Source organism: Pseudomonas frigoris (genome assembly GCF_047758635.1).
GTDB classification, from domain to species: Bacteria; Pseudomonadota; Gammaproteobacteria; order Pseudomonadales; family Pseudomonadaceae; genus Aquipseudomonas; species Aquipseudomonas frigoris.
This window is the reverse complement of sequence record NZ_CP180479.1, coordinates 4574790-4628811: the sequence shown is the minus strand read 5'-3', so window position 1 is coordinate 4628811 and position 54022 is coordinate 4574790. Positions and strand designations below refer to the sequence as shown.

The 54022-nt window shown below is 57.1% G+C and carries 58 protein-coding genes, 2 tRNA genes and 4 pseudogenes (2 of these 64 only partly in view); 40 read left to right on the top strand and 24 right to left on the bottom strand.

The annotated features are described in order from the left end of the window. The 8 genes from ACMXYH_RS21245 to ACMXYH_RS21210 all read left to right on the top strand — a co-directional run. Positions 1-664, top strand: the 3' portion of a protein-coding gene (locus ACMXYH_RS21245) for a FecCD family ABC transporter permease (RefSeq protein WP_415764828.1). Its footprint begins 368 nt before the window's first position; the window shows 664 of its 1032 coding nt (coding positions 369-1032); its start codon lies off the left edge, out of view; it ends in the stop codon at positions 662-664. A 12-nt stretch (positions 665-676) separates the two neighbouring features. Then, a complete protein-coding gene (locus ACMXYH_RS21240) occupies positions 677-1468 on the top strand; it encodes an ABC transporter ATP-binding protein (protein ID WP_415764827.1) in 792 nt (263 codons plus the stop codon). Next, positions 1465-2247, top strand: coding sequence for an IucA/IucC family C-terminal-domain containing protein (locus tag ACMXYH_RS21235; RefSeq protein WP_415764826.1), 783 nt, complete (start codon positions 1465-1467; stop codon positions 2245-2247). The genes ACMXYH_RS21240 and ACMXYH_RS21235 overlap by 4 nt, the downstream gene beginning before the upstream one ends. Then, positions 2238-2870, top strand: a complete 633-nt coding sequence (locus tag ACMXYH_RS21230; RefSeq protein WP_415767731.1) for an RraA family protein — start codon at positions 2238-2240, stop codon at positions 2868-2870. Before ACMXYH_RS21235 ends, ACMXYH_RS21230 begins: the two co-directional genes overlap by 10 nt. 237 nt (positions 2871-3107) lie before the next feature. After that, the gene (locus tag ACMXYH_RS21225) at positions 3108-5939 is read left to right on the top strand and encodes a xanthine dehydrogenase family protein molybdopterin-binding subunit (RefSeq protein WP_415764825.1); all 2832 of its coding nucleotides are present in this window, start codon (positions 3108-3110) and stop codon (positions 5937-5939) included. Continuing rightward, positions 5932-6471, top strand: coding sequence for a (2Fe-2S)-binding protein (locus ACMXYH_RS21220; protein WP_134421300.1), 540 nt, complete (start codon positions 5932-5934; stop codon positions 6469-6471). The genes ACMXYH_RS21225 and ACMXYH_RS21220 overlap by 8 nt, the downstream gene beginning before the upstream one ends. A 2-nt stretch (positions 6472-6473) precedes the next feature. After that, positions 6474-7709, top strand: coding sequence for a c-type cytochrome (locus ACMXYH_RS21215; RefSeq protein ID WP_129443060.1), 1236 nt, complete (start codon positions 6474-6476; stop codon positions 7707-7709). A gap of 1 nt (position 7710) precedes the next feature. After that, positions 7711-8682, top strand: a complete 972-nt coding sequence (locus ACMXYH_RS21210; protein ID WP_415764824.1) for an XdhC family protein — start codon at positions 7711-7713, stop codon at positions 8680-8682. 116 nt (positions 8683-8798) lie between these two features. Here ACMXYH_RS21210 and ACMXYH_RS21205 read toward each other — a convergent pair whose 3' ends face one another. Then, complete coding sequence (locus tag ACMXYH_RS21205; protein ID WP_134421297.1) at positions 8799-10082, bottom strand: NAD(P)/FAD-dependent oxidoreductase; 1284 nt, start codon at positions 10080-10082, stop codon at positions 8799-8801. 183 nt (positions 10083-10265) lie between these two features. Here ACMXYH_RS21205 and ACMXYH_RS21200 point away from each other — a divergent pair. From ACMXYH_RS21200 to ACMXYH_RS21190, 3 genes are all read left to right on the top strand, one after another. After that, positions 10266-10342 (top strand) — tRNA-Val (locus tag ACMXYH_RS21200). 699 nt (positions 10343-11041) lie between these two features. After that, a complete protein-coding gene (locus ACMXYH_RS21195) occupies positions 11042-11302 on the top strand; it encodes a hypothetical protein (RefSeq protein ID WP_415764823.1) in 261 nt (86 codons plus the stop codon). Between the two features lie 152 nt (positions 11303-11454). Continuing rightward, on the top strand, positions 11455-11649 hold the full coding sequence (locus ACMXYH_RS21190; protein ID WP_129443068.1) for a hypothetical protein: 195 nt from the start codon (positions 11455-11457) through the stop codon (positions 11647-11649). Positions 11650-11715: 66 nt separating this feature from the next. On the opposite strand, the pseudogene ACMXYH_RS21185 reads toward ACMXYH_RS21190, so the two are convergent. Then, positions 11716-11944, bottom strand: a pseudogene (locus ACMXYH_RS21185) (carbonic anhydrase); the annotation flags it as partial. Here ACMXYH_RS21185 and ACMXYH_RS21180 point away from each other — a divergent pair. Beyond that, positions 11944-12042, top strand: a pseudogene (locus ACMXYH_RS21180) (DUF6124 family protein); the annotation flags it as partial. The pseudogenes ACMXYH_RS21185 and ACMXYH_RS21180 overlap by 1 nt on opposite strands. A gap of 131 nt (positions 12043-12173) precedes the next feature. Here the strand turns inward: ACMXYH_RS21180 and ACMXYH_RS21175 are convergent. Then, positions 12174-12386, bottom strand: a complete 213-nt coding sequence (locus ACMXYH_RS21175) for a hypothetical protein (RefSeq protein ID WP_415764822.1) — start codon at positions 12384-12386, stop codon at positions 12174-12176. Between the two features lie 172 nt (positions 12387-12558). Between ACMXYH_RS21175 and ACMXYH_RS21170 the strand changes: the two genes are divergently transcribed. Next, positions 12559-13014, top strand: coding sequence for a DUF2214 family protein (locus ACMXYH_RS21170; RefSeq protein WP_415764821.1), 456 nt, complete (start codon positions 12559-12561; stop codon positions 13012-13014). Between the two features lie 179 nt (positions 13015-13193). Here ACMXYH_RS21170 and csrA read toward each other — a convergent pair whose 3' ends face one another. After that, positions 13194-13388, bottom strand: coding sequence for a carbon storage regulator CsrA (gene csrA, locus ACMXYH_RS21165; protein ID WP_007938114.1), 195 nt, complete (start codon positions 13386-13388; stop codon positions 13194-13196). Positions 13389-13638: 250 nt separating this feature from the next. Here csrA and ACMXYH_RS21160 point away from each other — a divergent pair, with 250 nt between their 5' ends. Both ACMXYH_RS21160 and ACMXYH_RS21155 read left to right on the top strand, forming a co-directional pair. Next, complete coding sequence (locus ACMXYH_RS21160) at positions 13639-14004, top strand: SPOR domain-containing protein (protein WP_415764820.1); 366 nt, start codon at positions 13639-13641, stop codon at positions 14002-14004. A gap of 100 nt (positions 14005-14104) precedes the next feature. Next, a complete protein-coding gene (locus ACMXYH_RS21155; RefSeq protein WP_415764819.1) occupies positions 14105-15013 on the top strand; it encodes a siderophore-interacting protein in 909 nt (302 codons plus the stop codon). 56 nt (positions 15014-15069) lie between these two features. Here the strand turns inward: ACMXYH_RS21155 and ACMXYH_RS21150 are convergent, their stop codons facing one another. The 3 genes from ACMXYH_RS21150 to ACMXYH_RS21140 all read right to left on the bottom strand — a co-directional run bounded on the left by ACMXYH_RS21150 (position 15070) and on the right by ACMXYH_RS21140 (position 17311). Further along, positions 15070-15759: an endonuclease gene (locus ACMXYH_RS21150; protein WP_415764818.1), complete on the bottom strand. Its 690-nt coding sequence runs from the start codon at positions 15757-15759 to the stop codon at positions 15070-15072. Between the two features lie 4 nt (positions 15760-15763). Beyond that, on the bottom strand, positions 15764-16054 hold the full coding sequence (locus ACMXYH_RS21145) for a DUF1654 domain-containing protein (RefSeq protein ID WP_095128572.1): 291 nt from the start codon (positions 16052-16054) through the stop codon (positions 15764-15766). 168 nt (positions 16055-16222) lie between these two features. Further along, positions 16223-17311 carry an asparaginase gene (locus ACMXYH_RS21140; RefSeq protein WP_129443080.1) on the bottom strand — a complete coding sequence of 363 codons (1089 nt, stop codon included), beginning with the start codon at positions 17309-17311 and terminating at the stop codon, positions 16223-16225. A 349-nt stretch (positions 17312-17660) separates the two neighbouring features. Between ACMXYH_RS21140 and ACMXYH_RS21135 the strand changes: the two genes are divergently transcribed. The 8 genes from ACMXYH_RS21135 (at position 17661) to ACMXYH_RS21100 (ending at position 25327) form a co-directional block, all read left to right on the top strand. Further along, positions 17661-18122, top strand: coding sequence for a hypothetical protein (locus ACMXYH_RS21135; RefSeq protein ID WP_415764817.1), 462 nt, complete (start codon positions 17661-17663; stop codon positions 18120-18122). A 193-nt stretch (positions 18123-18315) separates the two neighbouring features. Continuing rightward, positions 18316-19272, top strand: a complete 957-nt coding sequence (locus tag ACMXYH_RS21130) for a sugar ABC transporter substrate-binding protein (protein ID WP_134423094.1) — start codon at positions 18316-18318, stop codon at positions 19270-19272. Positions 19273-19328: 56 nt separating this feature from the next. Further along, entirely contained in the window at positions 19329-20882 is a 1554-nt protein-coding gene (locus tag ACMXYH_RS21125; protein WP_415764816.1) for a sugar ABC transporter ATP-binding protein, read from the top strand. Beyond that, positions 20879-21856 carry an ABC transporter permease gene (locus ACMXYH_RS21120; RefSeq protein ID WP_008145645.1) on the top strand — a complete coding sequence of 326 codons (978 nt, stop codon included), beginning with the start codon at positions 20879-20881 and terminating at the stop codon, positions 21854-21856. The genes ACMXYH_RS21125 and ACMXYH_RS21120 overlap by 4 nt, the downstream gene beginning before the upstream one ends. Positions 21857-21859: 3 nt before the next feature. Continuing rightward, a complete protein-coding gene (locus ACMXYH_RS21115; RefSeq protein WP_129443088.1) occupies positions 21860-22879 on the top strand; it encodes a LacI family DNA-binding transcriptional regulator in 1020 nt (339 codons plus the stop codon). Positions 22880-22936: 57 nt separating this feature from the next. After that, the gene (gene rbsK / locus ACMXYH_RS21110) at positions 22937-23854 is read left to right on the top strand and encodes a ribokinase (protein ID WP_415764815.1); all 918 of its coding nucleotides are present in this window, start codon (positions 22937-22939) and stop codon (positions 23852-23854) included. Continuing rightward, on the top strand, positions 23851-24255 hold the full coding sequence (gene rbsD / locus ACMXYH_RS21105) for a D-ribose pyranase (RefSeq protein WP_129443092.1): 405 nt from the start codon (positions 23851-23853) through the stop codon (positions 24253-24255). Before rbsK ends, rbsD begins: the two co-directional genes overlap by 4 nt. A gap of 43 nt (positions 24256-24298) precedes the next feature. Then, a complete protein-coding gene (locus tag ACMXYH_RS21100; protein WP_415764814.1) occupies positions 24299-25327 on the top strand; it encodes a nucleoside hydrolase in 1029 nt (342 codons plus the stop codon). A 34-nt stretch (positions 25328-25361) separates the two neighbouring features. Here the strand turns inward: ACMXYH_RS21100 and ACMXYH_RS21095 are convergent, their stop codons facing one another. Further along, the gene (locus ACMXYH_RS21095) at positions 25362-25574 is read right to left on the bottom strand and encodes a hypothetical protein (RefSeq protein WP_033061806.1); all 213 of its coding nucleotides are present in this window, start codon (positions 25572-25574) and stop codon (positions 25362-25364) included. Between the two features lie 132 nt (positions 25575-25706). Between ACMXYH_RS21095 and ACMXYH_RS21090 the strand changes: the two genes are divergently transcribed. After that, positions 25707-26012, top strand: coding sequence for a hypothetical protein (locus tag ACMXYH_RS21090; protein ID WP_008145652.1), 306 nt, complete (start codon positions 25707-25709; stop codon positions 26010-26012). 166 nt (positions 26013-26178) lie between these two features. Continuing rightward, positions 26179-26499, top strand: coding sequence for an I78 family peptidase inhibitor (locus ACMXYH_RS21085; RefSeq protein WP_033061805.1), 321 nt, complete (start codon positions 26179-26181; stop codon positions 26497-26499). A gap of 72 nt (positions 26500-26571) precedes the next feature. Here ACMXYH_RS21085 and ACMXYH_RS21080 read toward each other — a convergent pair whose 3' ends face one another. Then, a complete protein-coding gene (locus ACMXYH_RS21080) occupies positions 26572-26784 on the bottom strand; it encodes a cold-shock protein (protein WP_007905882.1) in 213 nt (70 codons plus the stop codon). Between the two features lie 292 nt (positions 26785-27076). Further along, a complete protein-coding gene (locus ACMXYH_RS21075) occupies positions 27077-27379 on the bottom strand; it encodes a hypothetical protein (protein WP_129443097.1) in 303 nt (100 codons plus the stop codon). 374 nt (positions 27380-27753) lie between these two features. On the opposite strand from ACMXYH_RS21075, the gene thrS reads away from it, so the two are divergent. The 9 genes from thrS (at position 27754) to ACMXYH_RS21030 (ending at position 35209) form a co-directional block, all read left to right on the top strand. Continuing rightward, positions 27754-29676 (top strand): threonine--tRNA ligase, encoded by a 1923-nt coding sequence (gene thrS, locus ACMXYH_RS21070; RefSeq protein ID WP_008145656.1) that lies wholly within the window; start codon positions 27754-27756, stop codon positions 29674-29676. Then, on the top strand, positions 29676-30227 hold the full coding sequence (infC, locus tag ACMXYH_RS21065; RefSeq protein WP_176469887.1) for a translation initiation factor IF-3: 552 nt from the start codon (positions 29676-29678) through the stop codon (positions 30225-30227). The genes thrS and infC overlap by 1 nt, the downstream gene beginning before the upstream one ends. Positions 30228-30287: 60 nt before the next feature. Next, entirely contained in the window at positions 30288-30482 is a 195-nt protein-coding gene (gene rpmI / locus ACMXYH_RS21060; RefSeq protein ID WP_008145659.1) for a 50S ribosomal protein L35, read from the top strand. Between the two features lie 27 nt (positions 30483-30509). After that, positions 30510-30866, top strand: a complete 357-nt coding sequence (gene rplT, locus ACMXYH_RS21055) for a 50S ribosomal protein L20 (protein WP_007905879.1) — start codon at positions 30510-30512, stop codon at positions 30864-30866. Positions 30867-30975: 109 nt separating this feature from the next. After that, entirely contained in the window at positions 30976-31992 is a 1017-nt protein-coding gene (pheS, locus tag ACMXYH_RS21050; RefSeq protein ID WP_007905876.1) for a phenylalanine--tRNA ligase subunit alpha, read from the top strand. Between the two features lie 26 nt (positions 31993-32018). Continuing rightward, complete coding sequence (pheT, locus tag ACMXYH_RS21045) at positions 32019-34400, top strand: phenylalanine--tRNA ligase subunit beta (protein WP_415764813.1); 2382 nt, start codon at positions 32019-32021, stop codon at positions 34398-34400. Positions 34401-34403: 3 nt separating this feature from the next. Next, a complete protein-coding gene (gene ihfA / locus ACMXYH_RS21040; protein WP_002553164.1) occupies positions 34404-34706 on the top strand; it encodes an integration host factor subunit alpha in 303 nt (100 codons plus the stop codon). Beyond that, a complete protein-coding gene (locus ACMXYH_RS21035; protein WP_003179985.1) occupies positions 34687-35043 on the top strand; it encodes a MerR family transcriptional regulator in 357 nt (118 codons plus the stop codon). The genes ihfA and ACMXYH_RS21035 overlap by 20 nt, the downstream gene beginning before the upstream one ends. A gap of 89 nt (positions 35044-35132) precedes the next feature. Next, positions 35133-35209: transfer RNA gene (locus tag ACMXYH_RS21030), tRNA-Pro, on the top strand. A 220-nt stretch (positions 35210-35429) separates the two neighbouring features. On the opposite strand, the pseudogene ACMXYH_RS21025 reads toward ACMXYH_RS21030, so the two are convergent. After that, positions 35430-35645 (bottom strand): annotated as a pseudogene (locus ACMXYH_RS21025) (transposase domain-containing protein); the annotation flags it as partial. Positions 35646-36736: 1091 nt separating this feature from the next. Between ACMXYH_RS21025 and ACMXYH_RS21020 the strand changes: the two are divergent. Next, entirely contained in the window at positions 36737-36970 is a 234-nt protein-coding gene (locus ACMXYH_RS21020; RefSeq protein WP_415764812.1) for a hypothetical protein, read from the top strand. 120 nt (positions 36971-37090) lie between these two features. Here ACMXYH_RS21020 and ACMXYH_RS21015 read toward each other — a convergent pair whose 3' ends face one another. The 5 genes and pseudogenes from ACMXYH_RS21015 to mobH all read right to left on the bottom strand — a co-directional run bounded on the left by ACMXYH_RS21015 (position 37091) and on the right by mobH (position 42684). Further along, entirely contained in the window at positions 37091-37402 is a 312-nt protein-coding gene (locus ACMXYH_RS21015; protein WP_415764811.1) for a hypothetical protein, read from the bottom strand. A 356-nt stretch (positions 37403-37758) separates the two neighbouring features. Continuing rightward, positions 37759-37966: pseudogene (locus tag ACMXYH_RS21010) on the bottom strand (hypothetical protein). A gap of 262 nt (positions 37967-38228) precedes the next feature. Further along, positions 38229-39455, bottom strand: a complete 1227-nt coding sequence (locus ACMXYH_RS21005) for a three-Cys-motif partner protein TcmP (protein ID WP_415764810.1) — start codon at positions 39453-39455, stop codon at positions 38229-38231. Between the two features lie 31 nt (positions 39456-39486). Further along, positions 39487-40269, bottom strand: a complete 783-nt coding sequence (locus ACMXYH_RS21000; RefSeq protein ID WP_415764809.1) for a phage Gp37/Gp68 family protein — start codon at positions 40267-40269, stop codon at positions 39487-39489. Positions 40270-40959: 690 nt separating this feature from the next. Next, positions 40960-42684: a MobH family relaxase gene (mobH, locus tag ACMXYH_RS20995; RefSeq protein ID WP_415764808.1), complete on the bottom strand. Its 1725-nt coding sequence runs from the start codon at positions 42682-42684 to the stop codon at positions 40960-40962. Between the two features lie 239 nt (positions 42685-42923). On the opposite strand from mobH, the gene ACMXYH_RS20990 reads away from it, so the two are divergent. Continuing rightward, the gene (locus tag ACMXYH_RS20990; protein WP_007901093.1) at positions 42924-43121 is read left to right on the top strand and encodes a hypothetical protein; all 198 of its coding nucleotides are present in this window, start codon (positions 42924-42926) and stop codon (positions 43119-43121) included. Positions 43122-43258: 137 nt separating this feature from the next. Here ACMXYH_RS20990 and ACMXYH_RS20985 read toward each other — a convergent pair whose 3' ends face one another. Next, positions 43259-44221, bottom strand: a complete 963-nt coding sequence (locus ACMXYH_RS20985; RefSeq protein WP_415764807.1) for an ArdC family protein — start codon at positions 44219-44221, stop codon at positions 43259-43261. A gap of 128 nt (positions 44222-44349) precedes the next feature. After that, positions 44350-44688, bottom strand: a complete 339-nt coding sequence (locus ACMXYH_RS20980) for a hypothetical protein (RefSeq protein WP_415764806.1) — start codon at positions 44686-44688, stop codon at positions 44350-44352. 456 nt (positions 44689-45144) lie between these two features. Here ACMXYH_RS20980 and ACMXYH_RS20975 point away from each other — a divergent pair, with 456 nt between their 5' ends. After that, positions 45145-45543: a DUF3742 domain-containing protein gene (locus ACMXYH_RS20975; protein WP_415764805.1), complete on the top strand. Its 399-nt coding sequence runs from the start codon at positions 45145-45147 to the stop codon at positions 45541-45543. Here ACMXYH_RS20975 and ACMXYH_RS20970 read toward each other — a convergent pair. The 5 genes from ACMXYH_RS20970 to ACMXYH_RS20950 form a co-directional block, all read right to left on the bottom strand. After that, positions 45532-47073, bottom strand: coding sequence for a conjugal transfer protein TraG N-terminal domain-containing protein (locus ACMXYH_RS20970; RefSeq protein WP_415764804.1), 1542 nt, complete (start codon positions 47071-47073; stop codon positions 45532-45534). The two genes, ACMXYH_RS20975 and ACMXYH_RS20970, sit on opposite strands and share 12 nt — an antisense overlap. Positions 47074-47083: 10 nt before the next feature. Next, on the bottom strand, positions 47084-47392 hold the full coding sequence (locus ACMXYH_RS20965; protein WP_415764803.1) for a hypothetical protein: 309 nt from the start codon (positions 47390-47392) through the stop codon (positions 47084-47086). 3 nt (positions 47393-47395) lie between these two features. Next, the gene (locus ACMXYH_RS20960; protein ID WP_415764802.1) at positions 47396-48778 is read right to left on the bottom strand and encodes an integrating conjugative element protein; all 1383 of its coding nucleotides are present in this window, start codon (positions 48776-48778) and stop codon (positions 47396-47398) included. Continuing rightward, complete coding sequence (locus ACMXYH_RS20955) at positions 48775-49731, bottom strand: TIGR03756 family integrating conjugative element protein (protein ID WP_415764801.1); 957 nt, start codon at positions 49729-49731, stop codon at positions 48775-48777. The genes ACMXYH_RS20960 and ACMXYH_RS20955 overlap by 4 nt, the downstream gene beginning before the upstream one ends. Before the next feature lie 105 nt (positions 49732-49836). Then, positions 49837-50091: a helix-turn-helix domain-containing protein gene (locus ACMXYH_RS20950; RefSeq protein ID WP_415764800.1), complete on the bottom strand. Its 255-nt coding sequence runs from the start codon at positions 50089-50091 to the stop codon at positions 49837-49839. 166 nt (positions 50092-50257) lie between these two features. Here ACMXYH_RS20950 and ACMXYH_RS20945 point away from each other — a divergent pair, with 166 nt between their 5' ends. From ACMXYH_RS20945 to ACMXYH_RS20935, 3 genes are all read left to right on the top strand, one after another. Beyond that, positions 50258-50515, top strand: a complete 258-nt coding sequence (locus ACMXYH_RS20945) for a LasR-specific antiactivator QslA (RefSeq protein ID WP_415764799.1) — start codon at positions 50258-50260, stop codon at positions 50513-50515. Between the two features lie 378 nt (positions 50516-50893). Further along, entirely contained in the window at positions 50894-51142 is a 249-nt protein-coding gene (locus ACMXYH_RS20940) for a hypothetical protein (protein WP_093432225.1), read from the top strand. Further along, entirely contained in the window at positions 51139-51873 is a 735-nt protein-coding gene (locus ACMXYH_RS20935; protein WP_415764798.1) for a zeta toxin family protein, read from the top strand. The genes ACMXYH_RS20940 and ACMXYH_RS20935 overlap by 4 nt, the downstream gene beginning before the upstream one ends. Before the next feature lie 38 nt (positions 51874-51911). On the opposite strand, the gene ACMXYH_RS20930 is transcribed toward ACMXYH_RS20935, so the two are convergent. Beyond that, positions 51912-54022: the 3' portion of a conjugative transfer ATPase gene (locus tag ACMXYH_RS20930; protein ID WP_415764797.1), read on the bottom strand. It continues 643 nt past the right edge of the window; 2111 of the gene's 2754 nt are visible here — the last part of the coding sequence; its start codon lies beyond the right edge, outside the window — the gene reads right to left on this strand; its stop codon occupies positions 51912-51914.

The window sequence follows — 54022 nt, the reverse complement described above, 5'->3', positions numbered from 1 at the left end:
GTCCGCGACGCTGGGCCAACAGTTTCTGCCCCTGGCCGCAATGCTCGGTGCGGCTCTGGCAACATTGGCCATTTATCTGCTGGCCTGGAAGCAGGGGACCTCACCGCTGCGACTGGTGCTGATCGGCGTGGGCGTCTCGGCGATGTTGACGGCCGCGACCACCTTCATTCTGGTGTTCAGTCCGCTGACCACCACTCTGTCGGCCTACGTTTGGCTGACCGGCAGCGTGTACGGCGCCAGTTGGCCTGAACCGTTGGCGCTTGCGAGCTGGTTGTTGGGCATTTGTCCGCTGCTGGTGCTGCTGGCCCGTCAGGTGATGGTGCAACAGTTGGATGACAACCTGGCCCAGGGCATCGGCGTGCGCGTGCAATGGCTGCGGGCCGGTTTGCTGCTGGTGAGTGTGGCGTTGGCCGGTGCGGCCATTGCCTGGGGTGGGGCGATCGCGTTTGTCGGGCTGATTGCTCCGCATATTGGCAAACGCCTGGTGGCCCCTGGTTTCGCTGGGCAGGCCGTGATGGCGGCCCTGATTGGCGCAAATCTGGTGATGCTGGCGGACCTGGTCGGGCGCACGCTGTTCTTGCCCCTGGATTTGCCGGCGGGGATCTTTGTCGCGGTGCTGGGCACACCCTTTTTTCTCTATTTATTGATTAAACAGCGTCATTAAGGAATTCAACGTATGACGTCGATTGCAAGTCGCGGCCTGACCCTGAGTTATCAGCGCCAGGTGATTATTGACGCGCTGGACATGCAACTGCCCAAGGGCAAGATCTCGGTGCTGATTGGCAGTAATGGCTGCGGTAAAAGTACCTTGCTCAAATCCTTTGCCCGACTGCTGAAACCGCAGCAAGGCTCGGTGATTCTCAACGGCGTGGATATCCAGCAAAAATCCACGGCGGCGGTGGCGCGTGAGTTGGCCATCCTGCCTCAGACACCGACGGCGCCTGAGGGTATTACCGTTCGCCAGCTCGTGGCCCTGGGCCGATACCCTTATCAGAGCTGGATGCAGCAGTGGTCGGCCGAGGATGAAACCATGGTCAATCGCGCGCTGACGCAAACCAGTTTGCAGGCGCTGGCGGATCGGCCGGTGGATGCCTTGTCCGGTGGGCAGCGCCAGCGTGCGTGGATCGCCATGACCCTGGCCCAGGACACCGGCATTGTGCTGCTGGACGAGCCGACGACCTTCCTTGACCTGGCTCACCAGATTGAAGTGCTGGACCTGCTGCGCGACCTCAACCGGCTCGAGAACAAAACCATCATCATGGTGCTTCACGACCTCAACCTGGCCTGTCGTTATGCGGATCATATGGTCGCGGTGCATGAGCGTACGGCATTTGCCCAGGGCCGGCCTGAGGACGTCTTGACTCAGGCGCTGGTCAAAACCGTGTTCGACCTCAACTGCAGGATTATTCCTGATCCGTTCTTTGGTACGCCGATGTGCATCCCGTTTGGTCGGGAACTGCCGCTATGAGTCTGGCTCGCCACTTCACCGCGCAAGAGTGGAGCGTGTTGGGCGGTGGGTTGCGGTTGAAGGACTGCGCCGAGCGTGATCCATTACGCTCGCTGATGGCGCGTGACCTGTTGCAGGAAGATGTGTGCGAGCGTTTGCTGGACGCATTGAGCCCGGTCATTGGCTCACCGTCGCGGGCGATCACCGCCTCGCTGCTGGGCAAGCGCCTGTCGTTCCTGGCCACCGGCGCCTGTTTGTACGCCATGTCGGTGTACGACAAAGGACTGCTGCTGTCGCTGGACAATACGGTGATCGAGTACGGTCATGATGACGGACTGTGGACGTCTTCAATGCCGCTGGCTCATTCCCTGCCGCTGACGTACGGGGCTGGTGAGCGCGAGGCCTGGCGGGAAACCTTGGTGCAGTCACTGTTTGCCGGGCTGTTGAAGCCGCTGTGGCAAACCTTCAACCGTGTGAGTGGCGTTTCACGGCGCATCTTGTGGGAAAACTCCGCAGTGCGCGTGTATTCGTTGTATGAAAAACGCATGGCAAAAATCGACGAGCCGTCGGTGCGCGAGCGCTATGAAGCCGACTTCAGGTGGTTGCTGACTCAGGCAGAACCTGCGCTGTTCGGCCTCGATTACAACCCGCTGAGTCACTTCCGTCGTCCGCCGACGCTGGTCGACGAGGGGCAGCGCAGCATTCGCTTTCGACGAACCTGCTGCTTCTATTACCTGGCTACTGAGCCCGCTGAATATTGTTCGACCTGCCCACTGCTGCGTCCGGGGAAATGCCGATGAGTTATCAGATCAACCCTCGCCAGCAGCTCGTCGACCCGGAGTTGCTCAACGCCTACCGGTCGATCCCTTCGTCAACCATCGGCCACTTTTCCGATCGGGGTTTCCTGCGGGGGATCAAGCCGCTGTTCAACAACATCCGCATGGTCGGCACTGTAGTCACCGTCAAAGTCTTCCCGCCGGATGGCAGCATTTTGCGTGAAGCGCTGTTGCTGAGTGAGCCGGGCGACGTGCTGGTGATCGAATGTGTGGACGACGAGGAGTGTGGCTGTTGGGGCGAACTGCGCACCCTCGCCGGGCTGATCAAAGGGTTGGCCGGGGTGGTGGTGTCGGGTGCGGTCACGGATGTCAGCGCATTACGTCGTCATGGGTTACCGATCTTTTGCCGGGACGTCAGCGCCTACACGACTCGCGGTATTGGCGCCCGTGGGGAGGTCAATCGGTCGATCAATGTGGGCGGGATTCAGGTGCAGCCGGGGGACCTGGCCATTGGTGATGATGACGGTGTCTACATCCTCGATGCCCGGCGTGCGGCCGAGCTGCTGTCTGAGTTACTAGCCAAAGAAGAAGCCGACGAACGGCGCCGCGCGGAATTCCTGCAGAGACTCGACGCCCGCCTGACCTGAAACTGCGTCATCTGCTCATCGATTTGTTGCAGCGCAAAGCGGCAATGCTTTGATTCTTCGGGCAGATTTTTGTAACGGGTTGTTTGCGGCAAGCGCAAAAAACTATAAAGTTAACCTTTCGGTCAGCTTTGCACTGTCAACACAGCCCTTTGCTCCGTCGATAAGGGCTTCCGCAAGACTCGAGATTCCCAGAACATAACCAGAAGGGCGGACCCATAACCGCCCAGAGGATGATCCATGTCCAACCGTGATATATCCCGGCGCTCGTTCCTACAGGGCGGGCTGGTGGCGGGTGTGAGCGTCACGCTTACACCGCTCAGCAGCCAGGCGCTGGCAGCCTTGATGGAAAACAGCGTGACCGTGCCGTCCGAGCAATGGCTCGGCAACAACGGCAAGGCGCGCTCGCGTAACGATGCCTTGTCCAAGGTCTGCGGCAGCAAAGTCTTTGCCCGCGACATCCGTGCCAAGGACATGCCGGGCTGGCCCCAGCAGCAGGGCCACGCCATGTTGCTGAAAATCACCAAGGCTGACCGCATCTATGCGGGTTACGACCTGTCGTGGCTCGGTGCCGACTTGCAGCCCGATCGCATCGTTACCGCCGCCGATCTGGACAAGGACGGCATCGTCTTCCCGGAAGAGCACGCGCCTGACCTGTTGCTGCCCCAAGGCAAAGTGCCGATGTTCATCGGTCATCCGGTGGCGATCCTGATCTGGAACGACTTCGAGCGTTTCCGCCAGGCCAAGGCCAAACTCAAATTCAATGACAAAGCAATCCGCTACGGCGCCCAGGTGCCTTACTACGAAGGCGATCCCTACGGCAGCTTCCGCTACGTGCGCGTCGGCGGCGCGACCTCGGCGGACGAAGACGAATTCGCCAGCCTCAAGGATTCGATCCTGTTCCCGATGCTGAAAAACCGTCGTCCGGTGTGGAATTCCCAGCCGGACCTGCACGGCAACCTGACCGAGCGCGGCCTGTTTTACGCCGACCGGATGAAGCAGCAAATCGACAGCCCGCCAGACAACTGGCTGGTGTTCGACGAGCGCTACAAAACCCCGTCAATCGAACCCGCTGCGATGGAGCCGGACAACGGCAACGGCTGGTACGACCCGGCGACCAAGACCCTGCACTTTGTCGTCGCCACCCAGTGCCCACTGGAAGCCGCCACCGAAACCGCGAAGATGATCGCGCCGTCGCGTTTCGGCCTGGCCAACCTGAACATGCACCCCGGCTACACCGTCGGTTACGGTTCCAAAGACCACAACATTTTCGTCTACTACGCAGCGTTGGCCGCGCTGTACGGCGCCGGCGTGCCGGTGCGTCTGGCCAACGACCGCTACGAGCAATTCCAGAGCGGCATCAAGCGTCACTCGTTCGACATCCGCTACCAACTGGCGGTGGACAAGACCGATCACAGTTTCAAAATTTTCCGCGCCGAGATGAGCGTCGACGGCGGCGGGCGGATCAACTACAGCCCGTCGGTGGCGGCGGTTGGTGCCACGGCGGCGCAGTCGATCTACTACATGCCGCAGAACGATTTGCAGGTCACGGCCTATCATTCCCGCGCCGTTGAGGCCGGGTCGATGCGTGGTTACGGTACGCTGCAAAGCATGGCTTCCACCGAGATGATGGTGGATGAAATTGCCGATCGCCTGGGCATCGACGCCATTGCTCTGCGCAAGAAAAACGCCATGCTCTCGGGCATGAAAAACACCCAGGGCGCGGTGCCGGCGGGTGCGTTGCGTCTGCACGAGATTCTCGAGAAGGCGGCCGTTCACGAGGTCTGGAAAAACCGCGACGCGATCAAAAAACAACGCGAAGCGCAGGACCCGGATCACTGGTACGGCGTCGGTTTTGCGATCTGCCAGAAAGACTTCGGCACCGGTTCCGAAGCGCCGATGGCCAGCATCGAATTCACCGCCGAGGGCCACGTGACCCTGCGCCATATCGGCATCGAAATCGGCACCGGCATGTCCACCTCCCAAGCCCTGGTGGTGGCGGATTTCATCGGTATCCCGGCCACCGAAGTGAAAACCGGCGAAACCGAATGGAAAGAGCTGCAACTGATCACCGGCGGCAACCCGTACATCATGAGCCAGGCTGAACAGGACGGTTTCCTGCGCAACCCGCGCTGGGTCGGCAAATTGGCCTCGGCCTCGTCGGCGACGAACTCCGCCTACTACTTCAGCCATGCCACTCGTGAAGCGTCCCGCGTGCTGTTCAACCACGGCTTGTGGCCGGCGGCGTTGCAGATATGGGGCCAGGGGCCTTACGGCGGCCAGGCCAACCCTTACGTGGTGCGCCGCGAGGACGCGCATTGGGTCGACGGCAAACTCACCGCCAACGGCATGCAACCGCTGAGCTTCGAACAGCTGGCCAAACACGCCCACGAAAAGGGGCTGGTGACCGGCGCCACCGTGCACGGTTTCAACCGGTGGAGCTGGGCCGAGGCCGATTTCAGCATCGACGGCGTGCGTGAACGCCTGCCGCTGGATGGCTTGGCCGTGAAGTACGGCGACGGTGCGCCAAACGCGAAGAAGGCGCAGATGACCAGCGCCGGTTTCCATCTGCTGGATCGCCAGAACGTGCACTACCCGGACACCCAGTTGAACAACGCGGCGGTGACTTACTACAGCCCGGTCGCGACGCTGGTGGAATTGAAAGTGAACAAGGGCTCCGCCGAAGTACAAGTGCTCAACCATCACTCGTGGGTCGAGTGCGGTCGGGTGCTGGTGGAAGAACTGGTCAAAGGTCAGCTCGAAGGCGGGATCGCCATGGGCATCGGCCATGCGTTGATGGAAGAGATGCCGCTGTACGAAGGTGGGCCGGGGGAGGGTGACTGGAACTTCAACCGATACCGCTTGCCGATGGCGCGACACGTTGCGGTCTGGAAACAGACGGCGGAGATCCTGCCGCCGTTGTCGCCGAGCGATCCATCGAAGGGCATCGCCGAAGTGGTGATGATCCCGGTGGTCGGTGCGATCGGCAACGCCGTGGCCCACGCTATCGGTAAGCGCGTTCGCGACCTGCCTATCACTTCTGCCCGCATCAAGGAGGCCCTCAATGGCTAACCGTCCGCTTCAGCTGACCCTCAACGGTCAATCCGTCGGCCCGGTGGACATCCCTGATGACCTGCCGATGATCGACTACCTGCACGAATACAAAAACCTTACCGGCTCGCGCCTCGGCTGCGGCCAGGGTATCTGCCATGCCTGTGTGGTGATCGTCGATAACCCGGACGGCACCAGCGAAGAAGTGCGCACCTGCATCACCGGCGCACATTACTTCGAAGGTAAAAAAGTGCGGACCATCGAAGGCCATGCGACCCGAGATGAGCAGGGCAAGGTCACCGCGCTGAACCCGATCCAGCAGCGTTTCGTCGATGAATTCGCTTTCCAGTGCAGCTATTGCGCGCCGGGCTTCGTGAATGCCGCGACCGTGTTGGTGGAAAAACTTCAGCGTCAGCCGATTGTTAAAAGTCAGCTGGAAAAAGTTATAGAGGACAGCCTCGGTCACCACATCTGCCGCTGCACCGGCTACGTGCGCTACTACAGCGCGACGCGCAACGTGCTGACCGATCTCGGTCTGGTCAAGGAGGGTTAAGCATGAAGCATCTACTTTCCCGCCTGGCGTTGGCGGTTGGTCTGGTTGCGCCGGTGTTGCTGGCTCACGCGGATAATCAGATCAAACGCGGCGAATACCTTGCCCGCGCCGCTGACTGCATGGCCTGCCACACTGCGCCGGGCGGCGCGCCTTTCGCCGGCGGCCTGCCGATCGTCTCGCCGTTCGGCACGATCTACGGCACCAACATCACTCCGAGCAAAGAGCACGGCATCGGTCTGTATAGCGATGACGAGTTCTTCGCCGCGCTCACCAAAGGCAAGCGCCGGGATGGCGCGAACCTGTACCCGGCGATGCCCTACACCTCGTATCACCTGATGCCTCGTGCAGATTCGGACGCGATTCATGCCTATCTGAGAACTGTCGAGCCGATTGAACGCGCAGCGCCGGTCACCAGCCTGAGCTTTCCGTTCAACGTACGCCTGGGCCTGATGGGCTGGAACATGCTCTACGGCAAGGACGTGCAACTCGCGCCCACCGAGGGCAAAAGCGAAGACTTCAAGCGCGGCCAATACATGGTCGAAGTGCTCGGTCACTGCGGCGAGTGCCATACCCCGCGCGGTCTGCCCGGCGCGATGCAGCAGGACAAACGCCTGACCGGTGGCCTGCTCAATGGCTATCTGGCACCAAGCTTGCTGGCCAATGACCTGGCGGCGCGGGGCTGGAATCATCAGGACCTGAGCTCGTTCCTCAAGCACGGCATGAGCGCCCAAGGCACGATGTTCAACGAGATGTTTCCGGTGTTCCACAACAGCACCCAAGGCCTCAACGACCCGGACCTGGCGGCGATGGCCACTTACCTGCTCGGCGATCAACCGCCCGCAGCGAAGGTGCTGACCGAAGTGCCCCTGGACAACATGAGACCAAGCGCCCAGCGCGGTCGTCAGGATTACCTGAACGTTTGCGCCGGTTGCCACGCGCCAAATGGCGAGGGCAAGCCGCACATCGCAGTGGCCATGCGCGGCAACACCACGTTGCGTCTGGACGATCCGCGTAACTTGCTGCGGGTGATCGAGGACGGCATCGGCGAGCAGAAATTCGCCGGGTTCGAACGCATGCAACAGATGCCGGGCTTTGCCGACAAGCTCAGTCACGAGCAACTGACCGATCTGCTCAACTATCTGCGTCAGGGTTGGGGTGGTCAGGCGAGTGAGCTGGCGGTCAGCGATGTGCAGAAGCTGCAAGCGGATGCTCCGACCGCCGAGCACAAGGCGCACTGACATGCAGCATCTCGATCTGCAGGTTGTGCGCCGGGCGCTGGAATGGTCGGCGGCTGGTCAGCGGGTGTGGTTGTGCACGGTGCTCGCCACTTACGGCTCGGCACCGCGTGCGCCGGGGTCGCTGCTGGCTGTGAACGCTGATGGACAATGGATCGGTTCGCTGTCCGGTGGCTGTGTTGAGGAAGATTTCCTGGAACGCGTCGCCGAGGGTGCATTCTCTGAGGCCGTCAACGTTGTCCGTTATGGCGAAGGTGATGACCCGCGCTCCCGAGTGAGCCTGCCCTGTGGCGGTGTGCTCGATGTGCTGGTGGAGAAGCTTGAACCTGATTGTGAGGTTCAGGCGCATCTGCGGGAACTGGAGTCGGCGTTGCTGGGTCAGCGTCGGCTGATCCGTGAAGTTGATCTGGCCAGCGGTGCGCGTAATGTGTTCGCAGACAGCGAGCAGGGGGCGCGCATCGAGCGTGAGATCGACCGGGTACGTGTACGGATCGGCGCGGCTCAGCGGTTGCTGCTGGCGGGGTATTCCAGTGTCGCCCAGGCCTGCGCGGAGTTTGCCGTGGGTTTGGGGTTCGAGGTGATCCTGTGCGATCCCCGCGATGAAGTGCTGGAAGGCGTGGTGCTCAACAACGTCGAGATTCGCCGCCAACTGCCGTCGGTGTTCATCGCCGACGGCGGCTGTCACAGCGACACGGCGGTGGTGGCGTTGACCCACGATCCGCGGATTGATGATTTGGCGATGATGGAAGCCGTGCGCACCGATGCGTTTTATATCGGCGTGATGGGCTCGATGCAGACGTCGCAAAAACGCTTTGAACGGTTGCGCAGGATTGGCGGGTTGGGGGATGTGGAGTTGGCGCGGATTCATGCGCCGATTGGCCTGAACCTGGGCAGCAAGACGCCAGCAGAAATTGCCCTGGCCGTACTCGCCGACATCCTGCGCATCCGCAGCGGCATCCCGCGGGATCGACTTTGATTTCCTTGTAGGAGCTGAGCTTGCTCGCGAAGGCGGCGTGTCAGGCAACATCAATGTCGACTGACACGGCCTCTTCGCGAGCAAGCTCAGCTCCTAAAAGGGGGGGGCGGTGTTGCTTAGTACCCGAACTTATCCCGCAACCCGTAATACCAGGCACCCAACGCCGCAAACGGCGTGCGCATCAGTTGTCCACCCGGAAACGGGTAGTGCGGCAAATCCGCAAACGCATCAAAACGCTCAGCCTGACCACGCAACGCTTCGGCCAGAACCTTGCCCGCCAGGTGCGTGTAAGTCACGCCGTGGCCGCTGCAACCCTGGGAATAGTAAATGTTGTCGCCCAGCCTCCCGACCTGCGGAAGACGCGACAGTGTAAGCAGGAAATTTCCGGTCCAGGCGTAATCGATCTTCACGTCTTTCAGTTGCGGGAAAGCCTTGAGCATCTTCGGCCGAATGATCGCCTCGATGTTCGCCGGGTCCCGCGCGCCATACACCACGCCACCGCCGAAGACCAAACGCTTGTCCCCGGTCAGGCGGTAGTAATCGAGCAGGTAATTGCAGTCTTCAACGCAGTAGTCCTGCGGCAACAGACTCTTGGCTAGCGCATCGCCCAGCGGTTCGGTGGTGATCACCTGAGTCCCGCACGGCATCGACTTGGCCGCCAGTTCCGGCACCAGATTGCCGAGGTAGGCATTGCCCGCGACGATGATGAACTTGGCCCGGACCTTACCCTGTGGCGTATGCACCACCGGATTCGCACCGCGCTCGATGCGCACCGCTGGCGACTGTTCATAAATAGTGCCGCCCAACGACTCCACGGCCGCCGCTTCCCCGAGCGCCAGGTTCAGCGGATGAATATGCCCGCCACTCATGTCGAGCATGCCACCGACATATTGATCGCAAGCCACCACTTCACGGATGCGCTTTTGGTCCAGCAACTCAAGTTGTGTATGACCGAACCGCTCCCACAGACGCTTCTGGGATTCCAGATGGCCCATCTGCTTGGCGGTAATGGCGGCGAATACACCACCGTCCTTCAAGTCGCACTGGATATTATATTTGGCAACCCGCTCACGAATGATCCGGCCACCTTCGAACGCCATCTGCCCCAGCAACTGAGCCTGCTTGGGCCCGACACTGCGCTCGATCACATCGATGTCGCGGCTATAACTGTTAACGATCTGGCCACCGTTACGCCCCGACGCACCAAACCCGACCTTGGCCGCCTCAAGCACCGTGACCTTAAAGCCGTTCTCCAGCAGAAACAGGGCAGAGGACAGCCCGGTGTAACCGGCACCGATCACACAGACATCAGTCTCTACGTCATCCTGCAAGGCCGGGCGCGGCGGAACCGCATTGGCCGATGCGGCGTAATAGGATTCCGGGTAGGGGGTGTTCGCCATCCTGCAGCCTCTGTTTAATATATTTTACGAGTGCATCGATCCTACCCGAGATAAAAATCGACCGCCAGCCACCGCAAAATCTTCTTTGCAGCGGCGAAATTAAATATTTTGCATATTCATAGGGTTAGCTCGAAAAAAGGTGTTGACACCCCTCCGGAATTCCGTAGAATGCCGCCTCACAGCAGGCACGTAGCTCAGTTGGTTAGAGCACCACCTTGACATGGTGGGGGTCGTTGGTTCGAGTCCAATCGCGCCTACCAAACAAAATCCGCTCTGCTGGGCGGTCTAGAAGGGCTCACCGAAAGGTGGGCCCTTTTTTGTTGGGCGGCGTTTGGAAAAACGTTGGAAACAATTTGGAAAAACGAACCACCTCAAATCGGCTTTCACCTTCATGTAAACCATTCGAGGGAGTGGGGAGCTTTGCAGCTGGAATGACTGACAACAAAAAGCCCGCGCATGGCGGGCTCTCTGTATGGGGTCAAATCCTTTTGTCTGCTCAATCTGCGCTGCGTTCTGTGAGTGCTTCGTGAAAAGGATGTCGCTGGAACGAAAAAACCCGGCACTTGGCCAGGCTCTCTGTAGATGGGGCCAAATCCTTTTGGCTGGTTGCATTGTGCAGGGTGGGTGTGACGAAGGCGTGACAGGGCGGATACGAAAAGCCCGACTCTGGGCCGAACTCGATAATGGATGCCTATATTGATACCGCCAAGGTATTACGCCTCACAAGCAGTTGGATCTTCATAGACTTCGCACCACGCAGCCTTCATTAGCGGCTTGCACTCCGCGTCAAGCTTCCCCCTCAGCTTGGCAGTGCTAGCCGGGGTCATCGGCCCTGGCATCTCCTCGCCTATGTCCACCATTTTTTGCGCTACGGCCTTCTGGACTTCGCTGTATCTGACCACTGAATCATTGAGCGGCCTCACTGTCATATCGCTGACCTTTGCATTCAGGACGTTCAAATGAAGCGTGCAGTAATAATGTTCATGGCCATTTCGGGCTCTCTCCTGTTGGGAGGCTGCGGGCCTCACTGGGACGACGGAGAAAGGTACGGTCGAGATCGTGATCGAGGTCATGATTACCGTCGTGGATACGACCGAGGTTATGACGATGATCGAGGGTATGACCGCAGATATGATCGTCGTGACAATGATCAGGGGTATGAACGCAATCACGGTCGTGATCGTGATCGTGATCGTGATCGTGACGATAGAGACGACTGAATGCGCTGGCCATCGGCTAGCGAGAGACGGCGGTGACAGGCTCCCCTCGGGCCGGTCAATGATCACCCGGTTTGCCGATTAGCTTCAGCGGCACGGATTGCCAGTGATTCAGGCGTAAGATAGCGGTGCTACCTCATCAAAAGGAGCCGCATATGATCGCCGACCAAATGAACAAGCAGGTATCGGTGGACAGAGCTGTTTGGGATCAATACTTCTGCGCTGCGTTGATTGCGGAAAGCAATTTGACGGCACCGGTCGTAGGAGGGGCTACTCATGAAGACAGGCAGAACCTGTTGATTGAAAGGGCCAAAGCTCTCGCCGACAAGATGATGGAAAACAGAAAATAACCAGAGCCCAGCCATCGCGCTGGGCTCTTCACATCTGGATCTCGGCATCGGTGCAGCGCTACTAAGTCAGGCAATCAAGTCTACTTTGCCGCTAGCGAGGCGATAGACGCCCCCCACAATCTTCAACGTGCCCTTGCTGAGCGCATCAGTGAGCAGTGGTGAGGCATGTTTAAGGCGGTTAACCGAATCTTTGACATTCTGCGCTGTAGCGTTGTCGATAAGGTTTCCGGGGGATGTTGAACACTTTCTCGATGGGGGGTTTAAGTGCGTCAGTCAATTTTGGGATGTGGCCAGGAAGGCCCACAGCGCAAGACGATGCTGGTGCTGCAACAGGTGATCATGATGGGTGAGTTGGCGGTCAATCGCGTGCGGGATAACCACAATCCCGGGTAGTCGCCAGGCACTGTAACGAGGGGATTGCCCCCTCGTTACAAATGTTGCATGAAGAGCATGAATCACTACTGGCGTGGTTCATCTCAACAACGTCGGACCTGCGTGGCAGGTCCAACCAACTAAAACCAATCTTACCTGGCGTTCAACTTCTTCAGTTCTTCATAAGTCGCCGACTGTACAAACCAGAAGCCGGAGACGATGCACCACGTCAGGGTGCCGGTAATGAAAACGCCAGCCCCGGACCAGAAGCCCTGAACGAAGATCATGACCACTGCGGCGATCCAGATAACGGCCAGTGCGACGTACAGAACTACGTTGTTTACGCCAATTACGAACTCTTTCACGTCTATTCCCTTTTGAATGTTTATCCTCTGGCTCCTTACGCAAGGGCCAGTGGGCGGCATGATAGGGAGATAGGTGGCTGTTCGCCAGTCATGTCGCGGCCAGCAGGCAGATTTCCAGATTTTGGACTACTACTGACAAGCCCATTTCCTTACCCCTGTCAGGAGCGTTCCTATGCTGTCTCACTGGTTTCTTGCGGCGATCCACCTCTTGGCTGTTGCCTTGGGCCTCTGGGCGGTGCTCACCCGAGGGACGGCGTTAAGCCGCCTGGCCGTCGGTACGGCGCAGGTTCGCAGTGTGCTGGTTGCCGATAACGTATGGGGCATCTGTGCGGGTATTTTGCTGGTCACAGGTTTGATGCGGGCCTTCGGTGGGTACGAAAAAGGCACCGACTATTACCTTCATCAGCCGTTGTTCCATCTGAAGATGACGCTGTTCGTGATCATTCTGCTGCTTGAAGTGGCACCAATGATCACCTTGATCAAGTGGCGGATCGCCTTGGGCAGGGGCGCTTCGATTGACCAGGGCCGAGCCAGGCTGTTTGCACGCATCAGCCATATCGAAGCGCTGTTGTTGATGTTGGTGGTGATTGCGGCCACCGGCATGGCGCGCGGTGTGACCTTCGGCTAATAACGGCGTGATTCGTCGGGGTTAAAGCGAATAATCTGACAGCCACGGCGTGGCCGAAGCCGGTAGCATCGGCTTCACGTAATGGGGGAGGAGGCGAGTGCTCAGCAAAATGCCGAGCATGAATCTTTAGCCAGCCATTGCGCTGTAACGAACGGGCTGGCTACTGACTGCAACAGGATTCAGGGAGTCTGCGGTTTGTCTGGAGCGGTGAGGCCAGCCTGAATGCGCTGATAGATTTCTTCGCGATGAACCGCAACGTCTTTCGGGGCATTGATGCCAATTCTGACTTGCTGGCCGCTAACGCCCAGAATGGTGATCGTAATGTCATCACCAATATTTATGCTTTCACCGACTTTGCGGGTGAGTATCAGCATGGTCTTCTCCTTGATTGCTTTGTAGGGCACCTGATTCGGACAGTGCAGAGGTCGGTGGTATGTATAGATTAGTGCGAAGTCTCACGGTTTGGGTGCCTCTTTCTGACGCGCAGATGCTGCATTAATTCCCAAGGCGTAACTATACAGAGGCCGCAACCATCATTCTCGTTGTTTTGAGCCCATTTTGCGGCACTCGGGAAGTAATCATGGATGCTAAAATCGCCGCTTTAAGCATTCTGAGGGACGCGTTGTGCGCAAAATGGTCTTGGTAATCGCGGTACTGGCGCTGGCGGGATGCGGTGAGGGCAAGAGTGTTGAGGCGCAAAAGCCGCAACCGGCAGCTGCGACTACAGCCTCTGTGTTATCCGCACCACAATGGGATCTCGAAGTTCGAGGCGAAACGCCTCAGGCGGTCAGCGATTTGAGCGGCTGGTTGATTGAGCACAGTTTCGTTTCCAATATCGTCAAGGAAAATGGAAAAACCCGGATTCTGCTCGGGCCATTCAGTTCGAAAGCCGAGGCCGAGGCCAAACAGACAGAAGTGCGCGCGGCGCTCACCCGGGCGAAAAAACAGAACATCGAATTGTTGGTTGTCGACCATCCAGTGACCCAGTAACGGTCTTTTTCAGGGAGCTTTCGACGGAACGCCTTAAAGGGGATCCACATTGACTCGTTTCTAGATGTAGTCACTGTCGATTCCCAGTAGGAGTTCCCCCATGGCCTCCGCCACCCCTTACAAAATATTCGACGCAGTCCTGCGGCGCAAAAAGGCGCTGAGTCCTCATTTGATGCGCGTCACTCTGGCCGGTCCGATGGTTACCGAAATGGCGACCTGGGCACCGGATCAGCGCGTGAAGCTATTCTTTCCGGCTGTGGACGGTTCGTCTGCCAAGCTCTCTCATGGCGATGGCTGGTACGCACGTTACCGCGCGATGCCGGTTGCCCAGCGCCCGGCGATGCGTACTTACACCATCCGGCATTTGCGTGCCGAGCAAGGCGAAGTGGACATCGACTTCGTGTTGCATGGCGAAACCGGCCCTGCATCCCGTTGGGCAATCCATGCAGCAGCGGGTGAGTCGATCCAGATCGTCGCACCTGATCGCCAGTTTTCGGCGCAAGACGCGGGAGGTTTCGAGTGGCAGCCGCCTCAACAGCTCAAGCAACTGTTACTGGTCGCCGATGCCACGGCTTTACCCGCGGAGCTCGGCATTCTGGATGAGCTGGCAGCGCTTGCCGTACCACCGATAACCCATGCGTTTTTTGAAGTAGACAGTGTGGACGATGCTTTGCCGGTTCCTGACTGGCCCGGGCTTTCGGTGGAGTGGCTGATTCGAGATCGCGCCACCGCGACCGGAGTGGGTTCGCTGATGGTCGACGCGGTCTGTCGGGCCATTCTGCCGTCATCTGCTAAAGCATTCGAAACGGTGGAACTGGCGGAAGTCGATGTCGACGAAGACATGCTCTGGGAAACGTCCGAGGCTGCCCGTGGTGGCTTCTACGGCTGGATCGCCGGGGAAACGGTTGCGGTGATGAGTCTGCGCAAATACTTGATCAAGGAATGCGGCATTGCCAAGGAGTCACTCAACCTGATGGGCTACTGGCGTTGCAACAAAGCGGGCGGGTAGAAACGAACAAAGGCCTCGGGTGTTAAACCCGAGGCCTTTGTGTTTTCAGCGAGCGCTTAACCGCAGGCTTTCATGTCGACCGGGCCGACAAACACGTTGCCGCGGCCCATGACGCACGCCACGCTCTGGTTACGCTGACGTTCCCAAGCCTCTACCGGATAGGTTTTGTTCCAGGCTTCGTAGAGCTGTCGATCCTGTTTCGACAGGCGCAGACCGTACTGCTTGCTCATGTAGAAATATGTTCGGGCGATCATGCCGCGTATGGATGGGCGGGGCATGACCTTCTTCGCCTTGAAGTCGACCTGGGTCAGGCACGAGCCATATTGGCCCGACTGCACCGGCAACCAGCCGAAACTGAAGTTGCTGCGATCGCCATTCACTTCACCAATGCTCGGCACCAGGTTGTGCAGATCGGCTTCGGCCTTCTGGTAGGTTGGATCGTAACGCGTGCAGTTCTTGCGCCCACCTTCTTGCCAGCACTGACGCTGATGGCCGATCTGCCAGGCCGGAACAATGTGCTCCCACTCGATGAGGGAAGCACGCTTGGCGTTTTTGCGCGGTACATAACCGCAGGCTGTGAGGTTGACCTTGTTGCCGGTGTATTTGCACCCGCAATAGAACTCTGTGGATTGCGGTGCGTAGAGCCTCCAGGCAACTTTCTTGGCTTCGTTGAAAGTGCGTGGGGCACCAGCCTGGGCGCCGAGGGTGATGAACAAAAACAGCAAAGCAAACCAGCGGACACTCATCGACTCAATCTTCCTTCGGCACAACCCAAAAAATCTGCACCCCGCCATCGTCGCGATAGGCGAGGGTGACGTTGTCGTTCTCGTCGATTTCTTCGAGCAATTGTTCCCACTCATCCACAGGTTCGTCCGGTAGACGGAAGATCAAGGCAGCTTTGGCTTTTTGGGCGGTGGGGGAATTGATGATTTTTTGAACGCGCATACCCATGCGTTCATAGGAGTCAGGAGAGGCAGAGGTGGTGGCCACGGAATTATCCTTATTAAGCTGTACGTGCATACAGTATTTAACTGTGAGCATTTTCGCAACTGCTTAAAATTCAAGAAAATCCTCTGACAGCAATTTTTCCGTTTGGTGTAGGACGAAGGGAAAATTTTATCGAAATATCGGAAGGGGGTGTGAGCCACTCGCCTGGGTTGGCGAGTGGTGAAAGCAGTGCCCGACCGGAACCGGTCGGGCGAGGGCGAATCAGTATTCCCAGAACATCCGTTGCAGCTCTTTGCTGTCGTTGGTCTTGGTCAGTGCGACCATGGCCAGGATGCGAGCCTTTTGCGGGTTCAGGTCATGCGCCACAACCCAGTCGTACTTGTCGTCTGGCTGTTCGGCGTTACGCAGTACGAAACCGCCGGCGTTGACGTGGGACGAACGAATGATTTGCACGCCGTCCTTGCGCAGGGCTTGCAGCGATGGGACTACGCGGGACGCGACTGAGCCATTGCCGGTACCGGCGTGAATGATGGCTTTGGCGCCAGACTGAGCCAACGCTTTGTAAGCGGTATCGCTGACATTGCCGTAGGAATAGGCGATTTCTACGTCAGGCAGGCTCTTGATGGTTTTGATGTCGAATTCTGAGTCCATGGTGTGACGCTTGGCCGGCAGACGGAACCAGTAGGATTTACCTTCAACCACCATGCCGAGTGGACCCCAGGCACTTTTAAACGCCTCGGTCTTGATGTTGATCATTTTGCTGACGTCGCGACCCGACTGGATCTCATCGTTCATGGTCACCAGTACACCTTTGCCGCGTGCCTCTTTGCTGCTGGCCACGGCCACTGCGTTGTACAGGTTCAGCATGCCATCGGCCGACATCGCGGTGCCTGGGCGCATGGAGCCGACAACGATGATTGGCTTGTCGGTTTTTTCCACCAGGTTCAGGAAGTAGGCGGTTTCTTCCAGGGTGTCGGTGCCGTGGGTGATAACGATGCCGTCGACGTCCTTGCTGTCGGCCAGCTCAGCCACTCGACGACCCAGTTGCAGCAGGTTGTCGTTGGTGATGCTTTCGGACGCGATCTGCATGACCTGTTCGCCACGAACGTTAGCCAGCTGGCTGAGTTCCGGAACCCCCGCGATCAATTGTTCGATGCCGACTTTTGCCGCTTGATAGGTAGCGCTGTTAGCGGCGCTGGCGCCCGCGCCGGCAATGGTGCCGCCGGTGGCCAGGATCACCACGTTCGCCAGTTTCTGTTGGGTTTCGACTTCTTTTGCCTGAAGGGCAGTAGGCAGGAGCAGCAGGAGGGCTAAAGCGCCCGGAACGAAGGTCTTGAAAGCAGATGTCATTATTTTTCTCTCTAGGAGTGAGACGGTGCTGATGCAGGTTCATCTAGATGCGCCCCAGGCGGATCTGAACGCTTGGGGTAAATGAGATGAGCAGGATCTGTACCAGTCCTACTTTGAATGAGGAAAACTTTTAACTTGATGATTTGTATCAGTATTTATTTGATTGGCCAGAATGGTTGCACAGTCTGTTGTCCGGGTTTCCGAACGCGTTGAGCGTTTGTGTTCGGCTCTCCGAAAAGTACTACGACCTCTATAGAGCAAATCGCCTTGCCAGATTGAGAATTAGTGCTAAAGAAACCCGTGCTTCGGTCGATGCTCCTTTAAAGGATCTTTTTACTCAGGAGTTCATATGTCGTTATCCATTGGTATCCCAAACGCCGCAGGCGTCACCATCGGCGGTAAGTCCGCCACTACGATTCAAGCGTTGAGCGATCAGACGGCCGATGCCGCGAATCAAGCGTTGGGTGCGAAGGAAAGCGACAGCAAGCAAGTCAGAACCGGCGCTGTGGGCCTGGGTAAAAGTGAGGAGGCGTCGAAAGAAACGGATGGCGCCGACAACGCCTCGGTGGCGGAAAAGGTTTTGCTCCAGCGACTGAAAGAACTGCAAGAGCAACTGCGTCAGCAACAGCAGCAATTGGCGGCGGCCCAATCGGCGTCTTACCCGACGCCAGAAGCCAAGGCCACCGTGGTGATGGCGATTCAGGGGCAAATGGCCGATACCACTGCCGCAATACTGGAAACGGCCAACAGCCTTTACAAGGAAATGGCCAAAGGCTCCAGCACCGGATCGGTGGTCAACACGACGGCATGACATGAATGCCGGCATTTGCGGTTTCCCCCGCAAAACGGCTTTTCTGCTCGTTGACAAATGTCGGCAGGGTTCGCATAGTTCGGTCTACGCAAACGTTTGCGCGGTGCTCCCGGTGGTTATCCATCAGTGAGCGCAATGAAGCCTACGCCAGCGCAAGCGTTGCTCAGAATAATCATAAGATCGGAGTGAACCCATGAAGCTGCCATTCGCTGGACGTCTTCTCGTTGTCGCTATGCTGGCTGCCGCATCCATCGCGTTACCTGTCTCTTCGGCCTTCGCCGAGACTCCTGAAAAACCCAAAGTCGCGCTTGTCATGAAATCCCTGGCCAATGAATTCTTCCTGACCATGGAAGACGGCGCCAAGGCCTATCAGAAAGACCACTCCGGCGATTTCGAGCTGATCTCCAACGGCATCAAAGACGAAACCGACACGGCTGGCCAGACACGCATCGTCGAGCAAATGATTCTGGCCAAGGTCAATGCGCTGGTCATCGCGCCGGCTGACTCCAAGGCCATGGTTCCAGTGATCAAGAAAGCCATCGATGCCGGTATCACCGTGATCAACATCGACAACCAACTGGACCCGGCGGTGGTCAAAAGCAAAAACATCACCGTACCGTTCGTAGGCCCGGATAACCGCAAAGGCGCGCGTCTGGTGGGCGAGTACCTGGCCAAGCAACTGAAGGCCGGGGACGAAGTCGGCATCATCGAAGGCGTTTCAACCACCACCAACGCACAGCAAAGAACCGCAGGCTTCAAGGATGCAATGGAAGCGGCGCAGATCAAGGTCGTCTCTTTGCAGTCCGGTGACTGGGAAATCGACAAAGGCAACAAGGTTGCTGCCTCGATCCTCAGCGAATACCCGCAAGTCAAAGCCCTACTGGCCGGCAACGACAGCATGGCCGTCGGCGCAGTATCCGCCGTGCGTGCAGCGGGCAAGGCCGGCAAGGTGCAAGTGGTCGGTTACGACAACATCAATGCCATCAAGCCAATGCTCAAGGATGGCCGCGTTCTGGCTACCGCTGACCAGTTTGCAGCCAGGCAAGCCGTGTTCGGCATCGAGACTGCGCTGAAGATCATCAAGGGTGAGAAAGTCGACAGCGGCGCCAATGGCGTGATCGAAACTCCGGTAGAGCTGGTCACCAAGTAGTCCTTCTGGCGACACAACGGTGCTCGCCCGTCGGGGCGAGCGCATGGAGAGTTTTTATGTCAGTTTCTGCCCCGAACGCTGTCCTCTCGGTCAGCGGTATCGGTAAGACCTACGCCCAACCGGTCCTGACCGGCATCGATCTGACGCTGATGCGCGGTGAAGTGCTGGCGCTGACCGGCGAAAACGGCGCCGGAAAAAGCACGCTGTCGAAGATCATCGGCGGACTGGTCGCACCGACCACCGGCCACATGCAATTCCAGGGGCAGGATTACCGCCCCACAAGCCGCACTCAGGCCGAAGACCTCGGCATCCGCATGGTGATGCAAGAGCTCAATCTGTTGCCGACCCTGTCGGTGGCGGAAAACATGTTCCTCGACAACCTGCCCAGCAAGGGCGGCTGGATCAGTCGTAGGCAATTGCGCAAGGCAGCGATCGAAGCCATGGCCCAGGTCGGCCTCGACGCGATTGACCCGGATACGCTGGTGGGCGAATTGGGCATCGGTCACCAGCAAATGGTGGAGATCGCCCGCAACCTGATCGGCGATTGCCACGTGCTGATCCTCGACGAACCGACCGCGATGTTGACGAACCGTGAAGTCGAGATGCTGTTCGAGCAGATCACTCGTCTGCAAGCTCGCGGCGTGTCGATCATCTATATCTCGCACCGTCTCGAAGAACTGGCGCGGGTCGCCCAGCGTATTGCGGTACTGCGCGATGGCAACCTGGTTTGCGTCGAGCCGATGGCCAATTACAACAGTGAGCAACTGGTGACGCTGATGGTCGGCCGTGAACTCGGCGAACATATGGACATGGGCCCGCGCAAGATCGGCGCTCCAGCCTTGACGGTCAAAGGGCTGACCCGTTCCGACAAGGTTCGCGACGTGTCCTTCGAAGTACGCGCCGGCGAGATCTACGGGATTTCCGGTTTGATCGGGGCAGGGCGCACCGAGTTGCTGCGGCTGATTTTCGGTGCTGACATCGCAGACAGCGGCACTGTTGCGCTCGGTTCGCCAGCACAAGTCGTCAGTATCCGCTCGCCGGCTGACGCGGTCGGTCATGGCATCGCCCTGATCACTGAAGACCGCAAAGGCGAAGGCCTGCTGCTGACTCAATCGATCAGCGCGAATATTGCCTTGGGCAACATGCCGGTGATTTCCAGCGGTGGCTTCGTCAACAATGGTGACGAGATGGCGCTGGCCCAGCGTCAGATCGACGCCATGCGCATCCGCAGCTCCAGCCCGACGCAACTTGTGTCGGAACTGTCCGGTGGTAACCAGCAGAAAGTCGTGATCGGCCGGTGGCTTGAGCGTGATTGCTCGGTGATGCTGTTCGACGAGCCAACGCGTGGCATCGACGTCGGCGCCAAGTTTGACATTTATGCCTTGCTCGGTGAGCTGACCCGTCAAGGCAAAGCGCTCGTAGTGGTGTCCAGCGACCTGCGTGAACTGATGTTGATCTGCGACCGCATCGGCGTGCTCTCGGCGGGACGTCTGATCGACACCTTTGAGCGTGACAGCTGGACCCAGGATGATTTGCTTGCCGCCGCGTTCGCCGGCTACCAAAAACGTGATGCGTTGCTCAATGAAGCAGCGCCTAGGGATCTCGCATGAATACTGCAGTGACTGCCGGCAAACGTAGTGGCAACTTCTACGGCCTCGGTACCTATCTGGGTCTGGCCGGTGCCTTGCTGGCAATGGTCGCGCTGTTCTCGGTTCTGAGCAGCCATTTCCTGTCCTATGACACCTTCAGCACCCTGGCCAACCAGATTCCGGACTTGATGGTGCTGGCGGTCGGCATGACGTTCGTGTTGATCATCGGCGGCATCGACCTGTCGGTGGGGTCGGTGCTCGCACTCGCAGCGTCAACGGTCAGTGTGGCGATTCTCGGTTGGGGCTGGAGCGTGCTGCCTGCGGCGCTGCTCGGAATGGCGGCGGCAGCACTGGCTGGGACCATTACGGGTTCGATCACTGTGGCGTGGCGCATTCCGTCGTTCATCGTGTCCCTTGGCGTGCTGGAAATGGCCCGCGGTGTGGCCTATCAGATGACCGGATCGCGCACGGCCTACATCGGTGATGCCTTCGCCTGGTTGTCCAACCCGATCGCCTTCGGCATCTCGCCGTCGTTCATCATTGCCTTGCTGATCATCTTCATTGCCCAGGCAGTGCTGACGCGTACCGTCTTCGGTCGTTACCTGATCGGCATCGGCACCAACGAAGAGGCGGTGCGTCTTGCAGGGATCAATCCGAAGCCCTACAAGATTCTGGTATTCAGTCTGATGGGGCTGCTGGCCGGTATTGCTGCGCTGTTCCAGATTTCTCGCCTGGAAGCGGCGGATCCGAATGCCGGCTCCGGGCTGGAGTTGCAAGTGATCGCCGCGGTCGTGATCGGCGGCACCAGCCTGATGGGTGGCCGCGGTTCGGTCATCAGTACGTTCTTCGGGGTTCTGATCATTTCCGTATTGGCGGCCGGGCTGGCGCAGATCGGCGCGACTGAACCCACCAAACGCATCATCACCGGCGCGGTGATCGTGGTGGCGGTGGTGCTTGATACTTATCGCAGTCAGCGCGCAAGCCGGCGGACCTGAGTCATGGCAACGATCAAGGATGTGGCAGCGCTCGCGGGAATTTCCTACACCACGGTTTCCCACGTAGTGAACAAGACCCGGCCGGTGAGCGAAGAGGTGCGGGTCAAGGTTGAGGCAGCGATCAAAACTCTCGACTACGTGCCCAGTGCCGTGGCCCGGTCTCTCAAAGCCAAAACCACGGCGACCATCGGTCTGCTGGTGCCCAACAGCCTCAACCCGTACTTCGCCGAACTGGCGCGCGGCATCGAGGATTACTGCGAGCGTAATGGCTACTGCGTGATTCTCTGTAACTCCGATGACAACCCGGACAAGCAACGCAGCTACCTGCGCGTACTGCTGGAAAAGCGCATCGACGGGCTGATCGTCGCTTCGGCTGGCGGTGACGCGGGGCTGGCAGAAGGCCTGGCAGGCGTGCGTACGCCGATGGTGATCGTCGACCGTGGACTGGAAGGTGTGAATGCCGATCTCGTGCGGATCGATCATGAATACGGCGCCTATCTGGCGACCCGCCACCTTCTGGAATTGGGGCACCGGGACATCGCCACCATTGGCGGCCCTGCGAGTACCAGCGTGGCGCAGATGCGTCTGGCCGGTTATTGCCGTGCCCTGAAAGAGGCGGGAGTCGAAGTATCCCGCGAGCGCATGCTGGAAAGTGATTTCACCAGCACTGGCGGCTACAACGCCGCCGCGATACTGCTGGAAAAGACCCCACCGAGCGCGATCTTCGCCGGTAACGACATGATTGGCATCGGTGTGCTGCGAGCGGCGGCCGAGCGCAACATTCGTGTACCGACAGAGCTGTCGGTGATCGGCTTCGACGATATTCAGATGAGCCGCTATGTGTACCCGGCGCTGACCACCGTGGGGCAGTCGATCCTGCAACTCGGCGAGATGGCGGCCGAAGTGCTTTTAAGAAGAATTGCCACACCGGATATGGCCACCGATCAACGGATCGTGACGCCCAGTATTGTCCTGCGGGAGTCGACTGCGCCGCTGGCCGGCGTGTTCGCCCAGTTCCGTTGAAATAGAAAGCCGCTAAATCAAAAGCACCGCTGAAACAGAATTGATGAGTAGCAATGTATGCCAGCAAAAGTAGTGGTTATAGGCAGCCTGAACATGGACCTGGTCACCCGGGCGCCACGGCTGCCCCGTGGCGGTGAAACGCTGATTGGCGAGTCGTTTGCCACGGTTTCCGGTGGCAAGGGCGCGAACCAGGCGGTCGCCGCGGCGAGGTTGGGGGCGCAGGTGTCGATGGTCGGATGCGTGGGCAGCGATGCCTACGGCAACGAACTGCGCGGGGCGCTGTTGGCCGAGCAGATCGATTGCCAGGCGGTCAGCACCGTCGACGATTCCAGCGGCGTAGCGTTGATCGTGGTCGATGACAACAGCCAGAACGCAATCGTGATCGTTGCCGGTGCCAACGGTGCGTTGACTCCAGAGGTGATTGATCGTTTCGACGCCGTATTGCGGGCGGCGGACGTGATTATCTGTCAGCTGGAAGTCCCGGATGCCACTGTCGGTCATGCGCTCAAGCGCGGCCGTGAATTGGGTAAGACTGTGATCCTCAATCCTGCGCCGGCCAGTCGCCCGCTGCCGGCGGACTGGTACGCGTCCATCGATTACCTGATACCCAATGAAAGCGAGGCCTCGGCGCTGAGTGGTTTGCCAGTGGATTCTCTGGCCTCTGCCGAAACCGCTGCGTCCCGGTTGATCGCCATGGGGGCCGGCAAAGTCATCATCACCCTCGGTGCTCAAGGTTCGCTGTTTGCCAACGGCAAAGGCTTCGAGCATTTCCCTGCGCCGAAGGTGAAGGCTGTCGATACCACGGCGGCTGGCGACACCTTCGTCGGTGGTTTTGCCGCCGCGCTGGCGGCCGGCAAAAACGAAGCCGACGCGATCCGTTTCGGCCAGGTCGCCGCGGCGCTGTCGGTGACCCGTGCTGGCGCGCAACCCTCGATTCCCACCTTGTCCGACGTACAGGCCTTTAAAGCACCATGAAAAAGACACCTTTGCTCAACGTCGCGCTGTCGCGGCTGATCGCGTCTCTGGGCCATGGCGACATCGTGGTAATCGGCGATGCCGGTTTGCCGGTGCCACCAGGCGTTGAACTGATCGACCTGGCCCTGACCCAGGGTATCCCGGATTTCGTCAGTACGTTGAAGGTTGTGCTCAGCGAAATGCAGGTCGAGAGCCATGTATTGGCCCAGGAGATCCTGGACAAAAAGCCTTCGGCGTTGGCGACGCTCGATGAGCTGAATGCCGAAGGTGCGCTGGGTCAGCGTGAGCTGCTCAGCCATGACCAATTCAAAGTCCTCAGCCAACAGGCACGGGCGATTGTTCGCACAGGCGAATGTCAGCCGTATTGCAACATCGTGCTGGTGGCGGGGGTAACGTTCTAACTCGCTGTTGTCTTTCTGCTGTCCCACGCACAAGGAGTGCGCTATGCACCGCTATGCTCAGAAACTGCACCATTTGCTTCGGAGTCTGCTGCTTTTGTCCCTGATTACCGCAACAAGCGCCCAGGCGGCGGAAAAGATCGACCTGATCATCGACACCGACCCGGGTGCCGATGACGTGGTTGCCTTGCTGTTTGCCCTCGCATCGCCGCAAGAGCTGAACATTCGTGCGCTGACCACCGTCGCCGGCAATGTGCGTCTGGACAAGACGTCGCGTAATGCGCGGCTGGCCCGCGAGTGGGCAGGACGCGAGGAGGTGCCGGTCTACGCGGGCGCTCCGAAGCCGCTGATGCGCACGCCGATCTATGCCGAGAACATCCATGGTAAGGAAGGACTGTCGGGTGTCACCGTACATGAGCCGAAAAAAGGCCTGGCCCAAGGCAATGCGGTCAACTACCTGATCGACACCTTGAAAGCCGCCAAGTCCCATAGCATTACCATCGCCATGCTCGGTCCACAGACCAACCTGGCCCTGGCGCTGATCCAGGAACCTGAGATCGTTCAGGGCATCAAGGAGGTGGTGATCATGGGCGGAGCACACTTCAATGGCGGCAACATCACCCCGGTGGCCGAGTTCAACCTGTTCGCCGACCCGCAGGCTGCGGAAGTGGTATTGAAAAGCGGCGTGAAGCTGACCTACCTGCCGCTGGACGTGACCCACAAGATCCTCACCAGTGAAGCGCGCCTGAAGCAGATCGCAGCGATCAACAACAATGCCAGCAAGCTGGTGGGGGATATTCTCAATGAATACGTCAAAGGCGACATGGAACACTACGGCATTCCGGGTGGCCCGGTGCATGACGCTACTGTCATCGCCTATCTGCTCAAGCCTGAGTTGTTCACCGGTCGTTCAGTCAACGTAGTCGTTGATAGCCGCGAAGGCCCGACGTTCGGCCAAACCATCGTCGACTGGTATGACGGCCTGAAAGCGCCGAAGAACGCTTTCTGGGTAGAAAGCGGCGACGCCCAGGGCTTCTTTGACCTGCTGACCGAGCGTCTGGCTCGTCTGAAGTAAGCTTCACACCCGTAGGCGCCAGCGCCTGCGGGTTTCACTCCCTTTCGTTATATTCAGCGCCCTTGTAGTCGGCCGGGTATTTCTCGAATACCTGCGCGATGAAGGATTGCGCCGCTTCAGTCCCCAGCTCCTTGACCAATAGATCGATACCAATGATTGCCAACTCTTCCGGGCTGCCCGGGCTGTAAGAGCTGTGGCCCTGTGGCCACTTGGCTTTGATGTCGGCGTCGATACTTACGGTGGTCATGATGGCGCTCGTGAAGTCGGGAAAGTCTGAGTGTCGAGTTAACCATTTTGCGCGGCTTTTGGCACTCCGACTTAGGCATGAGGGGAGGGCTATGCGACACTTGGTCTTTGATGAATTTTCAAGGACTGTGCTGTGCAGATCGATTTGAACACTCCTGACGGCTTGACCCTTGAGGCGGTGCGTCAGCTGCTGGCCTCTGCCAGCGACGATGAGCACACTCAATTGCGAGTCACCAAGGGCGGCATCGCCTACATTTCGTCAGGCGTTGTGGGCGGCACTGATATCAGCGGGCTGTTGTTTCGTCTGGAGACGTGGGCCAAGGGTTCCGGTTATGTCGGATTGGTCGCGGCCAGTGATGAGGTCTGGGTCATGCAGATTTTCAATGCGCTGAAAGAGAACTGGCCGAATCCGCCGTTCGACTACATTGACGTCTATTGAGCGCTGTTCATATTCAGTCACGATTGAGTGGTAAACGGCAGGACGATGCTCAGGCAAACTCGCCGCGTGTCCGAATAGAGGGCAGGGTGCTAGTACTCCCTGTGAAACCAAACGCCAGATTGGCGGTCGCACGATCTCAGCTTAACTATTGAAAAAAGGAGGCTTCATGCCTTGGAAGCTCGCGTCATTGGGTACTTTGTTGGCCGTTGCCATGCTGGCCGGTTGCAGCACTACCTCCACCGAGTCGACAACAGATCCTGTCACGACGACTGACACGGGTCACAGCCGTTGTGAGGCAAAGGCTGCCGAATTCACCATTGGCAAAAAGGCTTCGCCTGAACTGCTGGAGCAGGCGCGTACTCGCGCAGGCGCGCAGAATGCACGGTTCCTCTTGCCCACCGACATGGTGACCCTGGAGTACCGCTCCGATCGCCTGAACCTGAATACCGATGCCAATCGGGTCGTCACCCGTGTCAACTGCGGCTGATCGCTTCAGGCTTTTGTTTCGCCCATAAAAAACCCCGTCACATGGACGGGGTTTTTTTAGTGCGGCTGAAAATTACTCAGCGCGGACTTGTGCAGCTTGCATACCCTTTTGGCCTTTCTCAGCCACGAAGGAAACGGTCTGGCCTTCTTTCAGGCTTTTGAAACCGTCGCTTTCGATAGCTTTGAAGTGTACGAACAGGTCGTCACCGCCACCTTGAGGAGTGATGAAGCCGAAGCCTTTTTCATCGTTGAACCATTTAACGGTGCCGGTTTGGCGATTAGACATGGTGTATCTCCAAGAAACATATATTTTCAGTAGTGCTGTGCTGCTCAGGCCAACTGGGCACACCGGGGTATCATAGTCGAAATGTTCGCTTTGGGAGCCCCCCGGACGTGCTGTTTGCCCTGCAGTCGCGTTCTGTTTGCTGCTTTGTTTGGCTGCAAGCCCCGTTTTAAAAGGCTTTCAGCCAAAAGTAAAGACAATAAAAAAACCTGTAAAACCTGCATAAATTGTACGAAAAGTCGGTTTTCAAAGGCTTTTTACTGTCGTTGCAGGCGCAAAAAGCGCTCTGTCGGGCTTATTTTTTGGCCTTGTTATCGGCTTTGCACGCGCTAATTTGCGTCAGTGCTTTTTGTTTCAGGGCATCATTGGCGGTGTTGTCCATCAGGGACTGGATGTCTTTGGCAGGGTACGATTTGATGGCATCGGCGCCGCAAGCGCAGTGAGCCTTCGCTGCTGCAGCACCGATCTGCGGAGTGGCCGCTTCTGTGCACTGAGCCATGTATTTCTCGCGTTCGCCCTTCGGCCAATCGGCATGGGCGGCCAGTGGCAGCAGCAAAACGATGGGGGCGACTACTGCGAATAAACGTTTCAGATGCATGCTGGGATGCTCCTTGTGGGTCAATGTCTTGTTATCTGAGGGGTAAAGCAGGGTTCTAGTTCAGCACTCTGGCATAAAATTGCCCGATTTGCCCCAAGACAAAGCCTCGGTGCATCGACGACCGTTCATCTGTGCTAGCATGCCTGGCTCGGGCGTTTGCAGGCTCCGGATGACCTTCAGTCCCGGTAGCGGCAAATGTGCGAATAACCCTGATTTGAATCCCAGTCACTCTGGTTCGGTTTTCCGGTTGGCCGCAAGGCTCCTGCCGCTGTAAGGCAGGCGTTCGTCATTGAATGGCCTGGATCGGATCTTGTACTGGCTCATCCCAACCCACGTGACCTTTGGTAGGGGTCACCACTAGGAGAGGAGGCGCCATGCCAACTATTACTCTTCCCGACGGCAGTCAACGTTCATTCGATCACCCGGTATCCGTAGCCGAGGTCGCCGCATCCATTGGTGCAGGTCTGGCCAAAGCCACCGTGGCCGGCAAGGTCGATGGCAAGCTGGTCGACGCCAGCGACATCATCGGCAGCGACGCTACGCTGCAAATCATTACGCCAAAGGATGAAGAGGGGCTGGAGATCATTCGCCACTCTTGCGCCCACCTGGTGGGCCATGCGGTCAAACAGCTGTACCCGACGGCCAAGATGGTCATCGGTCCGGTCATCGACGAAGGCTTCTATTACGATATCGCCTTTGAACGTCCCTTCACTCCGGACGACCTGGCCGCCATCGAACAGCGCATGCAGCAGCTGATCGAAAAAGATTACGACGTGATCAAGAAAGTCACTCCGCGCGCCGAAGTGATTGAAGTGTTCAAGGCCCGCGGCGAAGACTACAAACTGCGTCTGGTCGAAGACATGCCGAACGAACAGGCCATGGGCCTGTACTATCACGAAGAATACGTCGACATGTGCCGCGGTCCGCATGTGCCGAACACGCGCTTCCTGAAATCCTTCAAGCTGACCAAGTTGTCCGGCGCCTACTGGCGTGGCGATGCCAAGAACGAGCAATTGCAGCGCGTTTACGGCACGGCATGGGCAGACAAAAAGCAGCTGGCGGCTTACATTCAGCGCATCGAAGAAGCTGAGAAACGCGATCACCGCAAGATCGGCAAGCGTCTGGGCCTGTTCCACACCCAGGAAGAGTCGCCGGGCATGGTGTTCTGGCACCCGAACGGCTGGACTCTGTACCAGGTGCTCGAGCAATACATGCGCAAGGTTCAGCGCGACAACGGTTACCTGGAGATCAAAACTCCGCAGGTCGTTGACCGCAGCCTGTGGGAGAAGTCCGGGCACTGGGCCAACTACGCCGACAACATGTTCACCACGCAGTCGGAAAACCGCGACTACGCCATCAAGCCGATGAACTGCCCTTGCCACGTGCAAGTGTTCAATCAAGGCCTGAAAAGCTACCGTGAGTTGCCAATGCGCTTGGCCGAATTCGGTGCCTGCCATCGTAATGAGCCATCGGGTGCGCTGCATGGCATCATGCGTGTGCGTGCGTTCACTCAGGACGACGCCCACATCTTCTGCACTGAAGAGCAGATGCAGGCCGAATCCGCTGCGTTCATCAAGCTGACCATGGACGTTTATGCCGACTTCGGCTTTAAAGACGTCGAGATGAAGCTGTCCACTCGTCCGGAAAAACGCGTCGGTTCCGACGAACTGTGGGATCGCGCCGAAGCGGCCCTGGCTGCAGCCCTTGATAGTGCTGGCCTGCCATATGATCTGCAGCCGGGTGAGGGTGCGTTCTACGGTCCGAAGATCGAGTTCTCGCTGAAAGATTGCCTTGGCCGCGTCTGGCAGTGTGGTACCCTTCAGCTCGATTTTAACCTGCCTGTCCGTCTGGGAGCCGAATACGTCTCTGAAGACAACAGTCGCAAGCACCCGGTGATGTTGCACCGGGCGATCCTTGGCTCCTTCGAACGTTTCGTCGGAATCCTGATCGAGCACTACGAGGGTGCATTCCCCGCGTGGCTGGCTCCGACCCAGGCAGTGATCATGAATATCACTGATAAACAGGCTGATTTCGCCGCTGAGGTTGAAAAAACTCTCAACGAAAGCGGATTTCGTGCCAAGTCTGACTTGAGAAATGAAAAGATCGGCTTTAAAATCCGCGAGCATACTTTGCTCAAGGTTCCTTATCTCTTGGTTATCGGAGATCGGGAAGTCGAGATGCAGACTGTCGCTGTGCGTACTCGTGAAGGTGCTGACCTGGGCTCGATGCCCGTCGCCCAGTTCGCCGAGTTCCTCGCTCAAGCGGTTTCCCGGCGTGGTCGCCCAGATTCGGAGTAATTACTATTAAGCGTGAAATGAGACAAGATAAACGAGCTGCACCGAAGGCCCCGATCAACGAGAATATCTCGGCACGCGAGGTTCGGTTAATTGGGGCTGAAGGTGAACAGCTTGGGATTGTGTCAATTGAAGACGCGCTTCTTAAGGCTGAAGAGGCCAAACTGGATCTGGTGGAAATTTCCGCCGATGCAGTACCCCCTGTTTGCAAACTGATGGACTACGGCAAATCGATCTTCGAAAAGAAGAAGCAGGTTGCCGCGGCCAAGAAAAACCAGAAGCAGATTCAGGTTAAAGAAATCAAGTTTCGTCCAGGGACGGAGGAAGGGGATTACCAGGTAAAACTGCGCAACCTGGTACGTTTCCTGAGTGATGGGGACAGGGCCAAGGTATCCTTGCGATTCCGCGGCCGTGAGATGGCCCACCAGGAGCTGGGGATGGAACTCCTCAAGCGAGTTGAAGGTGACTTGCTCGAGTACGGTTCGGTCGAACAGCATCCTAAGATGGAAGGACGCCAACTGATCATGGTCATCGCCCCGAAAAAGAAGAAGTAATCAATAGGGCACGGCAGGCCTTCTGATTATGTTTATCAACTGAATGCGGAGTATCCGAACATGCCAAAAATGAAAACTAAAAGTGGTGCTGCTAAGCGGTTTCTGAAAACTGCTAACGGTATCAAGCACAAGCACGCTTTCAAGAGCCACATCCTGACTAAAATGTCGACCAAGCGTAAGCGTCAACTGCGCGGTAGCAGCTTGCTGGCACCGTGTGACGTGGCAAAAGTCGAGCGCATGCTGCGCCTTCGTTAATTTAGTCAAGAATAGAGGAAGTAACTCATGGCTCGTGTAAAGCGTGGCGTCATTGCCCGTAAACGTCACAAAAAAATTCTGAAACTTGCTAAAGGCTACTACGGCGCTCGCTCGCGCGTATTCCGTGTTGCCAAGCAAGCGGTAATCAAGGCAGGCCAATACGCCTACCGTGACCGTCGTCAGAAAAAACGTCAGTTCCGCGCTCTGTGGATCGCTCGTATCAACGCTGGTGCACGTATCAACGGTCTGTCCTACAGCCGTTTCATCGCCGGCCTGAAAAAAGCGTCCATCGAGATCGACCGTAAGGTTCTGGCTGATCTGGCAGTGAACGAAAAAGCGGCGTTTGCTGCGATTGTCGAGAAAGCTAAAGCCACCTTGGCTTAAGTACCCCCGACAGTCACCCGGCCTCACCTCTGTGGGGTCAGGTGTTAAACGTCATAAATAGGGGAAGAGCCTTCAAGCTCTTCCCCTATTTTGTATCTGGAGTCTGTACATGGAAAACCTGGATGCGCTCGTCTCTCAAGCTCTAGAGGCTGTGCAAAGCGCTGAAGATATCAATGCCCTGGAGCAAATCCGGGTTCACTACCTTGGCAAAAAGGGCGAATTGACTCAGGTGATGAAGACCCTGGGGAATTTGCCGGCAGAAGAGCGTCCGCAAGTCGGCGCACTGATCAACGTTGCCAAGGAGCGTGTCACAGAGGTTCTCAATGCGCGCAAGGCACTGTTTGAAGAGGCCGACCTGGCCGCCAAACTGTCCGCCGAGTCCATTGACGTGACCCTGCCTGGCCGTGGCCAGACCTCGGGTGGTCTGCATCCGGTTACTCGCACTCTGGAACGTATCGAGCAGTTCTTCACTCACATCGGCTACGGCATTGCCGAAGGCCCTGAGGTCGAAGACGACTACCACAACTTCGAAGCGCTCAACATCCCAGGCCATCACCCGGCCCGGTCGATGCATGACACCTTCTATTTCAATGCCAACATGTTGCTGCGCACCCATACCTCACCGGTACAGGTCCGCACCATGGAATCGAAACAGCCGCCGATCCGCATCGTCTGCCCAGGCCGTGTGTACCGTAGCGACTCCGATATCACCCACTCCCCGATGTTCCACCAGGTCGAAGGCCTGCTGGTCGATCGCGATATCAACTTCGCCGACCTGAAAGGGACCATAGAAGAGTTCCTGCGCGTGTTCTTCGAAAAAGAACTGGCCGTGCGTTTTCGCCCTTCGTACTTCCCGTTCACCGAGCCATCCGCCGAAGTCGACATGGAATGCGTGATGTGCAGCGGTAAAGGCTGCCGTGTCTGCAAACAGACTGGCTGGCTGGAAGTGATGGGCTGCGGCATGGTTCACCCGAATGTGCTGCGCATGTCCGGCATCGACCCGGAAGAGTTTTCGGGCTTTGCCTTCGGCATGGGTGTTGAGCGTCTGGCCATGCTGCGTTACGGCGTGAACGACTTGCGTCTGTTCTTCGACAACGACTTGCGGTTCCTCGCGCAATTTCGCTAGTCGTAACGAATTCTTAGGAGAGCAGGATGAAATTCAGTGAACAATGGCTGCGTGGCTGGGTAAGCCCGCAGGTAAGTCGCGACGAGCTGGTTGCTCGTCTGTCGATGGCCGGTCTTGAGGTCGATAGCGTTACGCTGGCCGCTGGCGAATTCACCGGTGTGGTGGTGGGCGAGGTGCTGAGCACCGAACAGCACCCGGACGCCGACAAGTTGCGCGTTTGCCAGGTCAGCAATGGCTCGGAGACCTTCCAGGTTGTTTGCGGTGCACCCAACGTGCGCCCGGGCCTGAAGATTCCGTTCGCCATGATCGGTGCCGAACTGCCAGGCGACTTCAAGATCAAGAAAGCCAAACTGCGTGGCGTTGAGTCTAACGGCATGCTGTGCTCCCAGGCCGAGCTGCAAGTCGGCGAAGGCAACGATGGCCTGATGGAATTGCCGGCCGATGCGCCGGTCGGTCAGGACATTCGTGAGTACCTGAGCCTGGACGACGCCAGCATCGAGGTCGACCTGACCCCGAACCGCGGCGACTGCCTGTCCCTGGCCGGTCTGGCTCGTGAAGTCGGCGCGTTGTACGCTGCTGAAGTCACCCGTCCGGTGGTTGCTGTCGTGCCAGCCGTGCACGACGAAGTGCGTTCGATCGAAGTGCTGGCGCCAGCCGCTTGCCCGCGTTACCTGGGTCGTGTGATCCGTAACGTTGACTTGTCCAAGCCAACGCCGCTGTGGATGGTCGAGCGTCTGCGTCGTGGTGACGTGCGCAGCATCGACGCTGCCGTCGACATCACCAACTACGTGATGCTGGAACTGGGTCAGCCGCTGCACGCTTTCGATCTCGCCGAAATCAACGGCGGCATCCGCGTGCGCATGGCTGAAGAAGGCGAGAAGCTGGTACTGCTCGACGGTCAGGAAGTCAGCCTGCGTAGCGATACGCTGGTGATTGCCGACCACACCCGCGCCTTGGCAATCGCCGGCGTCATGGGTGGCGAGCACAGCGGCGTCAACACCGCGACCACTCGCGATGTGTTCCTGGAAAGCGCGTTTTTCGATCAGATTGCTGTCGCTGGCAAGGCCCGTTCCTATGGCCTGCACACCGATGCCTCGCACCGCTACGAGCGTGGCGTGGACTGGCAATTGGCCCGTGAAGCCATGGAGCGCGCGACTGGCCTGCTTCTGGAAATCACTGGCGGCGAAGCTGGCCCGATCATCGAAGCCGTCAGCGAGCAGCACCTGCCGTCGATTGCGCCAGTTACTCTGCGTGCGCAACGCATCACTCAGATGCTGGGTATGGAAATGGATTCGGCCGAAGTCGAGCAACTGCTCAGCGGCTTGGGTTTGAAGATTTCTGCCGATGGGGCAGGGCAGTGGCGCGTCGAAGTGCCAAGCCATCGCTTCGACATCAGCCTGGAAGTCGATCTGATCGAAGAACTGGCTCGTCTGTATGGTTACAACCGTCTGCCGGTTCGCTACCCGCAAGCTCGTCTGGCGCCGCAGGCCAAGGCTGAAGCGCGTAGCGATCTGCCTGAGCTGCGTCGTCTGCTGGTGGCTCGTGGTTACCAGGAAGCGATCACCTACAGCTTCATCGATCCGAAACAGTTCGAGTTGTTTAATCCGGGTGTCGAGCCGCTGCTGCTGGCCAACCCGATTTCGAATGACATGGCTGCCATGCGCTCGTCCCTGTGGCCAGGCCTGGTCAAGGCGCTTCAGCACAACCTGAACCGTCAGCAGGATCGGGTTCGTTTGTTCGAAAGCGGCCTGCGTTTCGTCGGTCAGCTGGACGGCCTGAAGCAAGAGCCGATGCTGGCGGGTGTTGTTTGCGGTAGTCGTCTGCCGGAAGGCTGGGCGCAAGGTCGCGATGTGGTGGACTTCTTCGACGTCAAAGCCGACGCGGAAGCGGTGCTGGGCTTCGCCGGTGCACTGGATTCATTCACTTTCGTACCGGGCAAACACCCTGCGTTGCATCCGGGTCAAACCGCGCGCATCGAACGTGAAGGTCGCTTGGTCGGTTTCGTCGGTGCTATCCACCCTGAATTGTCGAAAACCCTCGGTCTCGACCGTCCAGTCTTCGTATTCGAGCTGGTTTTGGCCGAAGTAGCGTTGGGCAAAATGCCTAAATTCCAGGAGTTATCGCGCTTTCCTGAAGTGCGTCGTGATCTGGCGCTGATTGCGGCCACGGACGTTGCGGCCAATGCTGTGCTGGACGTAATCCGTGAAAATGCAGGCGAATGGCTGACAGACCTAAGGCTATTTGACGTGTATCAGGGTAAAGGCATTGATCCTGATAGAAAAAGCCTTGCAGTCGGCTTGACCTGGCAGCATCCATCGCGCACTCTTAATGACGATGAGGTGAATACCACGACGCAAAACATCCTCACCTCGCTCGAACAAAGGTTGAACGCCACGTTAAGGAAGTGACGTATGGGGGCTCTGACGAAAGCTGAGATGGCGGAACGTCTGTATGAGGAGCTGGGCCTGAATAAACGGGAGGCCAAGGAATTGGTCGAACTGTTTTTTGAGGAAATCAGGCACGCTCTTGAAGACAACGAACAAGTCAAATTGTCCGGTTTCGGCAATTTCGACCTTCGGGACAAACGCCAGCGGCCTGGCCGCAATCCGAAAACGGGTGAAGAAATCCCGATCACGGCTCGCCGTGTGGTCACCTTTCGTCCAGGGCAGAAGTTGAAGGCCCGAGTTGAGGCTTATGCTGGAACCAAGTCATAACGACGAGCTACCCGTCATCCCAGGCAAACGCTACTTCACCATTGGTGAAGTCAGCGAGCTGTGTGCGGTAAAACCACACGTGCTGCGTTACTGGGAGCAGGAGTTTCCTCAACTCAACCCCGTCAAACGCCGCGGAAACCGCCGGTATTATCAGCGACAAGACGTGCTGATGATCCGGCAGATCCGCGCGCTTCTTTACGACCAGGGGTTCACCATCGGCGGTGCACGCCTGCGTTTGTCCGGCGATGAAGCCAAAGATGACACCACTCAATACAAGCAAATGATTCGGCAGATGATCGCTGAATTGGAAGATGTACTGGTTGTGCTCAAGAAATAATTTCCTGCTTTTAAATACTTCCAGTTTTCAAAAGCTTGCGATATATTCTTGAGCGTTCTTCGAGAAGAGGAACGGGTTTCACGCCTAGTCGGGGCGTAGCGCAGTCCGGTAGCGCACTAGCATGGGGTGCTAGGGGTCGAGTGTTCGAATCACTCCGTCCCGACCATATTTTTCAATGACTTGGCCCAATCCGGAAAGATTGGGCTTTTTCATGTCGAAAAAAATACTCCCACATTTACTCCCACGAATATTCTGGATCTAGGTAGCTTTGGTATCTCAAGGGCTGTGAGCTAGCGTCGGCTTTGGCACTACCTCGCGCTAGCTTTGGCACAAGCAGCAACGATGGGCGTTAGAGCGTAAGCGCCCGTCCAACACACCTTGCGTGACTAAACGGGCGCCCACCTGTGCGGCAACAACTCGGTAATCTCACTCGCACGCTCCATTGGTAGGCGTGTAAGAACATCCTTCAAGTAAGCATACGGATCATGCCCGTTGAGCCACGCCGACTGGATCAAACTCATGATCGCCGCCGCACGTTTACCGCGACGTAACGAGCCCGCGAAGTTCGAGCGCCCAAGAGCCCACGGCCGGATTTGATTGTCGGGTAGTCAGACGCGGTTACCCGCGTCCAACCCCCTAAGAACCGTGCATGCGAGTTTCCCAGCGCACGGCTCAAGCTGTTGGCGCCGACGCTGAATTGACCCAGTTACCGAGATGCTACAGACCCAGTCTGATTCCTCGCGAACCCATTTCCTGTGCTGGATTTCTGCCGATTGGAGTTGGGTCAGTCTTGCGTCGGCGGGTAGGTCAATTCGGCGTCGGCGCCAACAGCTTAGATGTCAGCCGCCAATAAATTGAGAGCCCGGGACACCGCAGGATAAGCTTCCGGTGGTTCAGTGCACGCCTGTGAGGCTTCACTCTGAGCGCGGATTGCAGTAGTAGTGGTCATGGGAGCGCGAGGGTCATTCAGCCCAATCAGCTACTGCCCGGTTTGCTGGTGAACAACTTCTGCTCGGTGAAGCCTCGGTTTGGCAGCAAGGAAAGTGGCTCGCTCGAGAACGAAAGTCGACTTGGCAAGGAGTACGTTATCGTTCGACCTCAATTTATATATCCTCATGACGAGAGGTCGCATGATTGGGCGGTGGAGGGGTTCTGGGAGAAATGATTTTTCTCGGTGAAAGCATGCGATTCATCATAGGCGTCGGCGACTCCGCTATTAGTCAAGAAGCCCAACAGTGACTAATTTGAGGCTCGGCCAGGGCAACGTGTGTTCTTGGAATGGAGGCCTCAGCACGGAAGGATGATCAAAACTTGAGTAGCTTGCAGAGGATGCAGGAATTGTCGGTGGCAGCCCGAAATGGCTTGCCATCCGTTGGAGTTATGCCGACGCATGGCATGGGGATAGTTGAGTTATTCTCAGGGCAGCTCGTCTTGGGAATGCTGTTCTACGCCTGCACTCGAGTCACGCTACCTGCAGCAGTTAAGCAAAGCTAGGCGATTGCTGGCAAATCTGCAACTGCCGCTCTCGCCGGTGTCGAGACAAGGACGAGATACGACCTATTGGAACGGAACGCGCCATCGCTGCGAACTTTCTATCAATCTGCTCAGTCCACCTGATTAAGTGCCCGTGTGCAGGCCGTCGCAACTGACTCGCGACGACGGATCGGTTAACAAATATAAAAGAGTGATCACGATGAATTGTTTGATCTGTGTCGGTGCTGCCGAGCGCATTCAGTGTCAAGGCCCGTGGGAAGAAAGAGATTGTCCAGACTGCGGGCGCTATCGGGTTTCTGATGAACTCATTTTGGCCTTGATGGATCAGGGGCAGATCTTCGACGTCAGCAAAACCAGAGATTGGCTCGATAGCAGACGCGGAAAAGGCGTTACACCTTCGATTGAGATTCACGAAGCGCTGCTACTGCTATGAAAGGTGAGTTGACGCCTCAGTTACACACATGTATCAGGAGGGCTACAGAAGTCTCTTTCAGCCATGGCCCTGCGTGTGCTTTTCCTGTGTTGGATGAAACCACATGACAAGCTCCAAGCATCACCACTGATTTGATACTGAACCTGCCTCTTTCAGGCCAGGGTAATCGTCAAGCGCGAGGCTAGTTTTAACATCGTCGGCCTGATCCTCCTTAGGTTTATGTATCACTCCGGCTTCGGCATCCGCACGCATCTGGTCGAGCTCCTTGTGGAACGCCTTGTCCTGAACCGTGGGCTTACTGGTGTAGGGTTTTCTCTCTGGTTCAGGCTTAGCTGCATAAGTCGTTACCGCGTCCGGGTCGCGCTGTAGCTTTTCTTGAATTTGAGCGTCGAGCATCGCGCGAAGCGCGTCTTTATCTGGGCGATTTAGCATTTATTAACTCCTATAAAAAATCATTAGCCAGTAATCGACTGAGCACTTGGCCGCTAGTGGAAATGTAACCTGCATGTCGAGGATTTGGGCTGCAACCGCTGTCGCTGGGATTACAGGTCGAGCGGGGCCGCATTTTCAATTTCTTCCAACATGGTGTTAGTGTCAAATTTGGTATAGCCATGGCTGAATCTGTAATCGGCAGAATGCAGGCAACGGGGCAGGGTCGGAGAAATCGCTTCTTTGCGACATATGTCGCGGCTAGATTTTTACTTCGAAGCAATCCGAAAACCAGATCGGATTGTCGACCTACCTAGCGAACACGTAGGACGCTTTCAGGTTACCCAGGCCGAGCCGGATTACTCCAGTGCCATAAGTACCGCAAGAGTCAATTTGATGAGCACTTTGTTCCTGTCGATCGCCTCCAGTGGCCCCGAACGTTCCGGCTACGTCGTTTGATCCACGCTGCTCAACCCAAATCGTGAGTTACATGATAGCGGCCTCGAGCGCGAGTTGGTTTTCGTTGATTTTGAAAAGCAGGGAAGGGAGCTGGTCTGCGTTGGACATCACAATTCCTCCTTGGAAAAAGAGAGAGTAGTCCTTTAATGCCTAGACGTTACTCGTGCTCGAGCTGCCGGGCGTCTGAAGTCACTGTCCATTATAGTTACCAGCCCTCAAGCAGGCTTGGTATTCTGGCCTGCGCAGATCCTGAAGATCTGTGGGCCAGTTTACCGGTAGCTAAGAGAGCCCCGAAGTACGATCATATCGACGCGGCCACTGCTACGAGTATGGCCCTGAGTGCGGAGTTTATTGATATAGCGCACATACCTTATTTGAAAAAGAAGCTTGTTTGCTTTTTGAATGCGATGAAATCTTTGGTATCGATTTGGCTAGACTTTCGTCTCACGCCGCCCGTAGGTGTTTTGACTTCGAGCTCACGGCTTCCAATTATCGCAGAATTAATGTCGTCGCTATGAGCAGGAGTGTTGTTGTAAATCCGTTCGTAGAAGTCCTTGACCAACAATGGCTGGCCACCGTCATGCAGGAAACGAGGAATATCCTCCTGGAGCTGATCCTTTGCTTGATCCCTGGCAGAGGCGTCGAAGAGATAAAGTGTTTTTTCCTCATTTGGGTCATGGGCAAGCATGTTCAATCCTGATCGACCATAGTGAGCTTGCATTTCACTATTCTGGTGGAGAATGTCGTTGTAAACCTGCCTTGCTCGGTGAGAGTTTGCCAGGTGAATCAGCCAATACCGCCACCCACCAGGATTATTAATCGAAAATGGGCTGACAAATCTCGCACACTTCTTGAAGCTTTCGAATACGATACGTTCGGCCACCCCTAGCCAGGCACGCTTGGAAGCTTGTTCTACTAACACCTCAAAATCTTGATTGGTAAGTTGCAGATAAGAGAGCTGTGTGGAAAGTGCCTTTGGATCATTTTGCTTCAAAAAAGCCAATAGAGCTGTGATAACAAATGTGTAAAAGACTTCGACGGAATCGTTGAGGCCCATCATGTCGGTTAGAGTCTCGGTTCGCACATGGCTGTGTCCGCACTGATCAAGGTTGAATATTATATTTTTATGCCTTTCGGATTGGATTAGCGATTTAATCGTCGGGTATGCATTTTCAAAGTAGTCACTAGAATAATGCGGTGTTATCTTTAAATGATTGTTCGAGCTGGTACTCTGAATCAAACTTGGGGTTAAATTTCCTTTGAGTAGTTCAATCACGTTCTTGTCTGCATCATTCAGAATTAGGCTGCACTCAATATCCACCAATGGCAAATTGGTCAATGCCCTATTGAGATTGATGTCAGTGATGGCGCGGGTTAATTCTTCAACAAAAATCACAGGTGAGCCGGCCGAGCCACAATGATAGCGGCCTGCTCCACTGAACCCGTCGACCACTGCTAAGCGAAACTTTCTGACCTGAGGATGTTTGCACCGCGTAATCACATATTCGTAAAAATACTCACGAAGTATCTGATGCTTTTTCCGTGAATGCTCGGCAAGAGTGGCACCTTCTTCCCAAGCGTACTTCTTCTCAGCCATGGATTTTCCTTGTCAGGCTACGGTAGATCTTCTAGGCCATGCCTACCAGCTTTATAGGCATTTCGTCCCAGGTCTTGCCACGATATTCTCTACCGTTGGCTTTTTTTGAGCGACGAACATTGTCTTCACCCCATGTTCCCCACTGCTTAAAGAAAAATGCTGTTCCGCTCTCGAGGCATTGCGTGTAGATCTCATCGATCCATCCTTCTTTAATCGGTCGTGCTTTGTTACCGCTTTCGCCACCTACAATGGCCCAGTCGATATGCGACAGGTCAACTCTGCCAACAGGCCCGATGAGTGGCTCGAAGGAAATAAACCTAATCTGCGCAGGCGTTTCTTTCAGAAACTGAATACGGCCAGCAGCTTCCTGATCCTCCACTGAGGTACCAAGCCATACGTTCGGCAGTACCTCTGTGATGACGTCGCTCAGGATTTGCTTCATTCGTTCTGGTCGCTTAGTCAGTATCTGGTAATTATGATGTGGTGTCTCACGCATAACCTTCCAGACTTCGAGGATGAACTCATCACTGACCTTCTCGTGGAAGAGGTCACTCATAGAGTTCACGAAAACCTTCCTGGGCTTCTTCCACCGATAGGGGATCGCCAGGGAGTCGTAGTCCTCAACAATTGAACCGTTCCAGACGATGCGTTTGTTCTTTTTGCGGGTCAAGCCCATGTACTTTGAAGTGCCCATGGCTTCAAGCCGTCGCGCCATTTCCATGGCATAGCAGTTTTTGCACCCGGCACTAATGATGGAGCAGCCAGCTACTGGATTCCAAGTAGAGTCTGTCCATTCAATCTGTGTCTCTGCCATATCCCTTCCTAGCTCCTCGTTTGCGTTCCTAACTGGCGCATTTCTGATCGAGCGAGCCGAATTCAGTGGCCATCATAGTGAATTCCTTGCCGTTAGGGCAGCCATGAGACGGCGAGTTCGAATCTACAGATTATGCTCTGTATTTATATACAGTATAGCGGCAAGTGCTGAGATTCGTCTGGGAAGGGGCGAGCTTGAGGGAGTGTTGAGATTTGCCGCTGGATGCCTCAGATCGAGTCCGGGGATGGTCGGGCTGTAGCTGCAGAGGACGCTAAGGTCGGAGAACAGCCTTGTCGCAGTGAAGAGGTTGAATCCATGAGGCCCGCAAGCGCCCTTCAGGGTAGGAGAGAGAGATCAGAAAGGTCATTTAGCACTATGGGTTTGCCTGCCCGAAGCTCTTCGGTTCAACAGCCCCTGGCGATGACATTGATGAATGATCCTGACCTGCTTGAGACCATTCCACCTGACAGGGCCGACACGATGCGGTGTGCAGGGCTCTAAAACCCATTGCATCGGATTAAAAGCTATCCACAAATAACGTGAGTATTTCTGTGGATAACTGTCTATGCGCCATGACGTATGCAGGATGCAAAGGATTGATCACAAACTGAGCATCTCTGTTTGCACTAACAGGAGTGCGGTCTTGACCTTCTGTATCTAGAGATGGTGAACCTTGCGATATTTGCATGTTCATTCTGGTTCAAGTGAGAGAAAAGGATTGTCGGCAGGTATCGTTTCGAACAGCAGTTCCGGCTTTTCTAGTAAATAACCTTTGAGTCTTGCTTTCTTCCGAGGACCTTCGACCTGACAGATCCAGATGTTCAAGCCATCGTCTCGTTTCCTGTGGACCTTCAGTTTTTCGAACTGCTTCTGCACCCAACGCCATTCTTCAATCTCTTGATCGGAATCCTGTGAGATACCAGGAAACTCCTGCGCGTAGCGTTGGAAGAGACCTGGTGTGACCAATAGCACGGTGCCGCTCACCGTGTGGATTTTGGCCTTGCTGTCGTTGATGATCAGCTTGTGGCTCTGGATGCCTTCCTCGACCCAATTCAGGAAAACCTGACCTGGGTTGTCCGAAGGGGAGCTTGAGACTTCGAGAGCATTTTCTGACGGCGTATCACGCACTTCGGGGTCTCCCATCTCGAACATATCCAGCAACGTTCCGAGGTAGTCGGCATCCTCCATCGCCATAGGATCTTCCAGCGATTGGTTTTGATGCGGTCCTGTTCCGCCTGCCTTGCGCGCTGGTGGTGATACCGGAGCGCCCGTCGGGTGGTCATCGAGTGCCACGCTCACCGTTCCGCTGAACGCGGCGGGGCGGTCTTCGCTGCCCCAAATCAAAGTAGGTTGAAGGCGCAGGAAGGTAAAGCTCTGCTGCCAGTTTCCCTGTGCGACAAGAGCTGTCCAGATGGCTTTACCTTCCGGGGTGGACTCGACCAGACCATACGATTGCAGTTCGTCGAACACCGCGATGTTGGATGAGGGAATGCCCTCAATCGCTTGCGACAGCAGATACGCTCGCAGCTTGTCGGTGACGGTCTTGCTGACCAGCCACAGGGCGTCCTGAGTTAGCCAACCCGCGGCACCCGGCTGGTTGAGTTTCAGCTCGTGCTGAACTAGATGACGCAGTCCGCTGATCAAGTGATGTTGCAGCGAATGATTCGGCGCTTGTAGCGCCTTGTTCGGGTTGCCGCCAATGTTCTGTGCCGTGGAGACGCGGTCGGCCTGAATGACCAACTCGCCCAGCACGCCGGCACGTTCGTATTGGCCCGCCAGGACATACAGCAGGCAGGCCCACAGTGACGGAAACCCACTGAGCCAATCCAATATCGGGCGGTCGAGAATCTGGGTGTAGACCAAACCCGCGGCGGCGCCGTGCAGGTGATAGTCGCGACCCTTGATGTAACGAAAACGGTAGGGCTGATCCAGCGGGCCCTGCCAAGGATGCCAAAGACGGCCATCCTGGCGCTCGACCCGCAGGTCCACGGCGATCTTGCCAATGTCATGCAGTAGGGCGCCGTAGGCGATACCGGCGGACCAAGCGTCGGTCTGGGCGGCCTGGTCTTCGGGCGCGGCGCCAGTGGGGAGTAGATACGACTGGCGCAGTTTCAAACTGCAGGCGACCAGTTCCAGTCCATGGTCGAGCATGCCGCCGAGATACGCATGGTGATGCGTCTCGCTGGCCGGGAGTTGCTGGACCTGTTCGGCGTAGCGATGGATCGGGTTTAAATAGAGCTGAATGAACTGCGCGTGAGAGAGGGCGGTGTACTGCCAGATGCGATCGAGCAACTGGCGGCGGTGTTCCGGAGCTAACAAGCTGTGGGCTGACTCGACGGACAGGTAACCTTCGCCGACGCTCGCTGTCAGTGGCGGAGGGGGCTTCTTCCTTTTGCTGCGAAACAGACTGAGCATCGTGACCTCCGGGAAGTGGCTGGGTCAGTGGCCTTTTAGCCTTTTAGCCTTTTAGCCTTTTCGGATAGAGCTCTTACCCTTGAGTCCCCATTCCCTTCCAACCCTTACCCGTCCTTTTGGCTCGTGTCCCTTTGCGCGGCAATCGAAATATGGATACCCCTAGGCATCGATTTGTTGGGGGGCTAGTACGGAAAAGAAAAGAGTCGGTACACTGCGCTGCATATTTTTTGGGTCTTGCCATGAACCTCACTGACGCCACGCTCGTGTTGCTACTCGCGGCACGTATCCATGGGACCGACGAAGCCGTCAGGGCCTCGGCGAAGAGCGTGGTCAAGAAGTTGCCGCGCAGCAAACGCGATCTGATCTACAAGGTGATCGATAGCCGGAGCCCGCTCGAGTTGGTGGATTTTCTGGCGCAGAACCTGGATGCGGAATGACAGGCTGCGGGTGTGTGCCCCTCTCTTGTTCTTTGCGTGAGGGGCCCGCCGCGTGATGCCGTCTGTTTTCTGGAAACAGAAAAAAGGGCTCAACTCGCGTTGGGCCCTGTGCAGCGTTTTTAGCGGTGAGGTAACAATTAAGCGCCATCGTTCATGCATAGTGAGTCGTCCAAGGCCGCCTGCTTCAGTTGCTGTTCCAGGTTGAGTACATACTCCGAGGCGCTTCGGGCCTGGCCACTGGCACGAAAGATCGCACGTTTGTCTGCTTTGAGCAGGCTGAGCCAGGAGTCGATGTAGCCCTCGTGCCGCAGCTCTCCCTGAATGCCAGCGTAGGCGCATAAAAACGCAGCGCCCATCTCGGCGACCAACTCCTCAAAGGCATAGCCTGGCGAGCCGAACGGACAGGATGAGGTCACCCCCTCGCGCTGTAACCGAGAGTGATGCCCCGTCCAGTGCGTCAGCTCGTGAAGTGCGGTGGCGTAGTACCCACCTTCATCGTGAAACTGCGCTTTTGTCGGCAGTTGGATGAGATCCCTGATCGGGTGGTAAAAGGCTTCGTCGGCAGGCCGATGAACGATGTGTGCACCCGAACTTAACAGCAGATTTTCCGCAGCGCTGTTGGCCAGGAAGGGATCAGTCGGTTCTGTGTCGATCAGTGTTTCATCGTAAGTGTCGAGCCCTTCTGTTTGCTCGATGTTGAACAGGAAATGCGTCCTGAGAATACCGAAGTGAGCGACCTTGGGCTGACCGTTTTCATCGAGTACGGGTTGGCCTGACTCGGTCTGTTCCTCGCGCTCCATCGGCTTGTAGAGTACCGCCAGGGCGCTGTGCTCACCCTTACGGATGTGCCCGCCGGCCTTTTTGGCTTGGTTGAAGGTCAGCCAACGATCTTGAGTGAATCCCTGCAACCTAGCCTCGGCCCAGAGCAACGGTAAATTGATCCCCGAATAGGGACACCGCGTGATGGCGTTAATGGGATAGGGTTGATGATGACCGATGTCAGTTGAGCCACCTGAGGACCAGGGTTTGATCCAGGGAGCTGCGCCTTGGGCCAAAGCGGCAACGATTTTGTCAGTCACGTCTTGGTAGATATCGCGCATGGCATTTTCCTCGAGAGAACAACGGAGGAACGCCTTGCCCGTCGGGGAGGGTTCCCCTGTTGGGTGATGGGTTGGATTGATGCAGGTCTTGCATGCCGTCCGAATGTGGATTTGAGAGCTGAGTACGGTTATCTGCGTTTAGCGTTGGCCTCTTCTGCAAGCGCTATCAGCAAGGCGCCAGGCTGACCCGGTTCTTGGAGTAGGCTGAGACTTAATTGCAGCAACGGATCGTGGTCTAAGTGATCTGTTGGTTGAATGTGTACTACCTCGAACAGTACATAGGGCTCGTATGGAGAGGCCAGGTGAGCCTCGAAGGCTGCGCGCAATATGTGGCTCAGCCGATCAACCTTCAGCTTCTCAGCGTGATCGGAACAATCGAGCAGTACTGCGCGTTGCCACGCGCCAGGAGTGAACACGATGGGCAACCGAAGGGTGTTCAGTGTTTCCGGTGTAAGGGAGTCGGACATGGTGTGCCTCCGTTGAAAACGCGAAGAAACCTGTCCCGTGCAGGGAAAGATCTCCCCGCCGTGGGTTGAAGAAAATCAAGAGGGCTTACCTCACGAGCAGAGCTCGAAAGGCGCTCAGAAGAACAGTAGGCGTTCATCACCGTAGAAACGGTCACCGTGCGAGCCACCGAACGCTAATCGCACTTGGGGGGAACCATCACCGAAGTGATGTAGCCTTGAAGGCTCTGGCTACCTGGGCAGGTGCTGTTGATTACAGCGATCTGTACCTTGTATTTAGCCGGACGACTTATATGGGTCAATCACTGTAGATAGGCTCTTTCACGGGGCTTGTCTTCTGTCTTCCAGTGAGGATTTTTTCGGCTGGGCAAACTGATAAACGGTCAGGCATGGAAAGTTTTCAGTAGTAGGCTGTTACTCCTGTCTCAACCATGAAAACGCTCAGAAGAGGGCGAGAGCATGCCGACTCAGCAACCTGTTCAGAATTCACGTGCCCACCGCTGGGCGTACACATGTGGCATGTCGGTAAAGCGTGGTTACCGTAAGTTGAAAACGTTTGAGTCCTGCGTGGCTGAGCGTGCGGTGACGGCACGTATACCTGCGGGTAACTTACTCGTTCACGGGAGCTTTCTCATTGCCAAACTGGCATTGATCGGAGGTTTGCTCTTTGTCAGTGTTTGGCTGGTTACTTTTTTTGTGATGATGTTGGCTGTCATCACTTTGCTGTGGTTCAGGGCTTTTGTTGGTTCCGATCATCAAGAGGAAAGTCCAGGGCCAGACTACCTGGGTGCTGATCTCTACATCGGTGACTTCGACGACAATGGGCATTATATAGGCGACAGCAAGTCATCTAATTGAGCGCTTAGCAGCACCCAATATTTGATCCGTACCTTTACTCGCTGAATCACTTGCGGCTTTGCTACCGTTCGCCAACATGCCTTGAATCCCGTTGCCGACTGAGTATCCTGCCCAGCTCATGGCTCCTAGAAACAGCATCGGTAGCACGATGAACATCGCCCCCATCACATACTCAATTACCTGCGCCGTGACCGTCCCATCCATAAACCCGGATGTGGGCAGCGATAACAGCACTTGATTGGAAGCCGAAACTTGGTTGTACAAGGTGTCGAGCATGCTGGAGTCGACCCAGCGTGCGAGCTCCCACCAGAAGCTCAGCATGTGCAGCGTGAACAGCGCGAACGTCACCGTCATCACAGTCTTCAGCTGGTAAGTACTGACCAACAGAATGAGCGGCAAACTGATGATGACGCCCATGATCAGAAAGGCCTGCACCATCGGCAGGGCGGCGCGTAGTGCATTCATTGCCGGGAAGTTGCTGAAGGAACCGAGAGCCAGTCCGGTGTTGGTGGCGAGGTTATTGAGCCCCTGATTGATCGAGCCGCCGCGAGCGCTGGAGCCATAGTCCTGGTACACCTGTCCAGGCGACATGGACAACGATTGCTGGCGCGGACTGACCAGTTCGCGCAGGGTGGCATCCTCGATCTCGTTGCTCGAACGGCCAGTCAACCAACCTTTCAACTGAGTCAGCAGCGAAGGATCGACCTGCTCAATCAAACGCTCGCGCAGCCCTACATCGCTATCGCTCCACCACTGCTTGCAGGTGGGGTAGCCCGCACCATTTTCTGGTTTAGGCAAGGAGACATCGCGGCTTTCGCCATATGGCCAACTGACTCGCGGCGTGCGTGAGCGGTCCGTGTCGTAGTAGCCAGGTGTATCGAGAAAATAGCTTGAGCCGATCCAGGACGCGTCGTGACTTTGTGCCTTGTCCAACTGCGGACGGTTGGTGAACAGTCGGGAACGAGAGTAGCCATAGCAGTCGCGGGTGAAGTCGGCGACTTCCTGCAGCAGTACCTGGTTGTCGATGCGCGAACTGTCGATCTCCATGCGCATCTGCCGGATATCCGGTGCGCAGGGAATGGAGGCAGTGGCCGCCGCGGTTACCCCTTTGCTCAGGGTATGCACCAGAAACCACCAGATCGGTACGTTGGCGGAGCGTTCGCCGATGGTGTTGAAGGTGGTCCCCCAGGCCGTTTCCGCCGGCTTGGCCACACTGACACCGCAGCGCTGGCTTGCCGCATCATCGAACGCCATTGACGAGAGGCTCAACGGAAAGACCGGCGCGCAGCCGAACAAGACGACGATGTAGGCCAGCCACAACCGGTTCTCGATCCGCGGTACCGACAATAGTCCCTTGTTGCCTTCATCCGCGCCTTGCTGACGAGCCGACAACCACTCTTGCAAGATGATCGCACCAAAGGGCGCGGCGAACAGTCCGGTATCGGACAGTACACTCCAGAGACCGTTGTTGATGATCCAGGCCAGCAGGGAGAGGTAAAACTCCAAGTAGCTGTTAGTGCTCATGAGCATGGTGGTGACCTCACAGTCGGGTGAGTTCGACGCAGGTAAAGAGCACGAATCCTAATGTCCCGATGCGTTTCACGCGCAGTCGATCCAGTGGCCGATGTTGGTAGCGCCGAAGCAGATCCCACCAGAGCGCAAAGAGGGCGCCGTAGAGCAGGGCACGCCACCACCGCAGATAAGGCCGTACGGCTTCGAACGCTTGCTGCCAGGCCTCAAAGCTGCCCAGCTCAATGCGACCGAGCCAGGCGATCAGTGCGGCGGTCAGGATGATCACCGCAGCAGTCCCCAGACTCGAAAGCAAAGTGAATAGCCGCGAGCGTTTCATGGCTTACTTGCGCTTGGCATCGGCGTCATTGAGTCGGCCGGGCTCAGGGTCGCCTTGCTCGACGGTGCGCGATGCGTCGGCGCCGCCGGCATGCCGATCGAGCACCAGGCTGGCGGTGTTGGTGGCCAGCATCTGCCGGACTTGCAGCTCGGTCTGTAGCAGGCGTATTTCGCGCTCCAGGGCGTCGATATTTTTCGTCAAGGCGGTTTGGGCCGGCTCGGCTGAAGCGATGTTCGGTTCGTGGCTGCCCGCCAGCAGAGTGCGCAGTAGCAGGAGCGCCTTGTCGAGTACGCTGGACAAGGCCGTCTCACTGGCCAAGCGCCGTGCCAACAGATCCTGGTCGGGATCGTCGCGCAGGGCTTCGACCACACCTCGGGTCACCGGCAGCATCGGGCTGGAGGCTTTAGCCAGGTTGTCAGGGGTAGGCAACAGTGAGCCAGACAGCAACCCTTGCAGGGCCTTGAGGCGTTCGCTGTAGGCCTCCTGAATCAGTGGCGTCAGTCCGCTGCCAGCGGTCGCACGCAGAGTTTCGCAGGTGTCGCAGGTCGCGACCTCGCTCTCGCCCAACACCCGAACGGCCCATTCGGATTCCTCCTGGGGCGACGCCCAGGTCTGGCAAATGGCCCCGCCTAAGCAGTCGCTGCTACTGATCGAGGTGCTGTCATCCACCGACCGGTTATGCAGCAGGTTATAGCCCGCACGCACCACGTCGGAGGTCACCCGAATGGGCATCTGCCCATTACCACCGGCCTTCGAACCGCCGACCCAGGACACCCCATTATTGCCGTTATGGGCCTCGGTGTTTTTCACCGCGGCCACCGCATCACCGCCGGTTTGTTCCAGATTACCCTGCATTTCTTGGTTCTTGGCCAGAGCGCCCCAACCGGCTTGACCGACCTTGTCCGCCATCTTTTCGGCCATGGCCTGGCAGGTCAGTTTGGAGCGGTCGAAGTCGATACGCCCCTGCATCACCCCGTTGCTCAACAACTCATAGAGGCCGGGGTTGGCGCGTTGGATGATCAACGCCGGCAGCGACATCACCGCTTGGGTCGCGTTCTGCACAATACTGCCCATGATCTGCTGGAAACCTTCAGTGACGCCGTTCAGCTGGTTTTGCAGGGTGTTGGTGAGGCTCATGTTTCCGCACATCATGTTCGCTCGCCAGGAGCCGCCGACACCGAGACCACTGGGTCGGTAGAGCGAACTCGGTGAGCCGACTGCCGAGCCGCCACCGATGGTGTACATCACTCGGTCATCGAGTACTTCGCCTTGGGTGCCCAAGCGGTAATCGCCTTCGGCGGCGTATGCATGTGTGGCAGTGGCTAGCAGCCCGTAGAGCAACAGACTCACCACGCCCAACCATGGTCGCGCGCGAAGCCGGCTCATGAAGCACCGCCTTCGAAGTCGATGCTGAACAGAAAGGTCTGTCCTTCGCGCTTGCAGCAGCTGTAGGGGCGCCACAGCGACCAGGCGTAGCCGCCATCCGTGCTCTGTACCGGATCGCTGGGGAAGATGACGCACGTGGGCTGAATTTGGGGGGAGAGCAATTGCCATTTGTGGGTCGAAGCGTCGTTTTCGACGATTGGGCCAGGCGGCCAGTAGCCGTCGCGTTTGGCGGGTGTGAGTGGTAAGTACACATGCGGCTGCCAGTTGCGGGTAATCACATCACCCGCCCGTTGCGCCATGACGGCGGCCGCCTTGAAATCGTCGGGCTGCACGAGAAAGCCCTGTCGAGGATAGACATTGCCCCACATGGCTCCTGAGGCCTGACGACCGATTTCACGGATCCCCGGCATGAGCGACTCGGGGTAAAGACTTTCTGGGATGCCATGGCGCCAGGCCAGTGAGTCCAGGGTACTCAGGTAGTAGGGCATGAACGCAGTTGCACCGCTGGCGCAAGCATAGCCGGATTGCGAAGCCAGTTGCGTAGCGACCCAGCCACCCGGGTGGCCGATGCCATCGACATTCTTGAAGCGGGGCAGGTTGTCGCGGCGGCTGTTCGGCGTGATCAGGTTGCCGCCACCTTCCGCACCAATGATGGGGGAGGATAGGGGGGCCATCTCGGTCCAGGGATTGTTGCCGGTGGTGGCGTAGCTCGACACCACCAGCTCAGGAATGAAATGACGAACCTTGGTCGAGGTTTTGACTGTGCAGCCGAAGGGTGTGCAGAGGAGCCAGAAACAAATGCCGACGACCCTGTATGCGAGGCAGTTTGGCGAAAGCACGGAGGAGGTGATGCTGGCGGTGTCCAGCGCCATGCTTGGCCCACACGCCAGCAGGATGCTCAGCGCCAAGGGCCGTAGCGTTGTGGGCGGGATTGACGAGCAGGCAACAGGCATGATCCAGGCTCTCGGTGTATGGCCTGGGCAGGTTCGGTTACGGACTGAAGACTGTCAGTGGAAATTATGAAGGCGGGTCTATCGGATTTGCGGGACGTGAGACTATTATTTGACGTGAAGGGCGCTGCGCAGGGCATCGGGTTCTACAAGTAGCTGATCTGTGGTGATTTCGAGAATATTGGCCAGCTTGCACAGGACCAACAGCGACGGATTGCCCGTGCATCGTTCGATTTGACTGACGTAGGTACGATCCACCTCGGCCATGAGCGCCAATTGCTCTTGGGTGAGGTTCTTTACGCGTCGCATCAAGCGGATGTTTTCCGCTAGCTGCACACGAAGCTGTTCGTAGTCTTGAGTCATGCGCGCAAATTGCGCCTTGAGGGACTCTCAATCCACGGGATATAGTCTACATTGGCATATCTAGGCTATTTGATGCTCATGCCTGTTATCGAGCTTTCATTTGGCTTCGTTAGGATTTTCGAGGCTGTCTCCGCGTCTAACAATAAATCAGAAATCTAGGGTGGGTATGGACGAAAACTACATTTCAATTCCTGCGGCGGATGGTTGCCCAAGTCTTCTGACGCCTTGGGGCAGCGAATTTTCCCCGATGATCGAACGTGGCGTGCAATGTGCTCAGGCTTGGCTTGATACGCCCGGCGAGATACCCCTGTGGTGGGAGCTGGCGCAAACCCGCAAGACCTTTCCTGTCGGTGACTGCCAAGATGCTTTTGAAGCCGGTTTTCTGTTGAGGATTCAGCAACGGCTTCGGAGCGTGTCACACTAACCCTATTGCTCGTGGCGATTGCATCGTCTTGATCGTCGGTTTTCATTCGACTGGCCACATAGGCACAGATCAGTTGATTGCAGCATAAGAACGATTGTCGCTTCTTGCTGGTAGCTGGCGCGTTTTTGTCCAACGGCTGAAGACTTGGTGGGGGATAGCGCTTTCCTTATTTGGGCGCTGCGTCAAGTGCGGTACTTGCCTCAAATGCCTCCGGTCATGCATCGAGCGTGAAAATCTCTTGAAAGGTATGGTTCCAGACGCCATTCCTCTAGAATGGGGGCTGACAGAAGTAGCTTTCGTCCTGTTACAAACAGGTTTACGTAGCTAAGATTCTGATTAAGTGCAGATTCTGCACGCTCTGAGAACGTGGAGCGCGATATGAAAGCCAAACGAGTGTTGAGTGACGATCTGGTGAGCCGACTGGAGGATAAGATCCCGGTCATGGCTGAAGGCGCCATCAATACCGCCTATATCAACGCGCTGGCTGCCGGCCGCAGTGTGATGGAAGTCATGAACGGCATGCTTGTTGAAACGACTGCTGACGGTAAGCACAAGGTCATTCGGGTGGCTAAGCCCAAGCACAAAGTGACGCAGGGTGGCGTAATCAAGGTGCGCCGCTGCTCATGACTGTCCCTCGGTTGAGGGTCTTTGCTGGACCCAACGGCTCCGGCAAGAGCACGATGAAAAGTGCCATACCTTCCCACCTGATCGGTATCTACATTAACCCGGATGAAATCGAGAAGGCTGCCAAAGAGAGCGGTCGTCTGGAGTTCAGTGATTTTCAACTGGAACCTGAGAGTGATGAAGTCCTCGGTTTCATTCGGGAGCATCGGCTGGTCAGGTCTGCCCGGCTCGATGAGGAGGCGGCCAAAATAGGTTTTAGCAGCAACGGTCTGAATTTCCAGGCGGTCGCGATGAACTCCTATTTTGCCTCCGTGCTCTCTGACTTCATCCGGAACAAGCTCCGCGAAGGCCAGCTGTCTTTCACCTTTGAAACGGTGATGTCCAGCGACGACAAAATCGCATTTATGCTCAAGGCAAGAGAGTCGGGATACCGAACCTATCTCTACTTTGTGGCAACTGAAGACCCTGACATCAATATCAACAGGGTCAGGAACCGTGTCGCGGCAGGCGGGCACCCAGTTCCCACAGAGAAAATTGTCCAGCGTTACGGCCGTTGCCTGAATCTGCTGCCTGCGGCTATTGCAGCTTCAAACCGGGCCTACATCTTCGATAACTCCGGCGCTGACTTGGTGCTGCTGGCCGAAGTTACGGATGGGACTGACCTTGAATTCAAGGTTGATGAGGTCCCAGACTGGTTCATGGATGCCTACGTTGAAAAGGTGTCCAACGGCTAGCTGCCGGATTGCCCAAAGCCGGGGGCGTCACTCCTCCCTTATATTGGCTCTATTCCTCGCGCGCTATCGATCCGTTCAGCTACCCGGTACGCCGCTTCCAACTCCGAACAGCCGTTGTTCTGCATCAGTGTCCAGCGCTCGGCTTTTTCCTCAGGCTCCGTCATGGCCAAGGCGAGATAGAGGCTGGGCGGCACGGCTCGAAACAGCGTTTCGAGCTTTTTCGATAGCACCACCCCTTCAGTGTATTTGCCCGGCTCCTTGCTGGCGGAGAGCAACAAGGCCTTTTGTGCCGGCGTGAGCTTCTTGAAGCGAGCGATTTCTTCAATCTCCGCCGGCGGCATATTCAAACAAATCCACCATTCGATCATGTTGAGCATGGTCTGCGCAGCCGTGGGGAAATCAGCAAGGTTCTGCGTCGCCAGCCAGAACCAAGCGCCGAGCTTGCGCCACATCTTCGTCCCCTTGACCACGAACGGCGCCAGCAACGGGTTCTTGGTGATGATATGACCCTCGTCGGTGACCATGATGATCGGTCGGCCCAGGTACTGGTCGCGCTCGGCAAGATTGTTCACGGTGTTCATCAAGCTGATGTAGCTGATGGACATCTGTGCCTCGTAGCCTTCGCGCGCGTAAGTGGCCAGGTCGACAATGGTCACATCGCTCTCGGGCCAAGGCGTGCCCTCGCGATCGAACAGTTCGCCCTCGAAACCCTGGCAAAACAGGTCGATGGACTCGCCCATCTCCTGGGCGCGCTCGCGGCGTTTCTCCGGCAAGTGCGGGTCGGCGGCGACGCGCAGCAAGGCGTCGCGTACGTCGCGGGTCAGTACCTGCCGGCCCGCGGCGACGCAGGTCTGCGCCGCATCGAGAATGCACTCGCGGATCAAGCTGCGATCGGCTCGACTCAGGCGCGCCTCTTCTTTGGCCTCGCCGCCGGTGATCATCAGACGGGCAGTGATTTCCAGTTCGCCGAGAACATCACGCTGGTCTTCGCGACTGGTTACCACCTCATCGTCCAGCTCATCGATCGACAGACTCGCCACCCGATCCGGCTGCTCGACCAGGCGCCAAGCATCGACAAAGGGTGCGAGACTGACCGAGGCGCCAGGTTTCAATTGGACCTTGTTGACTGAGAGACCTTGTGTCGCGAAGTAGTCACCCTGCAAACCAAACGAATTGCCGGCCTCGACGATAAATAAGCGAGGACGGTACACGGCCATGACCTGCATCAGCAAGGTGACCAGGGTGGCTGACTTGCCGGCACCGGTGGGGCCGAATAACAGCAAATGACCATTCATGGCCCGGTCCAGGCGTGACAATGGGTCGAAGCTCAGTGGCGAACCCCCGCGGTTGAACAGGGTGATGCCCGGGTGGCCAGTGCCGGTGCTGCGGCCCCAGACCGGAACGAGGTTCGCCAGGTGCTGAGCGAACATCAGGCGGGTGTACCAGTTGCGCGTGTCGCGGGCCGGGTTGTAAGCCATTGGCAACCAACGCAGGTAACTGTTGCAGGCGGCGACTTCATCGCCTTCGTGTACCGGTTGCAGCCCAGCACCCAACAGCGCGTTGGCCAGGCTGACCGAGTGCTGGTGCAATTGCTGCTTATCGTGGCCGCGCAGGTAGAACGCCAGCGTGCCGCGGTACAGCTTGTGCTGACGACCGATGATCGCACGAGCCTCTTCAACATCTTGGCGGGTCTGGGTCGAGGCCAGGTTTTCACCGATGGCTTTGCGAGCCAGGCGGTTCAACTGATCCTCAAGTACATCCTGCGGTTTGACCACCAAGGTCAGACTCATCACCGTGCCTTCAGGTAACTGGTCAAACAGGGCGTTGACTGCATCGCCCTTACGGGTTTCTCCGGTGAGTTGACCAATCGACGGTGCCCGGCGCAGCTTGTCCACCACCATGACCTGATGGGGTTGATCGTCGAAAAACCAGAGTCCGTGCTGCACATCCGAACGCGGTTCGTTGAAGAACAGCCGCTCGGCAAAGTCGTGGTCGAAGGGCAGTGCCAGCGACTCACCGTCACCCGACTCCGGAAAGGCCACGCGGCGGTAGAACTCCTCGGGCGCTTCATCGGTGAGCTTCGGGGCTGGATTGAACCAGGGCAGCAACCAGGCATACAAACCGCGGCCATCGACTCGCGTCGTTTGCA

What these genes read in the sequence shown, in the direction of transcription:
- ACMXYH_RS21015 (WP_415764811.1), bottom strand. Translation starts at nt 37,402, where the DNA reads ATGCTAAATCGCCCAGATAAAGACGCGCTTCGCGCGATGCTCGACGCT.
- ACMXYH_RS21000 (WP_415764809.1), bottom strand. Translation starts at nt 40,269, where the DNA reads ATGGCAGAGACACAGATTGAATGGACAGACTCTACTTGGAATCCAGTA.
- ACMXYH_RS21150 (WP_415764818.1), bottom strand. Translation starts at nt 15,759, where the DNA reads ATGAGTGTCCGCTGGTTTGCTTTGCTGTTTTTGTTCATCACCCTCGGC.
- ACMXYH_RS21125 (WP_415764816.1), top strand. Translation starts at nt 19,329, where the DNA reads ATGTCAGTTTCTGCCCCGAACGCTGTCCTCTCGGTCAGCGGTATCGGT.
- ACMXYH_RS21115 (WP_129443088.1), top strand. Translation starts at nt 21,860, where the DNA reads ATGGCAACGATCAAGGATGTGGCAGCGCTCGCGGGAATTTCCTACACC.
- ACMXYH_RS21120 (WP_008145645.1), top strand. Translation starts at nt 20,879, where the DNA reads ATGAATACTGCAGTGACTGCCGGCAAACGTAGTGGCAACTTCTACGGC.
- ACMXYH_RS21145 (WP_095128572.1), bottom strand. Translation starts at nt 16,054, where the DNA reads ATGCTCACAGTTAAATACTGTATGCACGTACAGCTTAATAAGGATAAT.
- ACMXYH_RS21005 (WP_415764810.1), bottom strand. Translation starts at nt 39,455, where the DNA reads ATGGCTGAGAAGAAGTACGCTTGGGAAGAAGGTGCCACTCTTGCCGAG.
- ACMXYH_RS21095 (WP_033061806.1), bottom strand. Translation starts at nt 25,574, where the DNA reads ATGACCACCGTAAGTATCGACGCCGACATCAAAGCCAAGTGGCCACAG.
- ACMXYH_RS21075 (WP_129443097.1), bottom strand. Translation starts at nt 27,379, where the DNA reads ATGCATCTGAAACGTTTATTCGCAGTAGTCGCCCCCATCGTTTTGCTG.
- ACMXYH_RS21225 (WP_415764825.1), top strand. Translation starts at nt 3,108, where the DNA reads ATGTCCAACCGTGATATATCCCGGCGCTCGTTCCTACAGGGCGGGCTG.
- pheS (WP_007905876.1), top strand. Translation starts at nt 30,976, where the DNA reads ATGGAAAACCTGGATGCGCTCGTCTCTCAAGCTCTAGAGGCTGTGCAA.
- rpmI (WP_008145659.1), top strand. Translation starts at nt 30,288, where the DNA reads ATGCCAAAAATGAAAACTAAAAGTGGTGCTGCTAAGCGGTTTCTGAAA.
- ACMXYH_RS21235 (WP_415764826.1), top strand. Translation starts at nt 1,465, where the DNA reads ATGAGTCTGGCTCGCCACTTCACCGCGCAAGAGTGGAGCGTGTTGGGC.
- ACMXYH_RS21230 (WP_415767731.1), top strand. Translation starts at nt 2,238, where the DNA reads ATGCCGATGAGTTATCAGATCAACCCTCGCCAGCAGCTCGTCGACCCG.
- ACMXYH_RS21190 (WP_129443068.1), top strand. Translation starts at nt 11,455, where the DNA reads ATGATCGCCGACCAAATGAACAAGCAGGTATCGGTGGACAGAGCTGTT.
- ACMXYH_RS21130 (WP_134423094.1), top strand. Translation starts at nt 18,316, where the DNA reads ATGAAGCTGCCATTCGCTGGACGTCTTCTCGTTGTCGCTATGCTGGCT.
- ACMXYH_RS21220 (WP_134421300.1), top strand. Translation starts at nt 5,932, where the DNA reads ATGGCTAACCGTCCGCTTCAGCTGACCCTCAACGGTCAATCCGTCGGC.
- ACMXYH_RS20985 (WP_415764807.1), bottom strand. Translation starts at nt 44,221, where the DNA reads ATGCGCGATATCTACCAAGACGTGACTGACAAAATCGTTGCCGCTTTG.
- ACMXYH_RS20940 (WP_093432225.1), top strand. Translation starts at nt 50,894, where the DNA reads ATGAAAGCCAAACGAGTGTTGAGTGACGATCTGGTGAGCCGACTGGAG.
- ACMXYH_RS21155 (WP_415764819.1), top strand. Translation starts at nt 14,105, where the DNA reads ATGGCCTCCGCCACCCCTTACAAAATATTCGACGCAGTCCTGCGGCGC.
- ACMXYH_RS20960 (WP_415764802.1), bottom strand. Translation starts at nt 48,778, where the DNA reads ATGAGCCGGCTTCGCGCGCGACCATGGTTGGGCGTGGTGAGTCTGTTG.
- ACMXYH_RS21205 (WP_134421297.1), bottom strand. Translation starts at nt 10,082, where the DNA reads ATGGCGAACACCCCCTACCCGGAATCCTATTACGCCGCATCGGCCAAT.
- ihfA (WP_002553164.1), top strand. Translation starts at nt 34,404, where the DNA reads ATGGGGGCTCTGACGAAAGCTGAGATGGCGGAACGTCTGTATGAGGAG.
- ACMXYH_RS20965 (WP_415764803.1), bottom strand. Translation starts at nt 47,392, where the DNA reads ATGAAACGCTCGCGGCTATTCACTTTGCTTTCGAGTCTGGGGACTGCT.
- ACMXYH_RS21100 (WP_415764814.1), top strand. Translation starts at nt 24,299, where the DNA reads ATGCACCGCTATGCTCAGAAACTGCACCATTTGCTTCGGAGTCTGCTG.
- ACMXYH_RS21085 (WP_033061805.1), top strand. Translation starts at nt 26,179, where the DNA reads ATGCCTTGGAAGCTCGCGTCATTGGGTACTTTGTTGGCCGTTGCCATG.
- ACMXYH_RS21020 (WP_415764812.1), top strand. Translation starts at nt 36,737, where the DNA reads ATGAATTGTTTGATCTGTGTCGGTGCTGCCGAGCGCATTCAGTGTCAA.
- ACMXYH_RS21195 (WP_415764823.1), top strand. Translation starts at nt 11,042, where the DNA reads ATGAAGCGTGCAGTAATAATGTTCATGGCCATTTCGGGCTCTCTCCTG.
- thrS (WP_008145656.1), top strand. Translation starts at nt 27,754, where the DNA reads ATGCCAACTATTACTCTTCCCGACGGCAGTCAACGTTCATTCGATCAC.
- ACMXYH_RS20950 (WP_415764800.1), bottom strand. Translation starts at nt 50,091, where the DNA reads ATGACTCAAGACTACGAACAGCTTCGTGTGCAGCTAGCGGAAAACATC.
- ACMXYH_RS21210 (WP_415764824.1), top strand. Translation starts at nt 7,711, where the DNA reads ATGCAGCATCTCGATCTGCAGGTTGTGCGCCGGGCGCTGGAATGGTCG.
- ACMXYH_RS20970 (WP_415764804.1), bottom strand. Translation starts at nt 47,073, where the DNA reads ATGCTCATGAGCACTAACAGCTACTTGGAGTTTTACCTCTCCCTGCTG.
- ACMXYH_RS21080 (WP_007905882.1), bottom strand. Translation starts at nt 26,784, where the DNA reads ATGTCTAATCGCCAAACCGGCACCGTTAAATGGTTCAACGATGAAAAA.
- mobH (WP_415764808.1), bottom strand. Translation starts at nt 42,684, where the DNA reads ATGCTCAGTCTGTTTCGCAGCAAAAGGAAGAAGCCCCCTCCGCCACTG.
- rbsD (WP_129443092.1), top strand. Translation starts at nt 23,851, where the DNA reads ATGAAAAAGACACCTTTGCTCAACGTCGCGCTGTCGCGGCTGATCGCG.
- rplT (WP_007905879.1), top strand. Translation starts at nt 30,510, where the DNA reads ATGGCTCGTGTAAAGCGTGGCGTCATTGCCCGTAAACGTCACAAAAAA.
- ACMXYH_RS20990 (WP_007901093.1), top strand. Translation starts at nt 42,924, where the DNA reads ATGAACCTCACTGACGCCACGCTCGTGTTGCTACTCGCGGCACGTATC.
- csrA (WP_007938114.1), bottom strand. Translation starts at nt 13,388, where the DNA reads ATGCTGATACTCACCCGCAAAGTCGGTGAAAGCATAAATATTGGTGAT.
- ACMXYH_RS20945 (WP_415764799.1), top strand. Translation starts at nt 50,258, where the DNA reads ATGGACGAAAACTACATTTCAATTCCTGCGGCGGATGGTTGCCCAAGT.
- ACMXYH_RS21240 (WP_415764827.1), top strand. Translation starts at nt 677, where the DNA reads ATGACGTCGATTGCAAGTCGCGGCCTGACCCTGAGTTATCAGCGCCAG.
- ACMXYH_RS21140 (WP_129443080.1), bottom strand. Translation starts at nt 17,311, where the DNA reads ATGACATCTGCTTTCAAGACCTTCGTTCCGGGCGCTTTAGCCCTCCTG.
- ACMXYH_RS20980 (WP_415764806.1), bottom strand. Translation starts at nt 44,688, where the DNA reads ATGTCCGACTCCCTTACACCGGAAACACTGAACACCCTTCGGTTGCCC.
- pheT (WP_415764813.1), top strand. Translation starts at nt 32,019, where the DNA reads ATGAAATTCAGTGAACAATGGCTGCGTGGCTGGGTAAGCCCGCAGGTA.
- ACMXYH_RS20975 (WP_415764805.1), top strand. Translation starts at nt 45,145, where the DNA reads ATGCCGACTCAGCAACCTGTTCAGAATTCACGTGCCCACCGCTGGGCG.
- ACMXYH_RS20955 (WP_415764801.1), bottom strand. Translation starts at nt 49,731, where the DNA reads ATGCCTGTTGCCTGCTCGTCAATCCCGCCCACAACGCTACGGCCCTTG.
- ACMXYH_RS21035 (WP_003179985.1), top strand. Translation starts at nt 34,687, where the DNA reads ATGCTGGAACCAAGTCATAACGACGAGCTACCCGTCATCCCAGGCAAA.
- ACMXYH_RS20935 (WP_415764798.1), top strand. Translation starts at nt 51,139, where the DNA reads ATGACTGTCCCTCGGTTGAGGGTCTTTGCTGGACCCAACGGCTCCGGC.
- ACMXYH_RS21135 (WP_415764817.1), top strand. Translation starts at nt 17,661, where the DNA reads ATGTCGTTATCCATTGGTATCCCAAACGCCGCAGGCGTCACCATCGGC.
- ACMXYH_RS21170 (WP_415764821.1), top strand. Translation starts at nt 12,559, where the DNA reads ATGCTGTCTCACTGGTTTCTTGCGGCGATCCACCTCTTGGCTGTTGCC.
- rbsK (WP_415764815.1), top strand. Translation starts at nt 22,937, where the DNA reads ATGCCAGCAAAAGTAGTGGTTATAGGCAGCCTGAACATGGACCTGGTC.
- ACMXYH_RS21215 (WP_129443060.1), top strand. Translation starts at nt 6,474, where the DNA reads ATGAAGCATCTACTTTCCCGCCTGGCGTTGGCGGTTGGTCTGGTTGCG.